The organism is Mesorhizobium sp. M0938 (assembly GCF_040319125.1).
In the GTDB taxonomy this organism is placed as follows: domain Bacteria; phylum Pseudomonadota; class Alphaproteobacteria; order Rhizobiales; family Rhizobiaceae; genus Mesorhizobium; species Mesorhizobium robiniae.
On record NZ_JAMYNS010000024.1, the window covers coordinates 1 to 55,557 of the forward strand.

The 55,557-nt window shown below is 61.6% G+C and carries 53 protein-coding genes, 1 tRNA gene and 1 pseudogene (1 of these 55 only partly in view); 22 read left to right on the forward strand and 33 right to left on the reverse strand.

Annotated features, from left to right (window positions below):
• Positions 1 to 426: 426 nt before the first annotated feature.
• The 3 genes from rpmB to NKH73_RS29030 all read left to right on the forward strand — a co-directional run bounded on the left by rpmB (position 427) and on the right by NKH73_RS29030 (position 2,292).
• Positions 427 to 723 carry a 50S ribosomal protein L28 gene (rpmB, locus tag NKH73_RS29020; protein WP_006328411.1) on the forward strand — a complete coding sequence of 99 codons (297 nt, stop codon included), beginning with the start codon at positions 427 to 429 and terminating at the stop codon, positions 721 to 723.
• A 78-nt stretch (positions 724 to 801) separates the two neighbouring features.
• Complete coding sequence (locus tag NKH73_RS29025) at positions 802 to 1,482, forward strand: queuosine precursor transporter (RefSeq protein ID WP_352938110.1); 681 nt, start codon at positions 802 to 804, stop codon at positions 1,480 to 1,482.
• 108 nt (positions 1,483 to 1,590) lie between these two features.
• Positions 1,591 to 2,292, forward strand: a complete 702-nt coding sequence (locus NKH73_RS29030; RefSeq protein WP_352938112.1) for a spermidine synthase — start codon at positions 1,591 to 1,593, stop codon at positions 2,290 to 2,292.
• Positions 2,293 to 2,308: 16 nt separating this feature from the next.
• On the opposite strand, the gene NKH73_RS29035 is transcribed toward NKH73_RS29030, so the two are convergent.
• From NKH73_RS29035 to NKH73_RS29050, 4 genes are all read right to left on the reverse strand, one after another.
• Positions 2,309 to 3,340 (reverse strand): esterase-like activity of phytase family protein, encoded by a 1,032-nt coding sequence (locus tag NKH73_RS29035; RefSeq protein WP_352938114.1) that lies wholly within the window; start codon positions 3,338 to 3,340, stop codon positions 2,309 to 2,311.
• Positions 3,337 to 5,235 carry a cobaltochelatase subunit CobT gene (gene cobT, locus NKH73_RS29040; protein ID WP_352938116.1) on the reverse strand — a complete coding sequence of 633 codons (1,899 nt, stop codon included), beginning with the start codon at positions 5,233 to 5,235 and terminating at the stop codon, positions 3,337 to 3,339. Before cobT ends, NKH73_RS29035 begins: the two co-directional genes overlap by 4 nt.
• 11 nt (positions 5,236 to 5,246) lie before the next feature.
• Positions 5,247 to 6,233: a cobaltochelatase subunit CobS gene (gene cobS / locus NKH73_RS29045; protein ID WP_292165477.1), complete on the reverse strand. Its 987-nt coding sequence runs from the start codon at positions 6,231 to 6,233 to the stop codon at positions 5,247 to 5,249.
• Between the two features lie 123 nt (positions 6,234 to 6,356).
• Entirely contained in the window at positions 6,357 to 6,986 is a 630-nt protein-coding gene (locus NKH73_RS29050) for a J domain-containing protein (protein WP_095485929.1), read from the reverse strand.
• 194 nt (positions 6,987 to 7,180) lie between these two features.
• On the opposite strand from NKH73_RS29050, the gene NKH73_RS29055 reads away from it, so the two are divergent.
• A complete protein-coding gene (locus tag NKH73_RS29055; RefSeq protein ID WP_352938119.1) occupies positions 7,181 to 7,483 on the forward strand; it encodes a BolA family protein in 303 nt (100 codons plus the stop codon).
• Positions 7,484 to 7,486: 3 nt separating this feature from the next.
• Here NKH73_RS29055 and NKH73_RS29060 read toward each other — a convergent pair whose 3' ends face one another.
• From NKH73_RS29060 to NKH73_RS29075, 4 genes are read right to left on the reverse strand one after another with little or no spacing between them, the layout of a single operon-like run.
• On the reverse strand, positions 7,487 to 8,290 hold the full coding sequence (locus NKH73_RS29060; protein ID WP_352938121.1) for an alpha/beta hydrolase: 804 nt from the start codon (positions 8,288 to 8,290) through the stop codon (positions 7,487 to 7,489).
• A gap of 3 nt (positions 8,291 to 8,293) precedes the next feature.
• Positions 8,294 to 9,187: an HlyC/CorC family transporter gene (locus NKH73_RS29065; protein WP_352938123.1), complete on the reverse strand. Its 894-nt coding sequence runs from the start codon at positions 9,185 to 9,187 to the stop codon at positions 8,294 to 8,296.
• Positions 9,184 to 10,347 carry a 3-dehydroquinate synthase gene (gene aroB / locus NKH73_RS29070; protein WP_352938126.1) on the reverse strand — a complete coding sequence of 388 codons (1,164 nt, stop codon included), beginning with the start codon at positions 10,345 to 10,347 and terminating at the stop codon, positions 9,184 to 9,186. Before aroB ends, NKH73_RS29065 begins: the two co-directional genes overlap by 4 nt.
• Entirely contained in the window at positions 10,344 to 10,949 is a 606-nt protein-coding gene (locus tag NKH73_RS29075) for a shikimate kinase (RefSeq protein ID WP_352938129.1), read from the reverse strand. The genes aroB and NKH73_RS29075 overlap by 4 nt, the downstream gene beginning before the upstream one ends.
• A gap of 248 nt (positions 10,950 to 11,197) precedes the next feature.
• Between NKH73_RS29075 and NKH73_RS29080 the strand changes: the two genes are divergently transcribed.
• The 5 genes from NKH73_RS29080 (at position 11,198) to NKH73_RS29100 (ending at position 15,209) form a co-directional block, all read left to right on the forward strand.
• The gene (locus NKH73_RS29080; protein WP_095485924.1) at positions 11,198 to 11,350 is read left to right on the forward strand and encodes a histidine kinase; all 153 of its coding nucleotides are present in this window, start codon (positions 11,198 to 11,200) and stop codon (positions 11,348 to 11,350) included.
• A gap of 27 nt (positions 11,351 to 11,377) precedes the next feature.
• A complete protein-coding gene (locus tag NKH73_RS29085; RefSeq protein ID WP_352938133.1) occupies positions 11,378 to 12,295 on the forward strand; it encodes a site-specific tyrosine recombinase XerD in 918 nt (305 codons plus the stop codon).
• Positions 12,296 to 12,394: 99 nt separating this feature from the next.
• Complete coding sequence (locus tag NKH73_RS29090; protein WP_352938136.1) at positions 12,395 to 13,345, forward strand: acetyl-CoA carboxylase carboxyltransferase subunit alpha; 951 nt, start codon at positions 12,395 to 12,397, stop codon at positions 13,343 to 13,345.
• A gap of 287 nt (positions 13,346 to 13,632) precedes the next feature.
• Entirely contained in the window at positions 13,633 to 14,961 is a 1,329-nt protein-coding gene (locus NKH73_RS29095; RefSeq protein ID WP_352938138.1) for a L,D-transpeptidase family protein, read from the forward strand.
• A gap of 8 nt (positions 14,962 to 14,969) precedes the next feature.
• A complete protein-coding gene (locus NKH73_RS29100) occupies positions 14,970 to 15,209 on the forward strand; it encodes a sulfurtransferase TusA family protein (RefSeq protein WP_352938140.1) in 240 nt (79 codons plus the stop codon).
• A gap of 54 nt (positions 15,210 to 15,263) precedes the next feature.
• Here NKH73_RS29100 and NKH73_RS29105 read toward each other — a convergent pair whose 3' ends face one another.
• Both NKH73_RS29105 and NKH73_RS29110 read right to left on the reverse strand, forming a co-directional pair.
• Positions 15,264 to 16,370, reverse strand: coding sequence for a CobW family GTP-binding protein (locus NKH73_RS29105; RefSeq protein WP_352938143.1), 1,107 nt, complete (start codon positions 16,368 to 16,370; stop codon positions 15,264 to 15,266).
• Positions 16,371 to 16,374: 4 nt separating this feature from the next.
• On the reverse strand, positions 16,375 to 17,547 hold the full coding sequence (locus NKH73_RS29110; RefSeq protein ID WP_352938146.1) for a D-alanyl-D-alanine carboxypeptidase family protein: 1,173 nt from the start codon (positions 17,545 to 17,547) through the stop codon (positions 16,375 to 16,377).
• A 230-nt stretch (positions 17,548 to 17,777) separates the two neighbouring features.
• Between NKH73_RS29110 and NKH73_RS29115 the strand changes: the two genes are divergently transcribed.
• Positions 17,778 to 18,941, forward strand: coding sequence for a M20 aminoacylase family protein (locus NKH73_RS29115; protein WP_352938149.1), 1,164 nt, complete (start codon positions 17,778 to 17,780; stop codon positions 18,939 to 18,941).
• A 120-nt stretch (positions 18,942 to 19,061) separates the two neighbouring features.
• Here NKH73_RS29115 and NKH73_RS29120 read toward each other — a convergent pair whose 3' ends face one another.
• The 3 genes from NKH73_RS29120 to NKH73_RS29130 all read right to left on the reverse strand — a co-directional run bounded on the left by NKH73_RS29120 (position 19,062) and on the right by NKH73_RS29130 (position 20,904).
• Positions 19,062 to 19,190 carry a glycine zipper domain-containing protein gene (locus NKH73_RS29120; protein ID WP_352938151.1) on the reverse strand — a complete coding sequence of 43 codons (129 nt, stop codon included), beginning with the start codon at positions 19,188 to 19,190 and terminating at the stop codon, positions 19,062 to 19,064.
• 78 nt (positions 19,191 to 19,268) lie between these two features.
• The gene (locus NKH73_RS29125) at positions 19,269 to 19,568 is read right to left on the reverse strand and encodes a hypothetical protein (protein ID WP_352938154.1); all 300 of its coding nucleotides are present in this window, start codon (positions 19,566 to 19,568) and stop codon (positions 19,269 to 19,271) included.
• A 181-nt stretch (positions 19,569 to 19,749) separates the two neighbouring features.
• The gene (locus NKH73_RS29130; protein WP_352938156.1) at positions 19,750 to 20,904 is read right to left on the reverse strand and encodes an ISNCY family transposase; all 1,155 of its coding nucleotides are present in this window, start codon (positions 20,902 to 20,904) and stop codon (positions 19,750 to 19,752) included.
• Between the two features lie 168 nt (positions 20,905 to 21,072).
• Between NKH73_RS29130 and NKH73_RS29135 the strand changes: the two genes are divergently transcribed.
• A tRNA-Arg gene (locus NKH73_RS29135) sits at positions 21,073 to 21,149 on the forward strand.
• Between the two features lie 237 nt (positions 21,150 to 21,386).
• Here NKH73_RS29135 and NKH73_RS29140 read toward each other — a convergent pair.
• From NKH73_RS29140 to NKH73_RS29160, 5 genes are all read right to left on the reverse strand, one after another.
• Positions 21,387 to 23,081 (reverse strand): recombinase family protein, encoded by a 1,695-nt coding sequence (locus NKH73_RS29140; protein ID WP_352938158.1) that lies wholly within the window; start codon positions 23,079 to 23,081, stop codon positions 21,387 to 21,389.
• On the reverse strand, positions 23,078 to 23,569 hold the full coding sequence (locus tag NKH73_RS29145; RefSeq protein ID WP_352938160.1) for a DUF2924 domain-containing protein: 492 nt from the start codon (positions 23,567 to 23,569) through the stop codon (positions 23,078 to 23,080). Before NKH73_RS29145 ends, NKH73_RS29140 begins: the two co-directional genes overlap by 4 nt.
• 4 nt (positions 23,570 to 23,573) lie before the next feature.
• The gene (locus tag NKH73_RS29150) at positions 23,574 to 23,942 is read right to left on the reverse strand and encodes a DUF3489 domain-containing protein (RefSeq protein ID WP_352938162.1); all 369 of its coding nucleotides are present in this window, start codon (positions 23,940 to 23,942) and stop codon (positions 23,574 to 23,576) included.
• A 549-nt stretch (positions 23,943 to 24,491) separates the two neighbouring features.
• Complete coding sequence (locus tag NKH73_RS29155; protein ID WP_352938266.1) at positions 24,492 to 25,406, reverse strand: SDR family oxidoreductase; 915 nt, start codon at positions 25,404 to 25,406, stop codon at positions 24,492 to 24,494.
• A 374-nt stretch (positions 25,407 to 25,780) separates the two neighbouring features.
• Positions 25,781 to 26,251 (reverse strand): DUF2147 domain-containing protein, encoded by a 471-nt coding sequence (locus NKH73_RS29160; protein ID WP_352938164.1) that lies wholly within the window; start codon positions 26,249 to 26,251, stop codon positions 25,781 to 25,783.
• Positions 26,252 to 26,591: 340 nt separating this feature from the next.
• Between NKH73_RS29160 and NKH73_RS29165 the strand changes: the two genes are divergently transcribed.
• On the forward strand, positions 26,592 to 27,053 hold the full coding sequence (locus tag NKH73_RS29165) for a MarR family winged helix-turn-helix transcriptional regulator (protein ID WP_352938167.1): 462 nt from the start codon (positions 26,592 to 26,594) through the stop codon (positions 27,051 to 27,053).
• Positions 27,050 to 27,865: an NAD-dependent epimerase/dehydratase family protein gene (locus NKH73_RS29170; RefSeq protein WP_352938170.1), complete on the forward strand. Its 816-nt coding sequence runs from the start codon at positions 27,050 to 27,052 to the stop codon at positions 27,863 to 27,865. Before NKH73_RS29165 ends, NKH73_RS29170 begins: the two co-directional genes overlap by 4 nt.
• A 127-nt stretch (positions 27,866 to 27,992) precedes the next feature.
• Here NKH73_RS29170 and NKH73_RS29175 read toward each other — a convergent pair whose 3' ends face one another.
• The gene (locus tag NKH73_RS29175; protein WP_352938173.1) at positions 27,993 to 28,916 is read right to left on the reverse strand and encodes an AraC family transcriptional regulator; all 924 of its coding nucleotides are present in this window, start codon (positions 28,914 to 28,916) and stop codon (positions 27,993 to 27,995) included.
• Between the two features lie 164 nt (positions 28,917 to 29,080).
• Here NKH73_RS29175 and NKH73_RS29180 point away from each other — a divergent pair, with 164 nt between their 5' ends.
• The 4 genes and pseudogenes from NKH73_RS29180 to NKH73_RS32635 form a co-directional block, all read left to right on the forward strand.
• Complete coding sequence (locus NKH73_RS29180) at positions 29,081 to 30,397, forward strand: MFS transporter (RefSeq protein WP_352938176.1); 1,317 nt, start codon at positions 29,081 to 29,083, stop codon at positions 30,395 to 30,397.
• Positions 30,398 to 30,465: 68 nt separating this feature from the next.
• On the forward strand, positions 30,466 to 31,317 hold the full coding sequence (locus NKH73_RS29185) for an SDR family oxidoreductase (protein WP_352938179.1): 852 nt from the start codon (positions 30,466 to 30,468) through the stop codon (positions 31,315 to 31,317).
• Between the two features lie 147 nt (positions 31,318 to 31,464).
• The gene (locus tag NKH73_RS29190) at positions 31,465 to 32,082 is read left to right on the forward strand and encodes a class I SAM-dependent methyltransferase (protein WP_352938268.1); all 618 of its coding nucleotides are present in this window, start codon (positions 31,465 to 31,467) and stop codon (positions 32,080 to 32,082) included.
• Between the two features lie 288 nt (positions 32,083 to 32,370).
• A pseudogene (locus NKH73_RS32635) lies at positions 32,371 to 32,508 on the forward strand (helix-turn-helix domain-containing protein); the annotation flags it as partial.
• 332 nt (positions 32,509 to 32,840) lie between these two features.
• On the opposite strand, the gene NKH73_RS29200 reads toward NKH73_RS32635, so the two are convergent.
• The 4 genes from NKH73_RS29200 to NKH73_RS29215 all read right to left on the reverse strand — a co-directional run bounded on the left by NKH73_RS29200 (position 32,841) and on the right by NKH73_RS29215 (position 37,604).
• Positions 32,841 to 35,057: a xanthine dehydrogenase family protein molybdopterin-binding subunit gene (locus tag NKH73_RS29200; RefSeq protein ID WP_352938182.1), complete on the reverse strand. Its 2,217-nt coding sequence runs from the start codon at positions 35,055 to 35,057 to the stop codon at positions 32,841 to 32,843.
• Between the two features lie 29 nt (positions 35,058 to 35,086).
• Complete coding sequence (locus NKH73_RS29205) at positions 35,087 to 35,716, reverse strand: Isoquinoline 1-oxidoreductase subunit (protein WP_352938184.1); 630 nt, start codon at positions 35,714 to 35,716, stop codon at positions 35,087 to 35,089.
• A gap of 71 nt (positions 35,717 to 35,787) precedes the next feature.
• Positions 35,788 to 36,255: a (2Fe-2S)-binding protein gene (locus tag NKH73_RS29210; RefSeq protein WP_352938186.1), complete on the reverse strand. Its 468-nt coding sequence runs from the start codon at positions 36,253 to 36,255 to the stop codon at positions 35,788 to 35,790.
• A gap of 365 nt (positions 36,256 to 36,620) precedes the next feature.
• A complete protein-coding gene (locus tag NKH73_RS29215) occupies positions 36,621 to 37,604 on the reverse strand; it encodes an MBL fold metallo-hydrolase (RefSeq protein WP_502893927.1) in 984 nt (327 codons plus the stop codon).
• Positions 37,605 to 37,736: 132 nt separating this feature from the next.
• Between NKH73_RS29215 and NKH73_RS29220 the strand changes: the two genes are divergently transcribed.
• Positions 37,737 to 38,630: a LysR family transcriptional regulator gene (locus NKH73_RS29220; RefSeq protein ID WP_352938188.1), complete on the forward strand. Its 894-nt coding sequence runs from the start codon at positions 37,737 to 37,739 to the stop codon at positions 38,628 to 38,630.
• Between the two features lie 1,154 nt (positions 38,631 to 39,784).
• Here the strand turns inward: NKH73_RS29220 and NKH73_RS29225 are convergent.
• The 3 genes from NKH73_RS29225 to NKH73_RS29235 all read right to left on the reverse strand — a co-directional run bounded on the left by NKH73_RS29225 (position 39,785) and on the right by NKH73_RS29235 (position 43,948).
• Positions 39,785 to 40,234 (reverse strand): hypothetical protein, encoded by a 450-nt coding sequence (locus NKH73_RS29225; protein WP_352938190.1) that lies wholly within the window; start codon positions 40,232 to 40,234, stop codon positions 39,785 to 39,787.
• Positions 40,231 to 40,524: a ParB/Srx family N-terminal domain-containing protein gene (locus NKH73_RS29230; RefSeq protein ID WP_352938192.1), complete on the reverse strand. Its 294-nt coding sequence runs from the start codon at positions 40,522 to 40,524 to the stop codon at positions 40,231 to 40,233. Before NKH73_RS29230 ends, NKH73_RS29225 begins: the two co-directional genes overlap by 4 nt.
• Positions 40,525 to 41,650: 1,126 nt before the next feature.
• Positions 41,651 to 43,948: a mechanosensitive ion channel family protein gene (locus NKH73_RS29235; protein WP_352938194.1), complete on the reverse strand. Its 2,298-nt coding sequence runs from the start codon at positions 43,946 to 43,948 to the stop codon at positions 41,651 to 41,653.
• Positions 43,949 to 45,897: 1,949 nt separating this feature from the next.
• Here NKH73_RS29235 and NKH73_RS29240 point away from each other — a divergent pair.
• Positions 45,898 to 46,827 (forward strand): coiled-coil domain-containing protein, encoded by a 930-nt coding sequence (locus NKH73_RS29240; RefSeq protein ID WP_352938196.1) that lies wholly within the window; start codon positions 45,898 to 45,900, stop codon positions 46,825 to 46,827.
• A gap of 102 nt (positions 46,828 to 46,929) precedes the next feature.
• Here NKH73_RS29240 and NKH73_RS29245 read toward each other — a convergent pair whose 3' ends face one another.
• The 5 genes from NKH73_RS29245 to NKH73_RS29265 all read right to left on the reverse strand — a co-directional run bounded on the left by NKH73_RS29245 (position 46,930) and on the right by NKH73_RS29265 (position 50,533).
• A complete protein-coding gene (locus NKH73_RS29245; RefSeq protein ID WP_352938198.1) occupies positions 46,930 to 47,310 on the reverse strand; it encodes a hypothetical protein in 381 nt (126 codons plus the stop codon).
• A complete protein-coding gene (locus NKH73_RS29250) occupies positions 47,307 to 47,450 on the reverse strand; it encodes a hypothetical protein (protein WP_352938201.1) in 144 nt (47 codons plus the stop codon). The genes NKH73_RS29245 and NKH73_RS29250 overlap by 4 nt, the downstream gene beginning before the upstream one ends.
• Before the next feature lie 470 nt (positions 47,451 to 47,920).
• The gene (locus tag NKH73_RS29255) at positions 47,921 to 48,232 is read right to left on the reverse strand and encodes a TOBE domain-containing protein (RefSeq protein ID WP_352938203.1); all 312 of its coding nucleotides are present in this window, start codon (positions 48,230 to 48,232) and stop codon (positions 47,921 to 47,923) included.
• Between the two features lie 34 nt (positions 48,233 to 48,266).
• Positions 48,267 to 49,589, reverse strand: a complete 1,323-nt coding sequence (locus tag NKH73_RS29260; RefSeq protein WP_352938205.1) for a D-tagatose-bisphosphate aldolase, class II, non-catalytic subunit — start codon at positions 49,587 to 49,589, stop codon at positions 48,267 to 48,269.
• Entirely contained in the window at positions 49,586 to 50,533 is a 948-nt protein-coding gene (locus NKH73_RS29265; RefSeq protein WP_352938208.1) for a sugar kinase, read from the reverse strand. The genes NKH73_RS29260 and NKH73_RS29265 overlap by 4 nt, the downstream gene beginning before the upstream one ends.
• 248 nt (positions 50,534 to 50,781) lie before the next feature.
• Here NKH73_RS29265 and NKH73_RS29270 point away from each other — a divergent pair, with 248 nt between their 5' ends.
• Positions 50,782 to 51,798: a LacI family DNA-binding transcriptional regulator gene (locus NKH73_RS29270; protein ID WP_352938211.1), complete on the forward strand. Its 1,017-nt coding sequence runs from the start codon at positions 50,782 to 50,784 to the stop codon at positions 51,796 to 51,798.
• On the opposite strand, the gene NKH73_RS29275 is transcribed toward NKH73_RS29270, so the two are convergent.
• Entirely contained in the window at positions 51,786 to 52,763 is a 978-nt protein-coding gene (locus NKH73_RS29275; RefSeq protein ID WP_352938214.1) for an alpha/beta hydrolase, read from the reverse strand. The two genes, NKH73_RS29270 and NKH73_RS29275, sit on opposite strands and share 13 nt — an antisense overlap.
• A gap of 16 nt (positions 52,764 to 52,779) precedes the next feature.
• Positions 52,780 to 53,928: a Gfo/Idh/MocA family protein gene (locus NKH73_RS29280; RefSeq protein WP_352938217.1), complete on the reverse strand. Its 1,149-nt coding sequence runs from the start codon at positions 53,926 to 53,928 to the stop codon at positions 52,780 to 52,782.
• A gap of 166 nt (positions 53,929 to 54,094) precedes the next feature.
• Between NKH73_RS29280 and NKH73_RS29285 the strand changes: the two genes are divergently transcribed.
• Together NKH73_RS29285 and NKH73_RS29290 are read left to right on the forward strand one after the other, a co-directional pair.
• Positions 54,095 to 55,441: an ABC transporter substrate-binding protein gene (locus NKH73_RS29285; RefSeq protein ID WP_352938220.1), complete on the forward strand. Its 1,347-nt coding sequence runs from the start codon at positions 54,095 to 54,097 to the stop codon at positions 55,439 to 55,441.
• 3 nt (positions 55,442 to 55,444) lie between these two features.
• Positions 55,445 to 55,557: the beginning of a carbohydrate ABC transporter permease gene (locus tag NKH73_RS29290; protein ID WP_352938223.1), read on the forward strand. 817 nt of this gene lie beyond the right edge of the window; 113 of the gene's 930 nt are visible here — the first part of the coding sequence; it begins with the start codon at positions 55,445 to 55,447; its stop codon lies beyond the right edge, outside the window.

A 55,557-nucleotide genomic window follows, 5' to 3' on the forward strand; every position in this document is an offset into this window, starting at 1 on the left:
ATCGAATAGCTATCGCCTTCGTAACTGCTGGAAAAGCTTGCCTTGGCCACCGAGAGGCCGAGTAACGACACCGTATACTCACCCTTGAAAGATTGTAGGGTGGCGGCAGACGTTGCCGTCGGCAGCGCGGCGGCAAGCATGGCAGCAAGAGCATGAGACAAACGAAGCATGGCGGGGGATCGGTCCTCGATTTTCGGCTGGAGAAAGGCAACTCCGGCCTGGCATCTCCCTGTGTGACCGCTTATAGGCTGAATTCCGGCCTTTATGTGAAGGCACTGTCAGACCGCGCGGAAGCCGGAGCTTGACGCATCGGCGAAATGCAACTATGGAACGCCAACTTTTTCCATAAGGCCGCCTGACCGAAACCGCGCGCCACCCGGCGCGGGTCGAATGTTTGGCCCGACCGAGAACTGAAGGTTTAGAACCATGTCCCGCACCTGCGAACTCACTGCCAAAGCAGTCATGTCCGGCAACAATGTGAGCCACGCCAACAACAAGACCAAGCGTCGCTTCCTGCCGAATCTCGTCAATGTGACGCTGATCTCGGAAGCGCTGAACCAGAATGTGCGCCTGCGCATTTCGGCCAATGCGTTGCGTTCGGTCGAGCATCGCGGCGGCCTTGATGCGTTCCTGGCCAAGGCCGACGCCAAGGAACTGTCGCAGCGCGCGCGCCTGCTGAAGAAGCAGATCGCCAAGAAGCTGGCCGAACAGCCGGCCGCTTAGTTCAGGCGGCCGCCTTCCAAGGAGTGTCGTCCGAACTCGGCATGACACCCCGCTGGTTCCATTACCCAGGATAAAAAAATGCGTTTTTCTTCCCGGTATCTACCCTTTGTTGCGGCCATGGCGCTTGTCGTCGTGGCGTCGAATGTTCTCGTGCAATTCCCGGTGCAAGGTGCGATCGGCGGCCTATCGCTGGCCGACATCCTGACTTGGGGCGCCTTCACCTATCCCATCTCCTTCCTGGTCACCGATCTTGCCAATCGCCGTCACGGTCCGGCCGTAGCGCGCCGGATCGTCTTTATCGGCTTCTCGACGGCGGTGATCTGCTCGATCCTCGTCCCGCCCCTGCTGTCCCGCCACGGCCTGATCGAATTTGAGACGGCCGCCGACCGGCTGGTGCGCATTGCGGCGGCTTCAGGCGCGGCGTTCCTGATCGCGCAATTGCTCGACGTAACCGTGTTCAACTGGCTGCGTCGGCAAAGCTGGTGGCGCGCCCCGATCGTCGGCACGCTGGTCGGCTCGGTGTTCGACACCGCCGTGTTCTTCACCGTCGCCTTTTCGGCGGCGTTTGCCTTCGCTGGCCCAAACGATGGCTTCGCGCTCGAAACCGTACCGCTGATGGGCGTGCTGCCGGTCGAGACCATGCGCTGGGTGTCATGGGCGCTCGGCGACCTCGGCGTGAAGCTGATTATCGCGGTGGTGGCGCTGATCCCCTACCGGCTGCTTGCCGCACGCTGGAGCCAGCCGGCAGTGGCGGCATAGATAGGACATGGTCCCGAACCGAAGGTCCGCGTCAGCGAAAACTGGGAACCGGTTTTTGCTATCGCTGACCTTCGGCTCGGAAAATATCATGCTCACAGGTTCTCGAGCATGATCCCATGGGTCCAGCTCGACACCGCGAAAACGCCTGACGGCGAGCATGAGCTTCGCCTGAAACAACGCGGCGCCGAGTTCTCGATCATGCTTGGCTCGAACGAGCTGATGAACAGCCGCCTCAGCGGCTCTGAGGAGGCGCTGGCCAGGCTGTCCTGCCAAAGGATTGCCGGCCGCCGGCAATCCAAAATCCTGATCGGCGGGTTAGGCATGGGTTTTACGCTACGCGCGGCCCTTGCCGAGCTTGGCGCCGATGCCGGTGTCGTTGTTGCGGAGTTGGTGCCAGCCGTCGTGGCGTGGGCACGCGGCCCGATGGCGGCGGTGTTCGGCGGCTGTCTCGACGATCCGCGCGTCAGCATTCGCGAGGCGGATGTTGGGCAGCTCATCAAATCGGGCGCGGCAAGCTATGACGCCATCCTGCTCGACGTCGACAACGGTCCCGAAGGGATCGTCCACAAGGCCAATGATGCTCTTTACAGCATAACCGGGCTGAACAGCGCGAGAGCAGCGCTCAAGTCCGGCGGCGTTCTGGCGGTCTGGTCGCAGGGACCCGACAGCGGCTTTACCCGCAGGCTCAAGCAGGCAGGCTTCACGGTCGAGGAGGCCAAGGTAAGGGCCAACGGCAAGCGCGGGGCGCGCCACATCATCTGGCTTGCCACCAACGGACCCCAGGCCGCAGCAGCCGGCGCGAAGCTTTAGACGGTACCGCCGCCTCTCAATCCTCGTGCAGGATGAATTCCAGGTAGAGGTTGCGCTGTAGCATCGAGTGGTTGTCGTCGGAGATCAGCGACACCATCACCGCGCCGTCATCGCGGGTCCAGACGTCGAGCCCTTCCATGTTGTCGATCTGGTAGGCCATGTCGGCTTCCATCAGCACCGGCCCATCGGCAACGGCGCCCTTCTCGACGCTCTCCCCATAAATACGCCTCAGCCGCATTTTGACGCCGCCGCCCATCGAAAAGCTGCGCTCCAAAAGCAGAAGGTCGCCATCGGGCAGGAACGCGCCGTCGGTGATGTCGAAATCACCGTTGCGCTTGACGGTGAAGACGCCCTTGTGCGGACCTTCGATGACAGCCGCATAGATGTTGCCCGATTTGTCGAGGCTCTTCTCCGATACCACGACCAACCCGCCTTCGTGTTGGCCGTTAGGGTTAGCGTAGGTGACGGTCTCGAAGCCGCGATTCTGGCGGAGTTCCCAGGCCGGAACCAGGAAATCCAGCTGTCTGAACGGCGGCTTCATGTTGTCCGGGTCGATGCTGAACTGCGCGACACGGTGGTTGCGCTCGAAGCTGACCGTGGCAATGCCGTCCTTGACCGCAAGGCCTTCGGCGTCGACCTCCCATTTCTCGTCGGCCAGATGGCCTGATGCGTCGACCATTTGCTGCATGCGGAAATTCTGGATGCCCGATGGGCGTTTTTCGGCATCGTGGGTAATCGTGCCGAAAAACCAGAAACCGGTGTCGGCCACGCCGGTGAAATCACTGCCGGGCTTGAGGAAGCGAAACGCCGATAGCGCGCCGAAATCGCGTGACGGCGAAGTCATTTCCAGCCCGCCGACGAATTCGAGCGGGCCAAACTGCTTTTCGTCCCGGCCGATGTGAAACCGGTTTATCGGCCGTGCCGAGATTTCGACCGGATCGACCGAAACCGGGCCGGCGGCGATGGAAGGCGACAAGGCGATGCCGGCAACGAACAGCGCTGCGGCGGCGAAAACCGTCTGCCGAAAGCCGCCCCGCGAAAAAATCATCCGGCGCGCCGCATGCCACCGCGCCGCGTGTCCCGCGCGCTTTCCTCGCCAAACAGCGAAGCGAGCTGCTCGGTCATGGCGCCGGCCAGTTCCTCTGCATCGACGATGGTAACGGCGCGCCTATAGTAGCGGGTGACGTCATGGCCGATGCCGATGGCCAAGAGCTCGACCGGCGAGCGCGTCTCGATCAGTTCGATGACGGCGCGCAGATGCCGTTCGAGATAGTTGCCCGGATTGACCGACAGCGTCGAATCGTCGACCGGCGCCCCGTCCGAGATCATCATCAGGATCTTGCGCTGCTCCGGCCGGGCGATCAGGCGGTTATGCGCCCACAGCAGCGCCTCGCCGTCGATGTTTTCCTTGAGCAGGCCCTCGCGCATCATCAGGCCGAGATTGCGGCGCGCCCGCCGCCATGGATGATCGGCGGATTTGTAGATGATGTGGCGCAAATCGTTGAGACGCCCGGGATTCGGCGGCTTGCCTTCCTTCAGCCATTTCTCGCGCGCCTGCCCGCCTTTCCAGGCGCGGGTGGTGAAGCCGAGGATCTCGACCGAGACGCCGCAGCGCTCCAGCGTCCGCGCCAGAATGTCGGCGCAGGTAGCGGCGACCGTGATCGGCCGGCCGCGCATCGAGCCCGAATTGTCGAGCACCAGCGTCACTACCGTGTCGCGGAACTTGGTGTCACGTTCCTGCTTGAAGGACAGCGGCTGCATCGGGTCGATGACGACGCGCACCAGCCGCGCCGGATCGAGATAACCCTCTTCGAGATCGAAATCCCAGGAGCGGTTCTGCTGCGCCATCAGGCGGCGCTGCAGCCGGTTGGCCAGCCGGCCGACGACGCCCGACAGGTTGGCAAGCTGCTTGTCGAGGAAGGCGCGCAGCCGGTCCAGCTCTTCCTCTTCGCACAGGTCCTCCGCACCAACCGTCTCGTCGAAGGCGGTGGTGAAGACCTTGTAGTCGATTTCCTTCGACAGATTGGCGAAGGGATTGTCGTTGCGGCGCGCCTCGCCGGGCGTCTCGGCATCGGCGTCGTCATCGTCGGACAGGTCGTCGGCGGTGGCATCTGATGCCTCCGTCTCGGCCGATTGCTCGTCGTCGGACGACGCCTCGGTGTCATCGGACTGCGACTGCTCGGAGCCGGAATCGTCCTCGCCGCCCTCCTCGCTCTGCTCCTCGCCTTGCGGCTGGTTGTCGTCATTGTCCTCGGAGTCTTCGGTCTCCTGGTCGTCACCGAGTTCCTCGGCGATTTCCATGGAAGCCAGCATCTCGCGTACGACACGGGCGAATGCCTGCTGGTCGTCGAGCTTTGCCGACAGCCCGTCGAGATCGGAGCTGGCCTTTTCCTCGACCCAGGGGCGCCAGAGGTCGACCAACCGCTCGCCGCTCTTCGGCACGGCGCGGCCGGTCAGCTTTTCGCGCACCATCAAGGCCAGCGCTTCCTCGATCGGCGCGTCGGCCTTGTCCTTGACGTCGATGAGGTTGGCCTTGGCGTATTTGTCCTCGAGCATCGAGCCGATGTTGTCGGCCACGCCTTGCATGGCGCGGCTGCCTATCGCCTCGACGCGGGCCTGCTCGACCGCATCGTAGATCGCGCGGGCCTGCTTGCCCTCCGGCGCCAGCCTGGTGTGGATGCGCATGTCGTGACAGGCGCGCTTCAGCGCCATGGAATCACCGAGGCCGCGGGTGATGGCGATGTCCGCCTTCGACGCTTTCTTCGGCAATTCCGGCAGCCGCGCCCGGCTGCCGGCGAGCGCCGGCCGATCTTTGGCGAAACCGACTTCGAGCTCCTTGTCGCCGGCAATCGCGCGCATGCAGACGGTGACGGCGCGCTTGAAGCTGTCGGCTTCAGAACCCGTCTTCGACTTGTTGCGCGTGTTGTCGCCCGGACCCGCCATCGAGACTCTGCTTAGCCCAGCACCACATTGGCGGCCGATTCAGGCAGATCTTCGCCAAAGGCGCGCTGGTAGAACTCGGCCACGAGCGAGCGTTCCAGCTCGTCGCACTTGTTGAGGAAGGTCAGCCGGAACGCCATGCCGATATCGCCGAAGATTTCGGCATTCTCGGCCCAGGTGATGACTGTGCGTGGGCTCATGACGGTCGAAAGGTCGCCGTTGATGAAGGCCGAACGCGTCATGTCGGCGACGCGCACCATCTTGTTGACGATCTCCTTGCCCTTGCCATCGCGATAGTGCTTGGCCTTGGCCAGCACGATGTTCACCTCGTTGTCGTGCGGCAGATAGTTCAGCGTGGTGACGATCGACCAGCGGTCCATCTGTGCCTGATTGATCTGCTGGGTGCCGTGATAGAGGCCGGTGGTGTCGCCGAGGCCGACCGTGTTGGCGGTGGAGAACAGCCGGAACGCTGGATGTGGGCGGATGACCCGGCTCTGGTCGAGCAGCGTCAGCCGGCCGGACGATTCCAGCACGCGCTGGATGACGAACATCACATCGGGGCGGCCGGCATCGTACTCGTCGAAGCACAGCGCGACATTGTGCTGATAGGCCCATGGCAGGATGCCGTCGCGGAATTCGGTGATCTGCAGCCCTTCCTTAACGACGATGGCATCCTTGCCGACGAGGTCGATGCGGCTGACATGGCTGTCGAGATTGACGCGCACCATAGGCCAGTTGAGGCGGGCGGCGACCTGCTCGATATGCGTCGACTTGCCGGTGCCGTGATAGCCCGACACCATGACGCGGCGGTTGTAGGCGAAGCCGGCGAGGATTGCCATCGTCGTGTTCTTGTCGAACAGATAGTCCGGATCGATGTCGGGCACGTGCTCTGATGTCACCGAGTAGGCCGGCACCACCATCTTGGATTCAAAGCCGAATTTCTCCTTCACCGACACGGTGGTGTCGGGCAGGTTGGCGATGTCGCGATCGACCTTGTTCATCACTATCAACGTCTCCACGGGCGAAACGCCTGATTTCGCCGGCAATCGATTTTGTTCGGGGGCGGTCTTAAAGCCTTTTCCAACCTTATGAAAGTTGGAAAACGACACGAACCGTAAGGTCGCTCAGCACAATCCTGCTTGTTTGAGCACGCGATAGGCCTGGAGCACATCGCGGAACCGGTCTTCCGAACCTCTGTCGCCGCCATTCGCATCCGGATGGTGACGTTTCACCAGTTCCTTATAGCGCGCCTTGATGTCCTTGCCAGTCGCCTTTGTATCAAGGCCAAGCGTTTCCAGCGCCTTGGCCTCAAGCGGCTTGGCCTTGCGCTCGCGCACCTCGCGCGGATCCTTGGGACCTTTGAACAGGTCGAACGGATCGCGCATGCGGTTGTAGTAGCCGGCGCGGCCGGAACGCTGCTGGGCAAAATCGGGCGAAGAGCGCGTCGAGGCACCATTGACGCCCATCTTCCATGTCGGCCGGTGGCCGGTCATCGCTTCCTTCTGGAAGCGGGCGATCTCGGTGTCGGGGACGCCGGAGAAATAATTGAAGCCCTTGTTGTACTCCCGCACATGATCGAAGCAGAACTGAAAATACTCGCCCTCCTTCATGCGTCCGACCGGCGCGCGATGGGTGCCGGCCTCCTTGCAACCGTCCCACTGGCAGATCGGCGAGCGCGACTTCAGCTCCGCATCCTTCTCCGGGCGGATGCGAATTTTTTCGAAATATTTGGGGTACGGTTTCATCTCACCCATTTATGGGCTGTTCGTTGGTGCGAAACAAGAATTGACATTTTCGCGATGATCGCCCTAACCGCTGAATCGCGGCATAAAGCGGGCGATCGGCGAATTTTGTCGCGGCGACGACACCGCGCGTCCTCGAGGACACGCAAAAGGGTATCGATTTTCGGGGATCATGCGCCAGCCATATGTGGTGAAGGGAAGTACGAATGTCCATACAGTCAACGATGGAAGGCAAGTTGAAGAAGGCGTTCTCGCCGGAGCGGCTGGTCATCATCAACGAAAGCCATCTCCATGCCGGCCATCACCATCAGGACTCCGACCATCACGGCACCTATGACGGCACCGGCGAGACGCATTTCCGCGTCCGCATCGTCTCCCCGGCCTTTGCCGGCATGAGCCGCATCGAGCGCCACCGCGCGGTCAACGAATTGCTGGCCGACGAGCTGAAGGCCGGTGTCCATGCGCTGGCGATCGAGCCGGCCGCGCCGGACGAAAAGACCAGGTGGTAGGCATCAGCCGAGCGCTGCCTCCAGGAAAGTCATCACCGTACGGGTCAAGGCATCGCCTTCGTCGCCGAAATCGCGATTGATCGACATATGCGAATAGGCGCTGCCGTCGAACAGCGTCACCTCCGTTCCGGTCGCCCGCAGGCGCTCCGAGAAGTCCTGTGCGGCTGCCCCGCGACCCGCTGCGTGCGAATAGGCGATGAAGGTCGGCGGATGTTTGCGGCTCCCAACATGAGAGGCCGGTGACAGTGTGCGCCACTGCGCCGGGTCGGGAAAGGCCCGGGCATAGGCCCGCGTCATGCCGCCGCTTCTCGCAAGCGCCTCCAAATCATAGGCTCTGGTATCATTCAGTACCAGCGCCACGACGCCGGGCAGACCGCCGCGCAGCCCGGTCAGCGCGGCGAGATGACAGCCGGCCGAATGGCCCATGACCGCTATCCGGTTCGGATCGCCGCCATATCTGGCGATGTTGGCGCGCACGTAGCGATATGCCTGCTCGACATCGTCGGCCTGGGTGGCGACATCGGCCTTAGGCAGCATCCGGTAGTCGATGGAGACGAAGCAGAAGCCATTGTCGAGCAGGAAGCCCGGCTTGACGTTGACGTTGGCGCGATCGCCGGCCCGCCAGGCGCCGCCATGGATGAAAAAGACCACTGGCAGGCCGCTTGCGCCATCGCGCGAATAGATGTCGAGCTTGGCCGGTCCGTAGTCGAAGGTCTGCGGGGACGGCGAGCGCCGGGGCGATGCCGCCGAAGCGCTGGCCGGCAACAAAGCCATTGATATCAAAAGCAGCGTTCGCCGATCGATCATAATCTAAACGTCACCGGCCGGCCTGATCCTCAGCCTTGCGATCCGGTTCTTGTCGCGCTTCATGACGACGAAGCGCTTGCCGTGAAAGGTGAAAGCCTGCTTCTCGTCCGGGATCAATTGCGTCTCGTGGATGACGAGACCGGCAATGGTGGTGGCTTCCTCGTCCGGCAAGTCCCAGTCGAGCGCCCGGTTCAGGTCGCGGATCGGCACAGTGCCGTCGACGACGACGGAGCCGTCGGCTTCCTGCTTGACGCCCTGAATGTCGATATCGTGCTCGTCGGCGATCTCGCCGACGATCTCCTCGATGATATCCTCCAGCGTCACCAGCCCCTCGACCTCGCCATACTCATCGACGACGATGGCGAAATGCGCCTTGCGACGCAGGAAGGCGTTGAGCTGTTCCTGCAGCGTCGTGGTGTCGGGCACGAACCACGGTTTTGTCGCGATCTTCATCACGTCGATCTGGGAAAAGTCGTTGCCGACATCGTTCAGCGCGCGCAGCAGGTCCTTGGCATGCAACACGCCCACGATGTTGTCGAGTGAGCCCTTCCACAAGGGCATGCGGGTATGCGGGCTCTGCAGGATCTCGCGCACCAGCGCTTCCGGCGGATTGTCGGCATTGACCGAGCGCATGTTCGTGCGATGGACCATGACATCGGACACTTCGAGCTCATCGAGGTCGGACAGGCGGCCGATGCGGGGGCGATCCTCACGCGCCATCTGGCCGTCGCGGCGAAAATCGTCGACGGCGCCGCGCGATTCATCATGGTTCGAACGCTGCGGCTCGATGCGCTGCAGTTCATAGCCGAAAGCGGCGAGCAGGCGCCTGCGAAAGACGAAAGCGAGCAGGCCGAGCCCGGCAAGGACAGCAGCGACGATCCAGCCGGCCTCGTTCATTCCGGGTGGCTTTTCTGCCGACCCGAACGGCTTTCCTGCTGATCCGGATGATTCTCCCTTAGAAACGACAGCACTTCCGACGCCGGCACGTCCCTGGCGATGAAAGCCTGACCGATGCCACGCGTCAGGATGAAGGTCAGCGTGCCGCGCGAGACCTTCTTGTCCTGGGTGATGAAGGCCAGCAGCGCCTCGGAATCAGGCAATTCGCCCGGAATATCGGCCATGCGCCAAGGCAGGCCAGCGGCGCGGAGGTGCGCCTCGACGCGCGCCGCATCGTCGGGACTTGCCAGATTGAGGCGGGACGAAAAGCGATAGGCCAGCGCCATGCCGATGGCGACCCCCTCGCCGTGGACGAGACGGGCGCTGTCATAGCTGGTGGCGGCCTCGAGTGCGTGGCCGAACGTGTGGCCGAGATTGAGCAGCGCGCGGTCGCCGGTCTCGAACTCGTCGCGGGCGACGACATCGGCCTTGGCGCGGCAGGCTTCGGCGATGGCCTCGGCTCGCTTCGGGCCGCCGGCAAACACTTGGCCCCAGTTTTCCTCCAGCCAGGCAAAGAAGTCGGGACGGTCGATGAGCCCGTATTTGGCGAGTTCGGCATAGCCGGCTCTGAATTCCCGGATCGGCAGCGTGTCGAGCACTTCGGTGTCGGCCAGCACCAGCCTCGGCTGATGGAAGACGCCGACGAGGTTCTTGCCGCGCGCACTGTTGATGCCGGTCTTGCCGCCAACCGAAGAGTCGACCTGCGCCAGCAGCGAAGTCGGGATCTGCACGAAATTCATGCCGCGGCGTACGATCCCGGCGGCAAATCCGGCCAGATCGCCAATGACGCCGCCGCCGAGCGCGATGACGACATCGCCGCGCTCAAGCCTGGCCGCCAGAACGCCGTCCACCACCTCCTCGAGATGCGCGAAACTCTTGGTCTTTTCCCCAGCCGGCAGCGTGATGACGGCAGGCTGGATGCCGCCCTTTTCAAGGCCGGCCTTCAACGTGTCGAGATGTGCTGCGGCGACATTGACGTCGGTGACCACCGCGGCGCGCCTGCCCGGCAGGCGGAGCGAAATCTCGGTACCGGCGCGCGAAAGCAGGCCGGAGCCGATCAAAATGTCATAAGCACGATCGCCGAGCCCGACTTCGACAGTGACTGTCGCATTGATGCTCATGATCGCACCTCGCCTGTCGTGGCTCCAACGCCGAAATACCCGCAAAGCGCGCTCACCACCTCGGCCGCAATGACCTCCTTGCGATCGTCGCGGGTCGGCACGGTGACATCGGCGGCTGCGTAGACCGGATAGCGCTCGGCCATCAACCGCTCGATCACGGCGCGGGGGTCGGCGCTTTTGAGAAGCGGCCGGTTCTGCTTCTTGGAAACGCGGTCCATCAGGAGGTCGATCTCGGCCTTCAGCCATACCGACACGCCATGGCCGGCAATGGCTTCCCGCGTCTGCGCGCTCATGAACGCGCCGCCACCCGTCGACAGCACCTGCGGGCCATGTTCCAGCACGCGCAGGATGACGCGCTGCTCCAGCGCCCGAAACTCGGGCTCGCCATAGCGCTCGAACAGTTCCGGGACGCTCATGCGCGACACGCTTTCGATTTCCTGGTCGCTGTCGATGAAAGGCAGCCCCAACATCGCCGCCACCTTGCGGCCGATCGCCGTCTTGCCGGCACCCATGAGGCCGACAAAGACGACGGAACGGCTGCCCAGCCGATCGAGCAGCGCGGCATAGCTCTCATCAGGAGGATTTGCTGGTAGCGCGTTCATGACACCATGATGTTTCTAAGCAGGTTCCGCAAAATGTCCCACGGTTTTGCGACAACAACCTGCGACAAACCAAAGAATCTAGCAGCCCACCAATGCCTGCTTAGGACCTCTTTGCCGGCGTATCGACATCAAAAGCCTGTTTGCGTCAAGCGTGGTGCGCGCCGAGCTTCGTCCTTGAATTGGCCGGATTGGCGTCTCATAAGGGCGCAGGGTTTGGAAACGCAGAACAAGAAGACGGGCGAAAATTGATGCCGACACTGTTCCGCTTTGTCGTGACGCTCACGATTCTGGCCGGCATTGTCTATGGCGCGATGTTCGCTCTGGCGATGTTCGTCGAGCCGAGAAAGGCCGAAATGAGCGTGCGCATCCCTCCCGAAAAGCTGAACCCCAAGAAAAACTGACCAAAAAGAAAAATTGACCCGAAAGAAATGAACAGCGCAGCCCGCATCGAAGCCTTTCTGGAAATGATGAGCGCCGAGCGGGGTGCGGCCGAAAACACGCTTTCCAGCTATCGCCGCGACCTCGAAGACGCTTCGGCCGAGATCGACGGCGGGCTTGCCGGTGCCGTCGCCGCCGATATCCGCGCCTATCTCGACGACATCGCCGCGCGCGGTTTTGCCGCCACCTCGCAGGCGCGCAAACTGTCGGCGATCCGCCAGTTCTTCAAGTTCCTTTACGCCGAGGGCCTGCGCGGCGACGACCCGACCGGAACCCTGGACAGTCCGAAGAAGGGCCGGCCGCTGCCGAAGACGATGAGCGAGGCCGATACCGGCCGGCTGATCGACCGTGCAGCGCAAGAGGCAAGTGACGCCTCGCTGAACGACGGCGACAGTCTGGCGGCGCTGCGCCTGCATGCGCTGGTCGAGGTGCTCTACGCCACCGGCCTGCGCGTTTCCGAACTGGTCGGCCTGCCGGTGACGGTGGCGTTGCGCGACGATCGTTTCTTCATGGTGCGCGGCAAGGGTGACAAGGAACGCATGGTGCCGCTGTCGGCAAAGGCGCGCCTGGCGATGCGGGCCTGGCTCGCTGCCCGGGCAACGGTGCCGGCTCTTGCAAACAGCCCGTTCCTGTTTCCGGCAGCAGGCGATAGCGGCTATCTCTCCAGGCAGGTCTTCGCACGCGAGCTGAAAGGCCTCGCCGCGCGGGCCGGCATCGCCTCGGCGAAAATATCGCCGCATGTGCTGCGCCATGCTTTCGCCAGCCATCTCCTGCAGAACGGCGCCGATCTCAGGGCCGTGCAGCAGTTGCTTGGCCATGCCGATATTTCAACGACGCAGATTTACACGCATGTGCTGGAGGAGCGGCTGGTGCGGCTGGTCAACGAACATCATCCGCTTGCCGACTAGGCGTCATATCGCTATGTGAGGACCACGTTCCATCGCCCGGAGCCTCTATTTCCTGGGTTCCGCCAGTCATTGCCTCCCGGTCTATCGGTCCGCTCAAGAATGTACAATTACCTCGATTTCGAAAAGCCGGTCGCCGATCTCGAGGGCAAGATCCTCGAGTTGAAGAAACTCGCCGAGAATGGCGAGGCGGTCGATGTCGGCGATGAGATCAGCCGTCTCGAGAAGCGCGTGCGCGACGCGCTGCGCGACATCTATAAGGCGCTGACGCCGTGGCAGAAGGTGCAGGTGGCCCGCCATCCGGACAGGCCGCATTGCGTCGACTACATCAAGGGTCTGTTCAACGATTTCACGCCGCTCGCCGGCGACCGCAATTTCGGCGAGGACCAGGCGATCGTCGGTGGCTTCGCCCGCTTCCGCGGCGAGCCGGTGGCGATCATCGGCCAGGAAAAAGGTTCGGACACGGCCAGCCGGCTGAAGCACAATTTCGGCTCGGTGCGACCGGAGGGCTACCGCAAGGCGGTGCGGCTGATGGAACTCGCCGACCGCTTCAATATCCCGTTGCTGACGCTGGTCGATACGGCCGGTGCCTATCCCGGCGTCAACGCCGAGGAGCGTGGCCAGGCGGAAGCCATCGCCCGCTCGACCTCGGCCTGTCTCGGCCTGAAGGTGCCGTCGATCTCGGTAGTCATCGGCGAAGGCGGCTCGGGCGGTGCCATTGCGATCGCCACCGCCAACCGCGTCTACATGCTCGAGCACGCCATCTATTCGGTGATCTCGCCGGAAGGCGCCGCTTCGATCCTGTGGCGTGACACCACCCGCTCGAAGGATGCAGCGACCAACATGAAGATCACCGCCCAGGATCTGCTGGAGCTGAAGATCATCGACGCCATCATTCCCGAACCGCTGGGTGGCGCCCATCGTGGCCCGGAAGCGGTCATCGCCGCCACCGGCGACCTCATCGCCAAGACGATGAAGGAGTTCTCCGGCGCCAATACCGATTTTCGCGAGCAGCGCCGCGAGAAATACCTGGCTATGGGGCGCAACCTCTAGACCATGATCCCGGAAAGTGGGAACCGGTTTTCGGAAACGATCATGGTCAGACTAGAGGATTCAGCCTATCTGATTGAAATCGGACGGACCGCGAAACGTTTTCAGCGCCGCAATGTGGCGAGATTGAGCACTTCCGCCACAAAAATGCCGCGGCATTCGGTTCAATCAACTTGCCGTAAGGGGATGCGCCCGGCGCTTGCGGTAAGGAATTTTCAAGGTTAACGGGCTTAGGGTTGGGCTAACGGCGCTGATGCCTGCGGTCCAAAAGAAAAGACATAGCCATAATCATGTTTGCCAAGCTTGCCCGCACCGGACTTCTGATTGCCGCGATAGGCATCGCCGGCTGCACCGATTCTTCGGTGAAGGACTTCGCCCCACAGGCCAACAAGCCGTTGCCCGACAAGATCCTGGCCAGCATGAAGGCCAAGGGCATGACCCGCACCTCGCCGGTGATGGCCCGCATCTTCAAGGAAGAAGGCAAGCTCGAAATCTGGAAGGCCAAGACCAACGGCCGCTACGACTTGGTCGCCAGCTACGACATCTGCAAATGGTCGGGCAAGCTGGGTCCCAAATTCACCGAAGGCGACCGCCAGGCGCCGGAAGGCTTCTACACGGTCCGTCCGGCGCAGATGAATCCGCGGTCGAACTACCACCTTGCCTTCAACATCGGCTATCCTAACGTTTACGACCGCGCCAATGGCCGCACCGGTTCCCATCTGATGGTCCATGGCGCCTGCTCGTCGTCGGGCTGCTATTCGATGACCGACGCGCAGATCGAGCAAATCTACGCCTTCGGCCGCGATGCTTTCCAGGGCGGGCAGACCGAATTCCAGATCCAGGCCTTTCCGTTCCGCATGACCGCCGCCAACATGGCGCGCTATCGCAAAGATCCGAACTACGAATTCTGGAAGATGCTGAAGGTCGGCTACGACAATTTCGAGATCACCAAGGTGCCGCCGAAGGTCGACGTCTGCGAGAAGCGCTACGTCTTCAATCAGGTCGCGCCCGACGGCGCGACGTTCGATCCGGCCGGCGCCTGCCCTGCGACGACGCAGCCGGATTCGCTGAAGAGCGCCTTCAATGCTTACCAGAGCACCTACGAAGCGGCCTTCAACGGCGCGGTCAAGGCCAGCGTGCCGGCCCCCAAGCCGACCATTGCCGGGATCAAGGAAGCCAGCATTGTTTCCGAATGGTCGAAAAAGCGCGCCCGTGGCGAACGCGTGCCGATCGAGCCGCCATCGCTCAACGCCGACGGCTCGTTGACGGCCACGGCGCGCATGGGCCGCATCGATTCGCCGGCCGGCCGCAAGATGGCCGCGCTCGATGCGGAAAAGGCCGCCAAGCAGAAGGCCGAGGAGCAAAGGCTTGCCGCCATAGAAGCGGCCAAGGCCGAGAAAGAGGCGGCCAAGGCTCAGGCTGTAGCCGAAACGGAAGCGGCCAAGATTAATTCGCTGGCCGAAGAGGGGGATGCCATGGCCGCGGCCGAAGCGCCTGTCGCTACCGCGACAATCGCGTCGCCCCCAGAGGCCGCCCCGGCCGAAACGCAGGCGGCCAATGCCGATGAAAGCAGGGTCACAAAGCTGAAGAACAAACTGCTCGGCATGTTCGGCGGCTAAGGTCTCGCTTGGCCAAGCCCACTTCCGTCTATGACCTCAAGGGCCTGAACTGCCCCCTGCCTGTGCTGAAAGCAAAAAAGCGGCTGGCAGCGATGCGGCCGGGCAGCCGGCTCTGGCTTGAGACCACCGACCCGCTCGCCGTCATCGACATTCCGGCCTTCTGCTCCGACGCCGGTCATCAATTGGTCGAAACGACAGCAGTTTCCGGTGGTCATCGCTTTCTGGTCGAGCGCGGCGGGATCGCCTGAGTCTCGACTTCGCTCCTCCTGCCAACTGTGCGCTGCGGCGTTCGGAAATTGAAGCTACCGCCCGGCAATGGCCAGCGGGTTGTTTTCCAGCGCTGCGCGGTCGGGTGTGTCGATCGACGGCCGGTTGGTGAAGGCGGCAAACAGCCGGCGGACGTAATCCTCCGGCATGTCGAGCGTGATCAGCACCAGCCTCGTGCCGCGTTGGCCGTCCGGCCAGGACGGCAGGCGCGCCGGCGGATGCAGGACTTTTTGCACGCCGTGGACGACCAGCGGCCGCGACGGGTCTTCCAGCAATTCGATGACGCCTTTCATGCGCAGCAGGCGCTCGCCATGTGCCGACCGTAACAGGTCGAGGAACATTTCGATTGCCGAAAACGGCACCGGCCCGTCATGAACGAGCGAGTAGGAGCGCACGCGGGAATCGTGCCGATGGTCGTGGTCATGGTCATGGTCGCCGTGGTCGTCATGATGGTGGTGATCATGGGCGGCGTCCTCGCCGAGCCAGCGTTGCACATCGGCGGACTTGGTGGCTGGGTTGTAGAGGCCGCAATCGAACAGTGCCGCGACATCGGTCCTCCTGTCGCCGGCATCGAGCAGCTCCGCACTCGGATTGATCTGTCGCAGCCGTGCCCGCAAGGCCGCGACATCGCGCGAATCGGTGGCCAGATCGGCTTTCGTCAGCACGATTCGGTCGGCGACGGCCGCCTGCTTCACCGCCTCGACATGGGCGTCGAGCGTCGCATTGCCGTTGACCGCATCGACCAGCGTGATGACACCGTCGAGCCGGAAGGCCTGGACCAGCGCCGGATGCGCCATGATCGACTGCAGCACCGGCGCCGGATCGGCGAGGCCGGTGGTTTCGATGACGACGCGGGCAAGCCGGGCGATGCGGCCGGTCTGCAGCCGGTCGACGAGATCGGCCAGTGTGTCGACCAGTTCGCCGCGCACTGTGCAGCAGAGGCAGCCGTCGGAAAGCTGGATGATGCCGTCGGAGGCCTGTTCGACCAGGAGATGGTCGATTGCCACCTCGCCGAACTCGTTGATGATGACCGCGGTATCGGCGAGGGCTGGATCCCTGAGCAGCCGGTTGAGCAGCGTCGTCTTGCCGGCGCCGAGAAAGCCGGTCAGCACCGAGACGGGGATGGGAAAGCCGCTGCTCATCAGGCTAGTTCAAGGCCTTGGCGGACTGGCCGTCCCGGGCCGCCGTGGCAGAACCGATCACTGTCGGCTCGGCACCGGGCGGCGTCGGCAGATCGGGGCGCCAGCTCGGCAGCGGCACGTCGGCATATTCCCTGCCCGATGCATCGAGCATCGCCTTCGGCTTCGGCCCGGTGGCGCCGCCAAGGCCGACGGCGACCAAAGTCGGCACATGGTCGAGCTTTTCCCGATACGGCGATTTTGGCGCATCCTTATCGCCGACGGGGACGGCAGCTTCCGACTGCTCCTTAGCCGGCTTCTTCTTGCAAAGCTCGTCATGCATGTCGTTGACCGATGTCGTGTCGCCATAGGCAGGCAGTGCCCCGACCGTGACCCAGCTCGGCTCAGGCGCCGCGAAACCCTGGTCGAGCAATCTCGCCGCGGTCTCGGCACGGGTGATGGTCGACTGTTCGCCGAGCACCACCGCGACCAGCGTGCGGCCGTTACGCGTTGCCGAGCCGATCATGTTGTAGCCCGAGGAACAGACGAAGCCCGTCTTCATGCCGTCGGCACCCGGATAGCGGCCGATCAGAAGATTGTAGTTCGAGATCTGCTTCTTGCCGACGGCGAGGCCCTCGATCGAGAACCATCCGGCATATTGCGGAAATTCCGTGCGGATCGCCATCACCAGCAAGCCGAGGTCGCGCGCCGTCGTATACTGGTCCGGCGAAAAGAGCCCGTTCGGGTTGACGAAATGCGATCCGGTCATGCCGAGCCGGCGTGCCTCGGTGTTCATGCGTTCGGCGAAAGCGGCTTGCGAACCGCCGATGTTCTCGCCGACGGCCATGGCAACGTCGTTGGCCGATTTGACCAGCATCATCTTCAGCGCATTGTCGAGCCGCATGACCGAGCCCGCCTTGAAGCCCATTTTGCTCGGTGGCTCGCCGGCGGAACGTTTCGTGACCTTGATCGGCGAATCGAGCTTGACCTCGCCGGCCGCGATCGCACGGAACGTCACATAGGCGGTCATCAGCTTGGTCAGCGAGGCAGGATACCAGCGCTTGAAAGCCTCCTGATGCTGGAGGATCTTGCCATTCTCCAGGTCGAACACAATCGTCGGATTGGCGAGAGCCGGTCCGGCCAGCACCGGAAGCGCCACGGCGCCCGCCAGCAATAGTTTGAGGAAATGCCTATACCGCATGGTGGAATCCGAAATCGCCTCTTGCCGCAGTCGCCTCTGGCTCCGTAAGATTTGTTACGCAATCGCCAGCATGGTGATCCGGCCCTCTATCCGGATCGCAATCTTGCGGTGCTATTTAGCCTATGTGACATCAAGATGGCAAAGTGCCTGAATGACAATTGTAAAACATCAGGCACAATTACAAAGCAGCAGGCAGAACCCGTCTGCTCCAACAGCGAGATGGAATCATCATGCCGATCCTCAACCGCGCCGCCGAACTGCAAGACGAGGTCGCCGGCTGGCGTCGCCATCTGCACCAGACGCCAGAGCTGAATTTCGATGTCTTCAAGACCGCCGCCTTCGTCACCGAGAAGCTGAACGCCTTCGGTTGCGACGACGTGGTGACCGGCCTTGGCAAGACCGGCGTCGTCGGCATCATCCGCGGCCGCCTGGGCGAAGGCACGACCATCGGCCTGCGCGCCGACATGGACGCGCTGCCGCTCAATGAGATCACCGGCAAATCCTACGCCTCGACCGTTCCGGGCAAGATGCACGCTTGCGGCCATGACGGCCACACCGCGATGCTCTTGGGTGCTGCCAAATATCTCGCTGAGACGCGCAATTTCGCCGGTTCCGTCGCGGTGATCTTCCAGCCCGCCGAAGAAGGCGGCGGCGGCGGCAACGAAATGGTCAAGGACGGCATGATGGAGCGCTTCGGCATCTCCAAGGTGTTCGGAATGCACAACATGCCGGGCCTGCCAGTCGGCCAGTTTGCGATCAAGCCGGGCCCGATCATGGCGGCAACCGCCGAATTCACCATCACCGTCAAGGGCCGGGGCGGGCATGCGGCGATGCCGCACGGCACGATCGACCCGATCGTCATCACCAGCCAGCTCGTCGGCGCTCTGCAGACGATCGCCTCGCGCAGCACCGATCCGGTCGAGGCTGTCGTGGTGTCGGTGACAAAGTTCCACGCCGGCGACGCCTACAACGTCATCCCTGAGAGCGCCGAGATCGCCGGCACCGTGCGCACGCTGAAGAAGGAGGTCGCCAGGAAGGCCGAAGAGCGCGTGCGCGCCATCTGTGAGGGAGTGGGCGCGGCCTTCGGCGCGACGATCGAGGTCGACTACAATGCCAACTATCCCGTCACCTACAACCATGCGGAAGAGACAGTCTTTGCCAGTGACGTCGCGGCTGACATCGCCGGCGAGGCCCATGTGCACCGTGCCATTCAGCCGGTGATGGGCGGCGAGGACTTCTCCTACATGCTAGAGGCGCGGCCTGGCGCCTTTATCTTCATCGGCAATGGCGACACCGCCGGTCTGCACAACCCGGCCTACGACTTCAATGACGAGGTCATCCCGCACGGGATGAGCTATTGGGTGAAGCTGGCGGAGACGGCGCTGGCGGCCTGATGATGTGCCTGAGCCCGTCCTTGCTTGACCTGAGGGTGCGCTGCTGCGATTTTGAGATGGCGACAAGGCCATCGAGCTCAGGACGTGGCGATGCTCCGATCGTCACTTCCGACCGGACGGCTACCGCGCAAGACCGAAGGCAATGCCTACCGCAATGCCGATCCCTATACCCGCAATGATGTTGTCCAACGCGACGCCGATTGCCACGCCGATCACAACGCCGAGTGTGATGTGTTTGGCATCTATCATGTCTGGTCATGTAGAGTGGAAGAGGAGAGCCGCAACCGCTGGCCATCCGCCGGCTACCAACCGATGTTGCCTGGATCGCTACGGGCCGCTCTTTGGGTCGTCGACCTTCAGCGCCTCCATGACGGGCCCCAGATCACTCTCTTCGGCCGGGTCCGTAGCCGGTGGCTGTTCGCCTGTCCGGGCCTTGTGCAGAGCTCTCTCGATGGCCTCTTCGATGTCGCCGATCTCGTCTTCGCGTACCTCGTGACCGTAGCCGGCCGCGTCGGCATCTTGCTCGAATTGCTGAGCCAGGACCGCCACGCTCACTTCGCTTTCAGCGGGCAGGTCGCCGACGTTCTCCTGGAGCCAATTTTCAAAGAACTCTTTCGTGGCGCTCATGCGACATCTCCTTCGGCACACTAAAGCGCGTGGTGGTCCGAAGTTCCGCTATCCCCAGGTTATCTTTGCGATCCACTCGCAACCGACCGATCTGCGCCAAACCTGCCTCTGTCGGTAGCTAATCAAGTTGTCCGGTTTTGGTAGCACATCACTTGTCCGCTTCAGTTTGCGTCGAAGCGGTTCACGCGGCTTGCCTGATGGGGCAAGTGTCTTGGATTGCGGCGCCATTGGGCATGTATCGTGCAATGCGGCGCGGCCCGTGGAAGACTGCGAGCGTGCCATCCGGGTACTGCCTGATCTTGACCGTGGCTTTGACAAAGTGATGCCGGATCGGGCTCTGCGGCAGCTGCAATCGCAGGCGCGCGAAGGCGATCGTGTTGTCGCGGGCAACGACGCGCTCCTCTTCGATGCACAGGATCTGGGCCAGTTGTTGCGGGTCGGCGGCGACAAAGGCGCTGTCCTGGACCGCGGGCGGCGTGGCGAAGCGGGCATTGTGAGCCGGCAGGTAGGTCTGTGCGATGAAGCGATTGGCGGTCTCGATATCGGCAATTCCAGCCAGCGCCAGCTCTCTGGGCAGCCGATCCTGCAAGGTGGAGAACATTCGCTCCGAGCGGCCTCGCGCTTCAGGCGAATAGGCTGGAATATGTTCGATACCCAGCCGATCGAGCGCCCGGCCGACCTGGGTCAGGCGGATCTTGTCGACAGTGCCGCCGGCCTTGAGCGTCACGAAATAGTGGCTGCCGCGATCGCTGTAGAGGCTCGACGGCAATCCCTTGGCGACGAACGTCTCCAGAAGCCCCCGAAAGCTTGACGCCGTGCCTTCCTCCTCGATCAGGAAAGCCGAATAGATCGTGCTCGTCGCATCGTCCATCGTCACGATCAGATCCAGCATCGGCTCACCCGCCAGCCATCGATGACGGCTGCCGTCCTGGTGTAGCATCATCCCCTCGCACGGCTTCCTCTCCCGCTTGCGCCGGTGAGCACCGCGCCGCTTGGCCCGTTCCACCAGACCCGCCGCGTGAAGCTGCGTCTTGATGAAGGTGTAGCCCCAGCTGAAGTGGTGATCACGCAGCAGGTGCTCGTGGAAATGCGTCACGTTCCAGCCAAGGTAGCGATGACGATAAAGCTCCAGCATCTCCTCGATCGCTTCCGCAGGCACCCGACGCGTCGAAAGCTTGCCCAAACGCCGGTCAAGCAACCCAGCCTCCCCGGCCTCTTCGTAACGGTCGCGGTAGCGCCGGAATTGCCGCTCCGACATGCCAAGCAACTCGCCTGCCTCCATCATCGATAGATCGCCGCCATTCCAGCGGCTCAATACGTCGCGAAACTTCTGCATTCTCCGGTCCTGTAGCCACGCTGCCCGCTTCATCCCCAGCCTCCATTCGCTGGCGATAAAACCGGACAACTCACGTGCTACCTAATCCGGACAACTCATGTGCTTACGACATGCGCCAAACCTGCCTCTTGGCGAAACGATCCGAAGCGGCTATGTGTCGGGCCGCGTGGTCCCGTAGCTCAGTAGGATAGAGCGGCAGATTCCTAATCTGTAGGTCACAGGTTCGATTCCTGTCGGGATCACCACTCAGTCACGGCAGACATGGCCCATATCGGTCGGCTCCAAATTCGCTCGACTTATCCGAGGGTTAGCCCCAGTGGTCTTTGCATATCAGGGCTGAGCCGCGCGATCCGTCTCTGCTTCCGCCGAGTTTTCAAGGCCCGTCTCTGTGCCTGTCTTTCCGAGCCCTAATGTTTTTGTGACCGATGCAAAGAGATTGTTGACGTAACCTGCTCTTAGAGAGCTGGAAGTGACCAGGCATATTAAAAGCCTAGAGCGGACTCCTGCTCGCTCCAATCAACCGGCAGATCGACTAGCCGAGCGAGTCGCCGAGCGGTTAGGTTCACAGGTTGAATGCCCGACAAGATGCCGTCCACGATCCCCGGAGCGAGGAATGCTAGTGGCAATGCCTTGCTTAGGTCGGCACGATGGATGCCGGTAACTTTCGACAATTCAGAGATGCTGCGAACCGACCCATTCGTCAGCGCCGACAGCACGGAGTGCGACCTTGCCAGCAGTTTGACAAGGCTCGGGTCAGGAGCCTGATCGCGCTTTGGTTGATCCCCAATAATCAAGCGCGCCTCATTTCCACGCCTTTGGATCTTGCATGTGACGGTGATTTTGTGAGTCTCCCCGGCGCTGACGGGTCGTTGGGACCTTGCTGCATCGGATTGTCCGTCGCCCTGCGGATCTAGGATCACACTCACCAAAGCAGCAGGATTGATTGCGAGATCAATAGTCTCGGGCAAGAGTGTTATCCTGATGATCGCAGTTTTGACGATCGATCTACGCTTTGCTTTACATCCTGGCGAGTCGCTCAAGAGCCCATCTGCCTCGCTCAAACCGCTCGCGATCTTATCCCTTGATGCGTATTGCTCTATCCATTCAGCCAGTCGCGATTTGTCGTTCAGCAAAGCAATCATCTGTTGATCGACCATCGCTTCCAGTTCGTCAGTCGGAACTCTCCAGCCGCTGTCGTCTTTGCGCCGAGCGACCTTCAGCCGGTTCGAGATGTAGTAGCGATAGCGCTTGCCGTGATTGTTCACATAGGCAGAGCTCAATCGATCGCCGGTTTCGTCAAAGACAAGGCCGGTGAGCAGATGTAGGTCCGCGGCATTCGATCGCGATCGGCGTTTCGGCCCTTGCTCCTTCAGCAGTGCCTGGACCGATGCAAATAACTCCGCGTCTACAATCCGCTCATGAGCGCCTTCGTAGCATGTGTCTTTATGACGAGACTGGCCGATATAAACTGGGTTTGAAAGCAGGTGATAGAGTCGACCGCGACTGATCGGATATTGAAGGGGATTGCCCTCGTCCACCGTTTGGCTTTGATTGAGCTCATCGGCCAAGGCCAGCACCGACTTCAGTTCCAAGTAGCGCTTGAATAGCGATCGGATTGTTGCCGCCGCTGTTTGATCGACAACGAGCTTCTTGTCGACAGCGCGATAGCCGAGCGGGATGGTGCCGCCCATCCATATGCCTTTCTTTCTGGATGCGGCGATCTTGTCGCGGATACGCTCTGCGGTCACTTCCCGCTCGAACTGAGCGAATGAAAGAAGCACGTTGAGCGTCAGCCTGCCCATCGACGTCGTTGTGTTGAATTGCTGGGTGACAGAAACAAACGACACGCTGTGAGCATCGAAAGTTTCAACGATCTTGGAAAAGTCCATCAGCGATCGCGTGAGCCTGTCGATCTTGTACACGACCACCACATCAATGCGCTTATCACGAATGTCTTGAAGCAGGCGTTTTAAGGCCGGCCTCTCCATTGTCCCGCCTGAGATGCCGCCATCGTCGTAGAAGTCGGGAATGAGCTTCCAACCCAGACCAACTTGCGAGGCGATGAAGGCAACGCAAGCCTCGCGCTGCGCATCAAGTGAGTTGAATTCCTGCTGAAGACCCTCTTCGGTGGATTTGCGGGTGTACACGGCACAGCGCAGTTTCTGCTGGTTGCTCATAGCCCGAAGAACCTCGGACCGGACCAGTGGGCGCCAGTGATCTTGCGGGCGATGGCGGAGAGAGACTGATAGATCTTGCCTTCGAACAAGAGCCCCTCTGCAGTCACGTCGACAATGTGGGTCTTGCCGTTCCAATCGCGCAGCAGGCGAGTCCCCTTCGACAGGGAGCGACGCGGCTTCGAAGCTGGGTCGGCATTTTTGCAATCGCCGTGCCCATTTGAAGTCTCCGGCACCGAGCCTGATGCCCTTCCCGATCCATTGATGCCGACCTGTCGCACTGCTTCGGCGAGGCGCCTCTTTGTCTCAGTCGACAAACCTCCGAGCCTCTTCGCTTGCAGATGCCAAGCGACCGCTCTCACTAAGAGTTCACGCCGCACCCCGCTCGGCGGCGGGCACCCATAGATCTTGATCCACCGCGCCGCGAGTTCGTCGCGAGAGAGGTCGCCGAGCGCGGCGACCTCCTGTTCGATCTTTATATCGATAGCCATGGCTTCAATCAGCCTTGGCCTTGCTGTCGAGCCGATAATGTCGGACACCGTCCTTGCCAATTTCGCTGACCAGAGGCAGGCCCAGCTTCTTCTTCACAGTTCCGGAGAGAAACCCGCGCACCGGATGAGGCTGCCAGCCGGTCGCCTCGATCAACGCCTGAAGGGTAGCGCCTTTGGCCAATCGAAGCTTCTTCAAGACGATGTCCGTCTTCGTGTCGACAGGCTTCGGGCTCTTGCTTTTGTTCGCGACTTCCGCATGCGCAGCTGTCTGCTTCCGAAGGCGCTTCCGTGGTGTCACTGCCACTTGAAGTGAAACGTTTTCGGGCTCGCCAGCCCCCGTGCTTTCTGTTTGCTCAGTTTCTGCAACGTGCATTGCTCTTCTCCATCAATACCGACATCGGACCGTCCAATGCCGGTACTGACTGGAGCCCGCACTGGGCGGGCTTTAGCCGACGCAGGGGCCGCGCCGGACCTCAACAGCAATGCTTGCCGCTCCAACGAAGTCCAGCGCATTAATGAATTCTTCGATGGCCGCTTTGCGCCGCATATCGGTCATCGAGATGCCTCTGCCTGCGCCTGAAAGCGGACATTCTCGAAGCCGGGCATAATTTAAATTTAGAACATCTTTCGCCGCGGCCGGCGCAGGTTCAGCCGGAAGTAGGAAATGTTCGACGAGATACCTGTCTATGCCCAGACCCACAATGACGCTCTACCTGAAGAATCTTCAGGCCAAGGCTTTCATGGTTTGCGGGATCGATTCTCAGGATCTGCGTCCATCGTCTTGAGCTGACGCACTCAGGCGTCAGATGGCGAGGCAGGCACGCGCTATTCTTTCCGACAGGAACGGTGCAAGGCTTGCGAGATTGAGCCTTAGTGAGCAACATGAGTTTGCGAAGCTTTTGGAGAAGCTCACTACCGAGCGTTACGCGAACTTCACATTGGTCAGTTCTTGAGACGCGTCCCAGAGGCGCGAGGCCACGGTGGTATCAAGAGCCTGCTTGGGAGGGGTCTCCTCAATCGGATAGCCACGCATTCCACCCATACCGTCGGGTCCATAGTAGGCGCCGTCCCGCGCCGCCGGATCAGTCGCAGCGTAAAGCGTGGGCAAGGCGCCTTGCCATGCAGGCTGGAACAGGAACGGCAGAAAGCGGCGCGCCCTGGCGGCGAGACTCGACCGGCCGGATCCATTTACGATTAGATCGGTGCGCGTGATGCCCGGATGCGTCGCCAGGCTTTCAAGGCCCCATCCGGCCGCCTTGCTGCGCCGGCTCAGTTCGAAGGCGAACATGATGCAGGCAAGCTTCGACTGGCTGTACACCTGCATCGGTTTATATCGGCGCTCAGCCTGCAGATCGTCGAAGGCGATCGCGCCGTTGCGCGCCGCCACGCTGCCTAAGGTCACGACGCGCTGCTTCTGCCCCCTCTTCAGGAGCGGAAGCAGATGCGCCGTAAGGGCGAAATGGCCGAGATAATTCGTGCCTAGCTGGAGCTCGAAACCGTCGCTTGTCAGGCGCCGCTCCGGCGGCCTCATGACACCGGCATTATTGATCAGAAGGTCGAGGCTGTTTTGCTCCTGGGCCAGCTGCGCGGCGAAGCCGGCGATCGAAGCGAGCTCGGCAAGATCTAACTTTCCGAACCGAACCTGCGCACCTGGGACGGTTTTTCTGATCGCTGCCACGGCTTCAGCGCCCTTTTGCGGATTGCGCCCGGCGATGACAACGCTTGCGCCGACGCGGGCCAGGGCTAGCGCGTCCTCGTAGCCCAGCCCGCCAGTGCCGGTCACGACCACCGAGCGGCCGTGCTGTGATGGAATGTTCCTGGTTGTCCACTTCGTCATAAATGATCCTTTGCTTCCCGGCAGTGCAAAGAAAGATCGCGCGAGGATTGTCTCGACACACTGCTTCGTCTTCACCACCAGGATGCCTGTTGCCTCCCAAACCTCCATGCCTGAGGTCGCAAAAAACCTGCCTGATCCTACGGGCATGGGCCGCCAGGGAGGCAAAGGACAAAGCCGATCAGGTCATCGTCCGAGAGCGTTCGGGTTCGCGTAAGCAACCGGCTGGCCACCCTTGTCCGGACCGGCTTGGCGGAACGCAGCCCATCCCAACCGACGTACGACGAGCCGTCGTTCGTCAGGTTGGTGCGACCTCCCTATCCATCGCGCGTTCTCTGGCGTGAGACATGCAGGAGCGATGGAAGCTCCACCTCACGTCACTGCACGCGACGCAGCGTCATGGTCCGACCGAGCATGGGGGTGCCCCTGTAGGCGCGAAGCTCCAACTTTCCACTCACAAGCGCTGCTCGGGCGGAAGCGGTCTGACCGGTCGCGCCGCTGTAGAAATTTCCGCCTTCCCAGCGGCCGTCGGCGGCATCCCACTTGAGATTGGTCACGAGAACAGCGCGCTCCAGCGAACGGCTTCTGAGTTTCGGTTCCGGATTGAGGGTGTCCTTCTTGAAGGTCCTGCCGTCAGCCTCCATCAGCAGCTTTCCGTAGAGAACCCGGGCCGCGTAGGTTTCTCCGGCATCAAACATCTCGAGTTTGATGTTGCCGTCCTCGGATTCCCAGACGCCGATAATTTGATCCGGCGAAGAGGCCTGTGCGAAAGCCTCTCCAACTGGGTGCCCAATCATTCCTACTGTGAGAGCGGCGGCCAGCAGCGGCCCCTTTGCCGATTTCAGCATATACGTTTCCTTTCTGATGCTTGGGGCGGACGATCGCCGACAAAGGCCCATGCCGCCCGAGACTTCATGCGTGCAAAGCGATCCGGCTTTCAGCTCGGCAGAGCGCGCGAGACTGAAGCGATCCGAACGGTTTCTGAGGCAGTGCGTTGCAAAGGTATCCGCCAGCCGCACGATGGAGAATGCCTAGAAGCTCAAATTTTCTGCCTGATCCTCCGAGGTCAAAGTTGCCGCCGTTGGCCCGTCTCCGTCCAGTGATAACCAAGGCGAAGCGGCCTCCCTTGACATTTGTTTGGTGCCTTACATACTTGTTAGGTAGCTAGCGAGAGTGGAGAACGGATCGATGGTTGAGAAGCGGAAAGGCGCCGATCGCGACCTCGTCGGAGCCTGGGCAAAGCGGTGCTACTTCGCCGGCCGGGCGGTCATGGATTCTGTCCTGCGCCCTTATGATCTCGGCTCCGTGCAGTGGTACGTGCTCTACCAGCTCGCAACTGTTGGGCCGACCATGCAGCGTGATCTTGTGCGGCTGCTTGCGATCGAACGCGCGACAATGACCGGCATCGTCGCAACGCTCGTGCGCAAAGGTCTCGTGGAGCAAGAGCCCGATCGGACTGACCAGCGACAGAAGCTTCTCCGCATCACGGCCGCTGGCGCGAAGCTATGGGGCGAACTGCCTGATCTTTCCTTCATTCGCTCAGTGGCCTTCGACGGCATCGATGACGCCGACATCGCGATCGCGGTCGGGGTCCTCCGGACCGCGACAGATCGGCTTGAAAAGCTTCTCGAGAAAGGAACACATCCATGACAGTATTGATAACCGGCGCATCGGGGCTCGTCGGAGCCCGCCTTCTTCCGCGCCTTGTCGAAGCAGGGCTGAATTGCCGCGCGCTGATGCGCGGCGGAAAAGAGGCGCCCGCCGGGGTAACGGCGGTGGAGGCCGACCTTGTCGACCCTGCTTCACTCATGCAGGCGGTGGAGGGCGTATCGGCGATCATCCATCTCGCCGCGGTTTTTCGCACGCCCGACACCGACCTGATCTGGAAGAGCAACCTCGAAGGCACGCGCAACCTCATCGCCGCGACGAAAGCGCGTGCGCCCGACGCGCGGTTCATCCTGGCGAGCACTTCCAATGTCTATAACGCAGACAGCCCGCGTCCTGGCCGCGAGGACGATGTAGCCGAGCCGCAACAGGCCTATCCAGCCAGCAAGCTCGCTGCCGAGAACACGCTGCGCGAGAGCGGGCTGAACTGGTCGATCCAGCGGTTCGGGTTCGTCTATGGCGACAAGGACGGACATCTGGAAGAGTTGCCGCGACTTGTTGCAAATTTCAAAATGCATCCCGCCCAAAGGATGAGCATGGTTCATCATCGCGATATCGCCACCGCCATGAACCTCGCTCTGACCGGCGCTATGGATGGGCGCATAGTCAATATCGCCGATGAGGCGCCGACTTCGATCTACGAGCTTGTTGCGCTGGTCGGCGGAACAATGGAACCGTCTTCGGAGCCGCTCGCCAATCCCTGGCGCCTCCACATGGATGTCTCGCTCGCACGCAGTCTTGGTTTTCAGCCGATCGTGAGGACCGTTTATAAGGCTGTACAGGAAAACCTGATGTGATTGCGCGCCCGGTCGGCAGCTGACGACCGAAGGCGTATCCACGCCCTCTCAATGCATTTCTTCGTGGCATATCAAGAGGGCCGCTCCGAGCCGAGCCGGCAAGGAGCGACCTGCTGCAACACTGTGCCTAGGCTGTTCGCGCCTTGCGGCTGGCATACTGGCTATACATGCGCTGGTGGTTCAGCGCGTCCTGCTTCGGAGCGACGCCGAACATCCGGGAGTATTCGCGGCTGAACTGCGACGGGCTTTCGTAGCCGACCTTGTAGGCGGCTTCCTCGACGCTTGCCGCGTCCGCCACCATCAAGCGCCGTGACTCAAGAAGGCGCAGTTGCTTCTGGAACTGAAGCGGCGTCACCGAGGTGAGCTGCTTGAAGTGCTGATGAAACGATGACGGGCTCATGCGAGCCACCTCCGCCATTTGCTCCACCCGCAGCGTCTGCGTGAAGTTGGCGCGCAGGAAATAGATCGCCTTGGCAACCCGCATGAAATTCGATTCCGGCACGGCCAGACTGCAAAGGTCGGCGCCATGCGGGCCGGTCAGGAGCCAGAAGCAGATTTCGCGCATGACGGACGGATAGAGGATCGGAATCGCCTTCGGCGTCTGGGACATCCGGATCAGGCGCAGCACGCATTCCGCTAACGGTTCGTCGACCTTTCCAACGAACACGCATGGGCCAGGCGCGACAGGCGGAATGGGCGATGTCTCCAGCTGCTCCAGCACCTCGCGCAGCATCGTCACGTCGAGATCGACGGTGACGCCGATATAGGGCACCTGCGGACTTGCGTCGACGACCCGCCCGCTGGCCGGCATCTCCATGCTGACGACCAGGCACTCCATGGAGCCGTAGCGAAGTGTCTCCTCGCCGAAGAGAATTTCCTTCGCCCCCTGGGCCACGACGCAGAGCGACGGCCGGTAGATCTGCCGCATCGGCATACGCTGCTGGTAGGAACGAATGATGTTGACGCTTTCGATCTGCGTCGGGAACAGCCCCTCGCCGCCGCCCTGGCTTTCGATGTAAGCGGTGAGCCCGCTAATAAACGATGCCGACACGCGGACCTCCGATTGGTCTCGAGGCCAGCGCAACACTTGCCCTTCAGTCGACAACATATCGCCGCTTGTAGGAATAGGCAAGTTTATTGAGGTATCGGGCATTCTGGTCATTGGAGACTTCCTCTAGCTTGATGATGCCAGTCACAGCCAGGGAAGCGCCCAACATGACAGAAACCGCCAGGTCGTCAATAGATCGGCAACATGAACTGCCAACTATATCTAATACGAGCAGCCATGAATACGTTACGGGTCGGCGCGTCGCTGCTCTGCTCATTGTGCTGTTTCTTGTAAGCGCCACATCCCAGATCGATCGGATGCTTCCCTTCGTCCTGGCCGAGTCAATCAAGGAAGACCTTGAACTGAGCGACACCGAGGTGGGTTTGCTCACCGGCATCGCCTTCGCGGTCTGTTACACGCTGCTGTCGATGCCGCTCGCCCGCGCGGCCGATCGAGGATCGCCCCGGTTCGTCCTAGTCTTGTGCATCTTGCTCTGGACCGCGATGACCGCGCTCGGTGGTCTCGCGATGAGCTTCCTGTTCCTCGCTTTTACACGCTTCGGCGTCGCGTTCGGCGAGGCAGGCGGAACTCCCTCCGGCCACGCGATCATAGCCCGGAAAATTCGGCCCGAGCGCCGTGGTATGGCGCTCGGCATTTTCTCCATGGGCATTCCGCTGGGCACCATGGTGGGCTTCGCCGCTGGCGGGGCAATCGGCGACGCGCTCGGCTGGCGGGCGGCACTGGTTGGCGCCGGAGCCCTTGGCATGCTAATCGCTCTCCTGGCGCTCGTTTTCATAGGACCGACCCCTCCGCTCAAGCGCACGGCCGCCAATAGCGCACCTTTCCTGCGGTCGAGCCTGCAGTTGCCCTCGTCCCCGGCCTTCCGATGGCTGTTCATCGGCTCGATCGCGCTCGGTTTTGCCGCAGCGCCGTTCTACGCTTTCGCCGTGCCCTTTCTAATTCGCACCCACGGATACAGTGCCAGTGAAGCCGGATTGGCATTCGGGCTGCTGCAGGGGCTGATGGGAATTATCGGAACGCTGATTGGCGGGCGCATGTTCGACCGCGCGGTGCGCTCTGGCAGTGGGCGAGTGATCGGGCCACCCGCCGTTCTCTTCCTGATCGGGAGCGTGACGACCTCTGCGGCTTTGTTCGCGTCAATCGGGTGGCTATCCATCGTTCTCTTTGTCCCGGGGATGCTGTCCTTCTCATTTTTGCTGCCGTGGGCCTTTGGCGCCGCGCATATTGTGGCCGGCAAAGGCAAGGAGGCGATGGCGACGAGCATCGTGATGATTGGATCCGGCCTCCTCGGCCCAGCGCTCGGTCCGCTCATCGTCGGCATGATCAGCGACGCGGCGACAACGGCGCAAATGGCCAATGGCCTTGGGCTCGCCCTACTAACTGTCCCGGTCGCAAGCATTCTAACCGGCATCGCCGTGCTGATCGCAAACCAGCGCATCGCTGCCTCGCTCCGGCTGCAGTGACTGCTGACGCGGCCACCACCGTAACCCGGAACCTTCCGAGAACCTGCTTTGAGAAAGAGAGACTTCACATGTCTGAACCCGACCACGCCCGCCGCACCTTCTTGGCGCTCACCGCCGCCGCCCCGGCAGCCCTTGCCCTCGGAGGCGTCGCCTCGGCCGAGAGCTCCGCGACCGGCACTGGGGCGCTGCCTGGCGCCGGCCGGGCCGCTATCGTCACCGGCTCGTCGCGCGGCATCGGTGCCGCCACTGCCCGCAAACTAGCTCGCGACGGCTACGCTGTGACAGTGAACTACCTTACCAATACCGAATTGGCTGCACATGTCGTCCGCGAAATCGAGGCGGCTGGAGGCCGCGCCATCGTTCGCCAAGGTGATGTGGCAGATCCGGCGGCGGTCAAAGCCCTGTTCGACGCCAACGACGAGGCGTTCGGCGGGGTGGACGTGGTGGTCAACAATGCCGGGATCATGAACGTTGCTCCTTTCGCACAGATGACCGACGAGGCCTTCGATCGGATGATCGCGACCAACGTGAAAGGAAGTTTCAACGTGCTGCGCGAGGCGGCAAGACGCACCCGCGATGGCGGGCGGATCATCAGCCTGAGCTCGAGCATCATACAGATGAAGCCTCCTGGCACCGGCGCCTACTCAATCACAAAGGCGGCGCAGGAGATCTATTCCAGCGTTCTCGCCAAGGAGCTGGCAGGTCGCAACATCTCGGTCAACGCCGTGGCGCCCGGCGCGGTCGATACCCAGCTTCTGCGCCAACACGGTGAGGAGGCGCTTCGGGGCATACCGGAGCAGACGCCGCTCCGACGCCTAGGCCAGCCGGAAGACATTGCCAATGTCATCGCTCTTCTTTGCTCCGAGGAGGGCGCTTGGATCGATGGTCAAAACCTCTTCGCTAATGGCGGCATAGTTTGATGTGGGGCGTTGCCGATGATTGCACGACGGGTTCGAGCCTGCCGCTACTGAGCGTGGCGTTATGAGGGATATGAGTACGCCTTGCCGAGGTGCGCGATGCTCGCCTGCAAATCATCTTCGAGGGCATCTCCGATGAAGAAACAGCGTATGCCCGAAGCCTTCGGTTTCTTTCAGGAGTGGCTGAAGAACCCTCTGCGCGTGGCAGCCATCGCGCCGTCAGGACGCGCGCTGTCCAGGCTCATCACCTCCGAAATCTCGCACGAGACAGGACCCGTGATCGAGCTGGGACCGGGAACCGGAGCGTTCACGCGCGCCCTGATAGCCCGCGGCGTTAGGCAGGAAGACCTCGCGCTAGTCGAGGTAGGGAAAGAGTTCGCCGCCGCGCTCCAACTCAGCTTTCCAGAAGTCCGCACAATCGTGATGGACGCGACCCGACTGAGGACCATCGAGCTTTTCGACGGAAGGCTGGCTGGTGCCGTGGTAAGTGGGTTGCCTCTTCTATCAATTCCGTCGCGCAAGGTGATGGCGATCCTGACGGGCGCTTTCGGCAAAATGAGGCCGGACGGCGCGCTCTACCAGTTCACCTACGGTCCGCGTTGCCCGGTCCCGCTGTTAATGCTGGACCATTTAGGGCTTGTGGCAGAACGGATCGGCGGCACACTCGCCAACTTACCACCAGCGGCAGTGTACCGGATCAGGCGAAGGCACCTCACCCGTCTCCACCTCGTTCGCCAGTCTTCTAGGCTGCAGATCCCCGTCAAATAGACATAGCCGAGTTGCGACGTGTCCGATTGGGTCCGCTAACGCCGGCAAAACGTCGCGGGAGAAGACTGCACAGTCGGGCGCTCTCCAGCGCGATGCAATTGCTACTGAAAACGGCAGTTTCGGCGCAGCTCTGGCTTGGGGTTCTATAGCCGCTCCGCCACGGTGAATCGAATTCAAAGTAGGCATGCGCGACGAGCCGGATCCCAACGAATGTCGGTCGCGGTTTTTAGCTAAAGATCTAATTCGTCGTGAGCAATCCGATCAGCTGTTGGCGAAGAACAACCTTGCCGGCTGGAGAATTCCGGCGATCCCACCTCCGTCATTGCGTTGTCCGTTGGCTACGAATCCGAAAGCGCCTTCGGCACAGCCTTCAAAAGGATTATGGGCTGTTCCCTGCGGCAATACAGCCGTGGCCAGGGCCCAGCGTCGCCTCCATGCGTACGGGGTGACCGCCTTCGCCCCCGCACAACCGCCGCCAGACCGTCAGGCTGTTTTCGACTACGCACGCAACAGCGTCCCGACACCACCTTCACGACCAAACCCTCGTCACCCTTCGGGGGAAAAGGCAGTGGTGGTCCGGCGGCCGTTCGCATCCACTCGTCAAGGTAGACCCGAAATACTCTCGTAGACGCTGGCCTTCCGTCTGCCGAGAGCGGGACTTCATCGACAACTTGCACCCTTGTGGGCGAACGAACAAAGACACTACCTGCCAGCGCAATAACTTTGTTCGGGATTGAGACGAGCCCAACGGAGACCTTCTAACTCCGCATGGAAAAGCCTGCGCTAACCGCTCCATCTCCGCTGAGCAAAGGAAGACTTGTCGTCGCATTTCCCGTCAACGCCAGGATCGCGTTCGCCACAGCGGGCGCGATCGGCGGCACGCCGGGCTCGCCCATGCCGGTGGGTTTGTTGGTCGACCTGATGATATGCGTCTCCACCGCTGGCATCTCATTCATGCGCACCACGGGATAGCTGTCGAAATTCGTCTCCTGGACAATCCCGTCCTTCAGCGTGACCGCGCCGTACAGTGCGGCGGAAAGGCCGAAGCCGATGCTCCCCTCTATCTGCGCTGCGATCTGGTCGGTTGCCACCGCGATGCCGCAGTCGACCACGGCGACCACGCGGCGAACGATCGGCCGTCCCTGATCCAGCCGTACCTCGGCGACTTGGCCTACGATCGTCCCGAAGGCTTCGTGGATGGCAAGGCCGCGCGCCCAGCCGTCTTCGAGCGGCGTATCCCAGCCGGCCTTCGCGCAAAGTTGGTCGAGGAGCGCCAGCCGCCGGGTATCGCCTGCCTTCTCATAGCAGACGCGCCGGTAGGAGACCGGATCGCTGCCGGCCCGACGAGCGAGCTGGTCGATCATATGCTCCATCACCATGGCGGTGTGCGAATGGCCGACCGAGCGCCAGAAGCCGACGATGATCGGAAGGCTCGGACTGAAGACCTTGCCGGCGACGGTCGAAGCGGTGGAAAAATATGGAGAGTGAGTAATCCCCTCGGCCGCCAGGAAGTTGTTGCCGAACGGTACCAGCGCTTGGCAGACACTGTGGAAACGCCAGCGCTCCGGAAAGCCATCCGACCCGATCTGGACCCAGACACGATGGTGCGACATCGGCCGATAATAGCCGGACATCATATCGTCTTCGCGGGTCCAGATTAGCTTGACGGGACGGCCTTGGACACGTTTCGCGATCCGCACGCATTCGACAACATAGTCCGAGGACATGATGCCCCGGCGGCCAAATGACCCACCCGCCGGCACGACTTCAATATCAACCTTGCCGGGGATGGTACGGGCAGCGAATGCCGCCAAGACCTGGTCGACCGTCACAAGATGAGCGCCGGAGGTGATCGAGACGTCCCAGCCATTCACCTCGGCGACGCAATCAAGCGTTTCCAGCGGCGCGTGGGCGAGATAGGGAAAATCGAAGGCGAACTCGACGATGTCGCCGTCGAAGGGTGTCTCGGGATTTTCACCTTTGGTATCGAAGGTCCACGGATCGACATCGGTCTGCCCGGCCGCGACCTGATGGTAGTATTGGAAAAGATCGGACGTTGAGCGCGTCTCGGCTTCGGAGTCGTCCCATTCGATGCGCAGCGCGGCGCGTCCCTGCATTGCGGCGAAGCTGGTCTCGGCAAGGACAGCGACGCCAGTCTCGACCGCCAGTACATCGACGACACCCTTTATCTGCAGCGCGTCCGACGCGTCGAAGCGCGCCAGCTTGCCGCCGAAGCGAGGGCTGTGCGCGACCATAGCGACCAGCATGTCCGGGCGCTGGATATCCTGAGTGTAGACCTGGGTGCCCGTGCTTTTCGGCAGGCTGTCCTTGCGCCGCACCCTGTCACTGCCGATGAGGCGATAATCCTGCGGCTGTTTCAGCACCGGCGTCTGCTGCGGCTGCTGGCGGGAAGCGTCGGCAAGGAGCTCGACGAAGGTGGCGGTGCGGTTGGAACCGGGATGCGACACGACGCCGTCGCGCACCGATATCTCGCCGGCCCTAACACTCCAAAGAAGCGCCGCCGCGTCGACGAACATGCCGCGCGCCGCGGCGCCGGCGTTGCGCATCAGGTCCCAGTTGCTGGCGATCGCGCCGGAGGCGGCCGTCATCTGCACGCCATAGGCGCGGAAATTGCTGCGCGAATCGACGACTCGCACCTTGTCCCAATCCGCGTCGAGTTCCTCAGCGACGATCGCGGCGAGGCCGGCATGGATGCCCTGGCCTAGTTCCTGCTGCTTGTTGACGATCGTCACCCAGCCGTCGTCGGTGATGCGGATGAACGGCCCGAAGGCGCTCGGCTCCGGATCGCTGCCGCCGCCCTGCAGGATGGCGCCCGCGACCTGCATCGTATTTGTGGCGACATAGCCAACTAGCAGCGCGCCGCCGAGAAGCGATCCGCCCAGGATCATCCGGCGACGCGTCATGCGAAAGTGTCCTTTGGAAGGCTTCGGATCGGTCGTGTCGGGCTCGGTCACGATTGGGTCCTCCTGAGAAGTGGGGGATGTCATTGCGGGCACTCTCCGCCGGTTTCGAGCCAAGCTGCGATGATTGCCCCAAACTCCGCCTGGGTGCCCGGCGCAGGGGTCCGATCGCCGCCCGGATGCCAGGCCCATCCGACAAGTTCGTCCTCGGCCATGTGATGCCGCAACTCTTCGCGGTTCATATGGGATCGTGCCGGGTCGAGCAGCTGTCGACAAATCTCGCCGAGTGTCCTGCCTTGCCAGGCCATCTCGGTCGGCGCCAACTGCCACTTTGGATTGCCCGGTACGCTGGATGCCGCAACGTTCTCGTCGTGGTGACAGGTCGAGCAGCGCATCGTCGTCTCGCCACTGCCGTCGGGCCCACGGGACACCCATGGCATGTGCGGACGCATGGCATCGGTCTGCGTCGGTCGGTCGGAACGCGGATGACAGTTTATGCAGCGCGGGCTTTGGATGACGCGGCCGGCTTCCTCGAACAGCGCCACCGATCGCGCTCGCGGATCGGCGATGCCGTCAAACTCGGAGACGGGCCGAAGACGCTCGATCTGCTCGAACACCTCCGCAGAAGCAATTGGCTCGCTTTGTGGCATCGTGCGCGGATAGAGCAGATAGAGCAGATAGATCAGCCCTAAAAGGATCAGTGCGAGGACCAACAGTCCCAGCCACCGAAAAATCAATCCGATGCGAAACCGCCTACGCCTCGGCTCGGCGGACCCTGGATGGCTCATCCTTGAGGCCCTTGGAGCGCTACGGCTGCATCGTTGATCGCGGCGCGGATGCGATTGTAGGTAGCGCAGCGGCAGATGTTGCCGCTCATGGCCGCATCGATATCGCTTGGCGTCGGAGAGGGGATGGTGCGCAGCAGGGCGACCGCGCTCATGATCTGACCGGATTGGCAGAACCCGCATTGCGGTACGTCGTGCGCCACCCACGCAGTGCGGATCGCTTCAACGTCCGCCCCCTCCATAGCCTCAATCGTCGTGATCCGGGACGATGCCGCAACTTCCAGCGGGAGCGTGCAGGAGCGCATGGGCTGACCGTCTACATGCACGGTACACGCGCCGCATTGCGCGATACCGCACCCATATTTCGTGCCCGTAAGCTTCAGAATGTCGCGCAACACCCAGAGAAGCGGGGTCTGGCCATCCTCATCGACTGCATAAGTCTGGCTATTGATGGAGATTGTATACATGGAACCTGGCAAGCATGGCTAAGCTTAAAGCTTATGGAACTCTGGTTTGCATCGAAACGGCTGATCCTACGAAAAACTTGCCTGATCCTATGTGTTGCCGAGCGGATACTCGTACTAATATTGCGCTCAATTAATCGGCCATCGTTGGATTTCGCCGCTGGTAATGGTCTCGAGCGGCAGCTTCGCGCGCGGTTTGGCGGATTGGATCAATTCGGAAGGGCTTTGACCCGCTTGGGCGTAAGCGCGAACTTGCACCCGCGGTTGTGATGCCCACGGCTGCGGCACCCCCCGTTGCGCCACGGAAGCTGCGTCGATCGATGCTCATGAAACCGTTCTTCATCGGATGCAGCCGTCTTACGTCCGGTTCAGAACTGCCAGCCGGCCGGCACCCAGGCATAGCCGTTGTCGGTGCGAAGGATCCGCCCCAGGCCGGGGAAGGGATAATGGAAGCCAAGGACGAGCGTGCGGTCAGCCGCGGCCTGATCGAAGATGCGCCCGCGCGCCGTGGCGGCCGCCTCCTGGTCTCGGTCCGGTCCGGGGCGCCAAGGGCGGTCGATGTTGACCACGGGGTGATAGGCGAGGTCTGTCGTCAGAAGCAGTTGATCGCTGCGTGATTGAACAAGAAACGCGGCCATGCCAGGCGTATGGCCGGATGCGGCGATTGTCGTCAGGCCCGGTACGATCTCCGCACCCGCTTCATAAAGCGCGATATCCTGCGCGAAAGGCTGGACGCTTTGCTTGATGTTGGCGGCAAAGCGCTGCCGGAAATCCGGGGGCACCGGCATATAGGAAAGATCTGGCTCGCCTTCGACAAAGAACGCCCAGTCCGCCCTTGGCGCCATCACGATTGCCCGGGGAAAAGCCCGGCCGCCATCGGCGTTTCGCAAGTTCCCGACATGATCGGGATGGGTATGCGAAATCACAACCAGGTCGATATCCTCGGGGGATAGTCCAATTGCCCGGAGATTGTCGAACAAGCGGCCGCCGTTCGGCCCCATCGTGGTTCCGGCGCCCGCTTCGAGAAGAACGCGGCGGCCTCCGATTTCCAGAAGCAGCGTGTTGAGGTTCAGGGTCATGAAATCAGTTGGCAGAAAGGCGCGGCGCAGAACCTCCTCCAGTTCGGCTTCCGGGGCATCACCCGCGTAAACGGCGGGAGGACCGCCGATGATGCCGTCGCTCAGCACGGTGGCAGCGATGTCCCCGACCTGGAAACGGTAGTGACCGGTATTTCCGATCGGCGCCGCCGCTGGCTGCGCGGCAACGGTTGCGGGAAGGGTGTTGTTCACCAACGCTGCGGAAACACCGGCTACGGCGGACAACATGATCTTGCGTCGGTTGATCGTCAGCATCTGGTTCTTCCTACGAGAGGTTCAACGCCGGCGGCGGAAACATGCCGTTCCGGTCTCCCTGGGAAGATGACGCATCGACACTGCTTTGATAAGATCACCAAAAGCAAGCGATCTGATCTCACTGGCAGAGCAATGGCGGCGATACGACTCGATCATCTGGAAACATTCGCGCTGATCGTGCGGTGCGGTGGCTTTCGTGCCGCTGCTGCTGAACGCGGCGTTTCCTCCTCCGTCATGAGCCAAACAATGGGAGCACTCGAGCAGGCACTCGGCATCCGTCTGTTGAACCGGACAACCCGCAGCATGGCGGTTACGGAGGCGGGCGAGCGGCTGCTCGAACGGCTTCGCCCGGCTTTGGACGACATCCGCCTCGCCCTCGTCGAGCTGGACCAACTCCGCGAAAAGCCATCAGGAACACTGCGCATCAATGCGCCGGGGCCGGCCGTCGACCACGTCCTTTGTCCCCTGGCCTTCGCGTTCATGGAAGCTCATCCCGACGTCAAGGTCGAGATTGTCAGCGATGCGGCCATCGTCGACATCGTCGAACAGGGTTTCGACGCCGGTGTCCGGTTCGGACAACAGCTGGCGCAAGACATGGTCGCCGTGCCGCTCGGACAGCCCCTGCGTTACGCGATCGTGGCTTCTCCAGACTACCTTTCGAGCCATGGGCGGCCGGAAATCCCCTCCGACCTCATCAACCACAACTGCATCAGGCGTCGCTACCCCGGCGGGACGCTCGCGACATGGGCGTTCGAGAAGGGGGGTGAAACCGTCGAGATCGCGCCGGAAGGACGGCTGACCTTGAGTTCGGCGCATCAGGAGCTTCAGGCAGCCTCGGCCGGCCAGGGCATCGCCCATGTGTTGGACGATTATGCCGGGGCGGCCATTGAGGAAGGCACGCTCGTGGAACTGCTCGCGGATTGGAGCCCGAAACTGCCGAGCTGGTTCCTATATTATCCGAACAAGCGCCATAACAGCGCAGCGATGCGCGCCTTCCTCGAATTCGTTCGCAGATCGACGCGTTAAGTATCCGCGTATTGCAAGCAACCTGCGATTGGCCTCTACATCCGCTTCCGCACGCGACAGAATGCTGCTTCAAAGTCTCAGATAGTGTCGAAAGTCGTCGTGCTGAGCGCTTCTCGAATATCGGCAGCTATCCATCGCTATTCCCTGAAAGCTGCCAGTCCGCTGTCGGCCCCAAACCGACTGACGCTGAGCGTGAGCAGTTGGCGCTTAGCCGGCCGTCAAAGTCGCAGAACATCATTTATGGGACTGCAAGAGGCAGTGCGGAGTCGCCCATTTTGTGACGTTGGAGCATGAAGCCCTGTGATAATTCCAACTCCCCTTCACGCCGCCCATGGAACAAGGGCCATCACTTTCTTAGCCGGCCATCTTTAAAGACTAAGTAGTGGCCGACCGGGTAGGCTCATATTATCTCAGCATGAAAATAACTCTGTGGATAAGCTCTTTGTGGTGATGCTGCGTTGTATTCGCCTGATGGCGCGGGAGTAGATGTAAGCAACACGGGCTGGGGAAATCATGAACAAGTTGCTGCTTGGCGCGGCTTTGCTTGCCGCAAGCGCTATTGGCGCGGATATATCTTTTGTTTCTTATATTAGAAGCTCCGCGGGGATGGTGGCGTTTGCGCAGGAGGCGCAGGGGTCTTCGCCTGAACTTGGCGCGCCATCGGGCGGCTTCGGCAATGGCGGGGCGGCACTCGGATCGGGACAGCCGGCCGGCAGCGGCGGCTCTTCGTCGGGCCAGACGCCGGCGGGGGATGCGGCATCCGGTGGTGCCGCGGCGGGCGATAGTCCGGATGCCGCGGCCAAGGTCGGCGGCAAGCCGGCCGAGCCTAAAACGACTGAGGACGCCAAGACTGGCGAGGCCGCGAAAACCACCGACACGGAAGCCGCCCCCGAGGGGCCTGCTGCGGCCGTAGCAGCCGCTACGGAAACCGACGATCCCAACGCTGAGGCGATCGGCACACCGAAGGCGGATTTGCCGAAGGCGGCAGGCAATGGCAATCTCGGCTATGCCATCGGTATCGATGTCTCGGCGTTCCATGGCATCGAGCCGTGGATCGCGCTCAGGCGGTCAGGTTGCCGACACGCGCTTTGTCTCGAGGGCGACCTACAATGCGGTGTGCGGGCTGCCGGCGACGAAGACCGATCCGAACGGCATCATGAGGCATTTGACAGCGTCCGCGTGAGAAACTCGGTGAATTCCGCGCGCGTCATCTCGCCAGAGGCGAAGGCAAATTCGCGGTGTCGAACAGAACCAAGCCCGCCAACATTGCCGTCGATCGCAACGTTATAGGGAGGGTCGGTGAATATCAGGTCGGCTGCCTCACCATTCATGAGCAGGGCAACATCGTCTGCCGATCGGGCATCGCCGCAGAGCAGGCGATGGCGGCCAAGCAACCACACATCGCCCAGTTTTGAAACGGGTTCGACGGGAGGGTCCGGAATGAGATCAGCGGCGTCATTCGCGGCTGCCGATGCCTCTTTGGCCTGGTCCAGCGTCAGGTCGATTTCCGCGAGCGAGAAGCCGGTCAACGTAACGTCGAACTCAATGTCGATCAGTGCTTGAAGCTCAATCGCCAGGATCTCCGTGTCCCAGCCCGCATTCAACGCAAGCTTGTTGTCGGCCAGAACATAGGCTCGGCGCTCCTCGCACTCAGATGGGAAAGCCTTCGCGTCGGCACAGCAGCAATACCTAACTCCTTCGCCGCCATCACCCGGCCATGACCCGCGATGATTTCGCCGGTGTCGCTGACTAGGACTGGATTGGTGAAGCCGAAGCGCGAAATGCTGTCGGCGATTTGCCGGATTTGCTTTTTAGAATGTGTTCGAGCGTTGCCGGCATAGGGTCTAAGGACGGCGATGGGCTGCATTTCGACCGTAGGCATTGCGATATTCATCGTGCTCTCCAGGCACTCGACAGATCCGAGTGGCGCCTTTATGAGAACGATGCACGAACATCGTCAGTTAAATCAAGTGATTACGCATAAAATTTCCTACTGCAACAGTAGTCGCAACAACTGTTGCACATTTCTGCAGTTCGATCTTTCAAAACCCGTTTAAAAGACCCTTCAAAGGCCGTTATAGGATTATACGTTCTCAATTACTGCAAAAATTGCACTAATTAATGATCCTTTTTGCCTGGCATTCCGATGCGCAACAGCGGGCAAACACGACGAGAAGCCGAATCAAAAGGCGGCAATTTCCTGTCTGGCCCTGAGACTTTTCTAAAGTCAGCTCGCTCATCCGATACCCAGAGACATCACAGTCAATGCAGCGGACCGGCGATGGGTCGACTGGGGAGTAGGGTCTAGCCGTCCATGCTTGCAATTCAACAATCGCCTCCCGCGCTATGACAATGTCTTTCCGGATGAGAGCATTGCGTTCCCTCGCAAGCGCAATTCGAAACCGTTATTGCGCATTCATTTTCGCAGTGCGGCAGCGCATTCCGGATAACGACAATTCGATCCCACCTAACGACAATCGCATCCCACATAACGACAACGGATTTCCCTGTTAATTTGCCGGCGGCTGCGAACAATCATGGAAAATCTGGTTGATATTCCCCGAGACCTCGCGCAGGGAATTTCCCTCTAAGCGTTTGAAATCTCTGCGATACGTAGGTGGTCTGCCCGGCCAAAGCGCGGCATTTCACGGAATACCTGTTCTTTTTGCCTGTTATCAGGGAATATTAAATGGAGACTGGTTCGCCAGTGACTGCTCGGTTCACCACTCAGTCACAGCAAAAACGGCCCAAATCAGCAGGCTCGGAATTGGTCGACATGTCCGCGGGTTAGCTACGGATTTCTCCGACAATCGGGCAGAGCCGGCCGACTGGTCTCTGTTTCCGCAAAGAAAGTTTTTACGACCCGTCTCAGGAGACTCTTCGCGCTTAGGCTGATCTCCAGCGATTAAGCGTGCCTCATTTCCACGCCTCTGAATCCGGCATGCGACGTAATGACGGTAACATTGTGGGCCTGTGCCGCGATGACAGCTTGTTCGGAGCTTGTGCATCTCGCAGCTTTCCTACTCTGTTGTGCTAGCTTTTTTTCTGCGCCGATTGGTGTGCGACTGCGCCACGGCCATTTTCAACTCGGGTGTGATCTCCAACGGCGCATTCTCTGCTTCATGCGGGTTCTGCAGCCCCTGAACATGGACGGTCGGAAATGGGAGTTCGATACCCTGCTCCTTGAAGACTTGGCGCAGGCGTACATAGAATTTGCGTTTCATACCGAAGGCGCCTCCCGGTCTGGTTGTGGCCTTGACCCTCAATACGATGCCGTACTCGCCGAACTCCTGTACGCCCTGCATCTTGATCGGGTCGATCACCCAGTGTTTGAACTCGGGATCCTCTGCCAGTTCGAGGCCGATCCGCTTGATCAGCTTGCGAGCGAAGTCGATATCGGTGTCATAGCCGACGGTGATGTTGAATTTGTCGATAACCCAGTCACGGCTCTGGTTCTGGACTGCTCCGAGTTCACCGAAAGGTATTGTGAACAGCGGACCACGATGGTGGCGCAGCTTCACCGAGCGCAGCGAAAAGCTTTCCACAGTACCCTTGTAATTGCCCGAGGAAATATATTCGCCGACACGAAACGCGTCATCGAGCAGAAAAAACACGCCTGAAATAACGTCTTTAACGACGGTTTGTGCGCCAAATCCCACAGCGACGCCGACGACGCCAGCACCGGCGATCAGCGGACCGATCTGGATACCCATCGAGGCGAGTATCATCAACACCGCCATCACGATGATCAATGCGAGCAGCATGTTCTGGAGGATCGGTAAAAGCGTGCGCAGCCGCGCCTGCTGCGGATCGAGGATCGGCACGTCCTCGTCGCTGATCACAGGGTGCGGTGTTTCGATGCCCAGCTTTCGTTCGATCAAGGCTTTGATGATCGACCAGCCGAAATCGGCTGCGAGGGCTATGACCACGACATTGATCAAGCCGCGCAATATGAACGCCGCGGTCGCATTGCTATCCTGCATGGATTGCATGTTCAGGCCCCAGACACGCGCGAGAAAGTAAGCCGCCGCCAAGATCAAAATCATTCGGATGCCGCGATCGATGACAGCGATCGTCACCGCCGGGATCGTAGGCCGGCCGGCATCTTCAGAACCCGGCCGCAGGACGAAATTAACCCCGCGCTGCGTCATCACGATTGCCAAAGGCAGAAAGAATGCGGCGAAGGTAAACCAGAAGATTATATAAAGGCCGGCGTTGCGTTGCAGGAACAGAACGACGAAATAAGCGGTCAACAACCATGTCGCTCCCGTGTGACCACTTTGGTCCCCGTCTCGCTGCGTTCTTGGCCGACGCCAAACGGCAAGCAGCAAGAGCAACAACAGTACGAAATCGGCGCCCACTGCCAGGACCATCATTCCGTCCTGATCGATGCCGAGACCTGGCAAGAGGATAAACGCGGCGCCGAAGAAGGCGAAGACGCCGACGATCCGGGGTAGCCAATAGGACCAATGGTCAGCCGCTTCGTTGGTGATCGGCAAAGCACGAACCTCGACGGCGTTCTCGACGTTCATGAAGGAAGGGACGAGCATGGCCATGACGTACATGCGCACACCCCATGTAACGACTGCCGCCATCAGAAATGTCAGTACAATCTCGCGGATAAGCATTGGCCAGTCGAACAACATGAACGCGCCGGCGCTGCCCAGTGCGAACGAGACGATCAGCATGCTGGAATAAAGCAGGCGGCCACCAATCTTCTTGGCTCGCCCGACGGGCGTATCTTTCGGTTGCGCGATAACCCAAAGACGAAATGGACGGGTGAACTTGTACGTTGCCCAAGTGAGCGCCAGGCCGGCAGCGATGAACATCGCAATCAGCATAAATACGCTAGCAGCCCCCTTGCTGGACATATCCTCCATGGTCTGTGCCCGAACGCGCGCGAACTGGCTTGGCAGCAGGGGCAAAGTTTGCACGATTTTTTCGATATGATGCCTGACCCGGTCGAGCGTCGAGGACGCCATCGTATTCATCTGGCCTGGTGCGGCCACGGCGCCGGACGATGCGTCGCTCGGCGAAGCTCCTGCCTCTGCAGGCGCTTCCGTTGACCCGGCGTCCTGATTTCGTTGTTCGGCCACCCAGGCCTTCACTGACGGATCGTCGAGAAGTTCGAACAGCTGTTTGACCCTTTCAGGCGGGGCGGTCGCCGGCGCCTGCGCCTGTGCCGGACCGGCCAACAGGAGGGCGATACCAAAGACGAGCGGCCCGGCAATCAGGACAAACATCGCCGTCAGATCTCCAAGACGTCGTGCCGGGCGCGCCAGATTCCTGGCTCCCAATCGTCGAATGGTGAGTGGCATTGTGCTGTTAACTTTCCGGTCAAATCGGCGAGCAACGACATCTATGTCCGTTGTTGCCCTACTTTGAAGAAACCGATGTTGCCCTGCAAGACGCCATCGTAGTGCATTCCGACGTCGGCCCAGGCCCCATAGGCGCGGCGGGACCGGCTCCGGGCCTTGCCCTCGACCTAATGGAAAATCTTGGAGCCGGGCAGGTGCGACATTCAGGGCTCGCACTTGTAGTAAATGACTGACATCTCGGGAAATTGTGGACCGAAGCGCTCGAAATGCGTCTTGTCGAGGACACGAAACGATGCCGAAAAACTGCTGAACAGGATTGCATCCGAACAATTCAGCCGGACGGAGAAAGCTTCCATGGAAGCAGCGGCGACATGACTGGCTCCCGCGGCCAGCGAGACGACAGACGCGATTGCGAAAAAAGGTCTCCCGATCATGATCTCACCAGTCCCAACGCATTAAGTTTTCGATTAGCATTTCCAGTGTCCAAGCACGGCATTGCCTTCAGGAAGGAAAGATCACTTTCCAGCGGGCGCTACGACAGCCGTTTTGCATGGCCGAAGTGAGCGACAGTTGACCCAGAAGGTCTGTGACCTAGCTTAAAGTCGGAAGGGCCGACCAGAGCTGGAATTAGCGAACGATCCGCACCGTGTGGGAGAACTCACGGGACATTGAGGTGCAGAGGTGCAAGTCGGCTTTCAGAGCCTGGACGACCTTGGCGGTCGACAATCGGCGGCTTCAAACGGAAGTCATCTGCGCCGGCATGTCTATCAGCGCGACAGGCGCTCCGCCATGCAACAACAATTGGAGCATTTGGAGGGACCTCGAGGAACGTGAAAGCTTTGAGAGCGATCAAGGGCTTTAGTCAGCACCAAGGCAAGGGACAAAACACCGCTTCACGAGCTTGAAAGTACACACAACAACGCACGGGCACGGCAATGCCAGATCACCTTGCCGAAATTTACGCAAACTACGCAGCTCTCACCGTCCTGGGTGGGATAGCAACGCTCGCATCCGTGGGCGTCTATCTTGTGCTCCGGCGTATCCTTATCGCTGTGCAACGGCGTCGCGGGGAACCAGATCAGGACCTGAGCGAAGGCATCTTCGATGCCCCCGAGGGGTCCTCTTGGGATTGGGAAAGTCCGGTCGACCTCGCGACCGAGCCTGCTTCTTCTTCTTCTTCTCAGCCTGCCGTCCCCTCCGGCACGGCAGGCCTGGGTGTTCGTCCTCAGGGTGCCAATTGCCTTCGGTTTGGGGTACGAGTCGAGTATTTTGACGTGATCTCCGAGCCTTGCGAGAGATCGTCGGTGAACCCGACTACCGCTTTCGCTTCCGCTACGGGCATACCACGATCCAGCCGATTTGCGACATTGATCAGGGAAATCGCTGATTATGTCTGCAGGCAGGTGGCGGCTAAACTTGCCGCTCTGAGTAATCCAATGTTGATGGCTTCGAGCCGTATGCTGACAGAACTCGTCGTCGCGAAACGTGGGAAGCAGATTTGCGGGTCAGCATGGGACCAATTGCGTCATAAGGCTTCCCCGCTCAAGGTCGCTCAGTTGGCCAGTCCGGCGCGTCGCGGTTTCAAGGTTAAGGCTCAAAGCCCGACCGCCGAAACTGCGGCCTCCCCTCGCGTTGGAAGGCCGATCGGCCTTGTGTACCGCTTGGGCCTTGCCGCCATCTGTCTGGCCGTGCCGCTTGGCTATGCGATGACGAGACAAACCTGGGTCGAAAGCGGCCCCGCCATTTCGCTGGCTTCAGGCTATGTCTATCGAGACCGTTCGCGCCCCTTCGAGCTTCAGGCGAGTGCTGCACCAGAGCAACCAGCCCACGGAGACGAGCGCACGAGTGTCGAATTGCTCAGCCCGGAGCCTACGGCTACGCGAGCGCAATTGGGGGCAACTGGTGCTCAGGCAGCTGCTGTGAGGGAACCGGCCGGCCAGGAGCACCGGGTGACAGAAGGCGAGCGCGCCAGGAGCGCCGCTTTGCAGAGAGCGCTTCTCGAGTCGCACAAGCAGATCAATTCTCTGAGGACAAGCCTGGCAGCAGCCGACAAGGCACGCGAGGAACAGTTGCGCAACGAGCTTGAGGCAGCGCGCGCACTTGACGGATTGCGGCGCATTGCCGGAGATGCCCGCGAGCTGCTGCGCGAAGCCACCAACTATGTCCTTACGGAGATGCCGGCTGCTCATCTGGAGCGTCAGCGAACCGAACGGCTGACGCGCGATCTATCGCGAGGACGGGTACAGATTGAACAGCTTGAGGCCGAGGCCGCCGAGGATCGCGACAAGGCCAAGGCTTCGCTGGCGCAAGCGAACGGAAAGCTCGAAGACGAGCGCCGGAAATCAGAGGACCTTCGTGGCGATCTCGCCGAAATGAAACTGGCCAATGCCGCGCTCGTGAAGCGCGCGGACGCGGCTGAGCAGGAACGAACCGGAGCAGTCGCAGCGAGAGAGCGTGCCGAGCAGACCGCAGCCGAGACAGCGCAGGCTCTGGCACGAGAACGCGCTGCGCTAGTCTCGACCCATGAAGACCTCGACAACAAAGCTCGCCTCGAGCGCGACGCCGCCCGCGTACTTTTGGTACAGATCGCCAGGCTGAAGGAGGCGCTGGACAAACAGCGTGACGCCACTGTTTCCCTTGCCCGCGAACTGGCGGCAGCGCGCGCGGATAATGACAGGCTCAAGGCTGAGCGTCGCAGCGCGCAGATGGAGCAGCCGCGGAAGCCGCGCTCTGGCCGCGCAGCAGCCGCTACCGGCCAGGTGAAGGCTGTCAGCCAGAAGACTGCCCGCAACAAGGTTCGCAACCCGTCGCGGGTTGCCCGGGTGCGTTCCATCCCGCTTCCCAATTCCCTCAGGCCAAGATACGTGACGTTGGAGTGAACGGACTGCGCAGTTCTCCTGTTGCACGCCAGGCTCCTTGAGATCACTGCCTTGCGCCCTCTTGCAATACCTCCTGCTTTCGCCGGCGAGTTGCGCGATTCGCTATATCAGCCCCGTCACTCTGCCTTTCGCGTTCAATTCGCATTTGATCGGCGCCTGCCGCGTCTCCACTTTGCTTCGCCTTCCATAGTCAATGCTGACCTTGATGGGAGCCGAGATCATATCTGGGCTCAACTGACGTATGAAGCCTGCGCTGCTGACGCGCACACTGGTCGCGCCAAACGGGGCGGCGGCCACCTCGATTGCATCGCGGCAGGCGCGAACGACTTCATTCGGGACGCCCGGCAGCGTTTTGCTTGGACTGGCGGTTGATGGACTCTTGTCAGAAGGACGGAGCGCGGACGGGAGCCCGAGCGACTGTCCGGCCTCTACGGACAGGTCGACATTGACGGCAGTGGCGGCCGCAGTGCTGGTCTCGTTCACGTCCACCGGTGAGCCGCTAGGATTGGCGCCAACTCCTTTGCGCGCGCCACCTTTTCGGCCTTCACCGTGATGGCCGCCAGCACCTCCGCCATTGTGGTTGCCAGCGCCATGGCCTCCGCCGTGCTGGCCGCCAGCGCCATGCCCTCCGCCGCTCTTGGCGCCAGCTGCAGTTCCTGCGCAAGCTACCGCGATAGCGCAAGCGAATGCGAAAGATATCCAACTGGATCTAGGGAATTGACGCACGACGGCCTCCATAAGCGCGTCGGTCCCACCGTCTTTCCGCGGCATGCAGTCAGAACGGCGCAACCGCCGTTGCCCCCAGGCAAACTTACGACCAGGGCGCCCGCGGAAGTAAGTAGAGGATGATTCCGGTGTATCAAGAGCGCGGTACGTGGGGGTGTGGCCGGGATCAGCAGCGACTTCAGCAACGCGTACTCCGCATAGCCGCCGTCGAATTAGGGCCAGCGTGGCATCGGCGGCCGCCATGCTATTTCGGCCCCGGTCCACGGACACTCGGGCGATCACGAAGGACGCGACCGACAGCGTCGCGAGCATCCGCATCAGCCTCGTCTTGCTTATAGCCGGTCTTGCGCGGTTGCGGCCGCGCCGATCAGATACACCGACCGGTTTTCGCGTCGAAGAGGTGGGCACATGCGCGATCGATCTCGATCCGCACCGGCGCGCCCTGCTTGAGCGGCAGCCGTTCGCGGAAAAGGCGGAAGATTTCCTCGCCGGCGCAGTCGACCTTGGCAAAGATTTCCGAACCCTTGGCTTCCAGAAGCGTGACCGTGCCTGGCGTCCCCTCGGCGGTTGCACGGATATGTTCGGGGCGGATGCCATAGACAAGTTCGCGTCCTGCAGCATCAGCCGAGCGAACGTCTTCCGGCAGCGGCACGATCAGCCCGCCGGCGCTGCGGAACACGCCGGCCTCGATGCGCTGTCATCAGGCTAACATGTTAGCGTGATGATAGCGGCGTCCTTTTCGAAACGACGCCACCCCCCGTCGCGTCCGCGTAGATGTCGAGAACACGGGTGATGCTGCCAATCAGAAGGTTGTGCGCGAACGGTTTGACCCGGCCTTCTGCAATTTCGGCGTCGAGCTGCCCCAGATACTGACTGATCAGAGGTCGGGGAATATCCTTCTCGCCCAGCACATCCAATAGCTTTTGCGTGGCGCCTTGCGCCTCCGGCGTCGGCCAGTAATAGCGGATGCGGTCGCTGAACGAAAAATGCCGCTGCACGCGCTGCTTGTCCGGCGTGCCTGGATAGTATTTCTGCCAATTGTCCGGCGACGCCAGCATGATGCGTTCCATCGCGGCGGGCAGGCTTTCGCGCGAAGGGTCCGGCGCGAGCACATCGGCGATGTGGCTGAGCCCGTACAGCGCCTCGCGAAGCGCAAAGGTCAACCAGGGGCCGACCTTGAGGATGGCAAAACCGTCGCGAACGAGAGCGGTAAGCGCCTCTGTTGGCTGGTAGTCGGTCGAATGCGCCTCAAAAACGAATTGCGGCATGCGGTCGAGCACCGCCACCAGTCCCGTCGCCTTTTCCGGCGCATAAGAGACAACCTCAGTATTGCCGAACTCGACGCCGGGCTGGACGACGACGCCGATCGCTCGGGCAAAAACGTCATCGAGGCCGGCGCGGGAAAACGCTCGAGCGTGAATCTCGACGGTGCGCAAGGCGTCGCTGGGCTCGGTCACATGCATATGGTCGAGCGCTTCCAGAGCGCCGCCCGGCACCGGCACTTCGGTGCCGATGATATAGACGGGCTTTTCGCCGCCGGCGCGCTCGACCGCCGCCTCGGCGATTTCAGCAAGTTCGGCCGCGCGGGCGGCAATGGTTTCATCGGCGAGCACGGCTGGATCGTCGGCGCAGGCCATGCTCGTGTCCAGATGCATCTTGGTGAAGCCGGCGCTCGCATAAGCATCGATCATCACCGCGGCGTTCTTCATGGCGGCGGCGGCAGCCATGTGTTTCCACGGATTGGGTCCAAGATGATCGCCGCCGAGGATCAGGCGATCAATCGGGAAACCCGCTTTCTGCGCGTGCGCCTCGACGAAGCTGCGGAAGTCGGACGGCGTCATCCCGGTGTAGCCACCCTCGTGGTTGACCTGATTGCAGGTGGCCTCGATCAACACATCTGCATGGCGCGCCGCACCATGGCGCAGGGTGGCTTCGATCACCAGCGGATGCGCCGAGCAGACCGAGGCGATGCCGCTTCTCTCGCCGGCAGTGCGCCTGGCCGCAATATTCGCAAACCTTCGCGTTGCGGCACTCATTGCGCGCTGTTCCCTGTGGCGATGAAAGCCTCGACCGCTTCAATCGGGAAAATGCCCTCCATCGGCCCCTTGCGGGTGACGGCGAGCGCACCGCAGGCGTTGGCAATCCGCAATGCGTCTGCGGGAGCCGCCCCGCGCAACCAGAACGAGACGAAGGCAGCGCCGAAGCAGTCGCCCGCACCCGTCGGATCGACCTCGACGACGGCAAAGCCGGGCGAGGTGACCGTGCCGTGGCGATCATGATAGGTGGCGCCTGCGGCGCCTTTCTTCAGGACGATGCAGGACAGGCCACGGTTCAGCAATTCCTCGACCGCGCCGTTCTCGTCCTTGGCGGATGAAAACAGGAAGAGCTCCTCGCCGCTCGGCAGGAAGATGTCGGCTCGCGCCAGCACATGGTCGAGCGCCGTGCGCATGCCGGAAGCCTCCATGATCTCCCGGCGGATGTTCGGATCGAAGGACACGGTTCCGCCGCTCGCCTTCACCGCCTCGATCGCCGACAAGGTCACCTCGATGGCGCGGTCGGAAAACAGCGACGAGCCCATGACATGGATGTGATCGGCACCGGCGAGCAGCTTTGTTGCCGCCCCGTCGGTCTCGATCAGGCTGGAGGCACTGTTGCGGATGTTGAAGACGAAATGCCGGCTGGCGTCGGCCCGGTAGGTGACGAAGGCCGTACCCGTCGCATGGCCCCTGTGAACCGCGATCGCCGACACGTCGGCGCCCAGTGCCCGCAGCCGCTCGATATTCAGCCTGCCGAAATCATCGTCGCCGACGGCGCCGATAAGGCCGGCCGGCTGGCCGAGCGCCGCCGCCTGGCCTATGAAGATGGCGGGCGCTCCGGACGGGTAGGGTCCAAGCAGCGGACCAGGCTCGAGAAAGCTCTGGCCGATCCGCTCGGCCATGATCTCGACGAGTATCTCCCCGGCGCTGACCAGCTTTTTCATTTCGCGGAATTCCTCCCGGCGTTCGCCCGGCCTCGCTTGGATAAACCGCGCGAGCACGTTCCGGGTGATACGAATTTCGAATTCACCCACTGCACATGAATACGGCTTGTGCTTTTTCGCGTCAAATAATAAATTTACGCATGGAAACCGTTGGAATTGTATGTAAAGTTTCGACTTGCGGTTGCACGCTGGCGCACCTTATGTAGGAACCGGGCAGCGCTGAGGAACGGCGCGAGGGATCACTGCCGATGACGCATAAGACGATGGAGGATTTCGCCCGCTCTTGCGGCGTTTCCCGGCCAACGCTGTCGAAATATTTTGATGATCCGACCAGCGTCAAGCCGGCGACACGTCAGCGGATCGAGGTGGCGCTGCGCTCGTCCGACTACCAGCCCAATCTCTTTGCGCGCAACCTGAACCGCAAGCGGACCCGCAGCATCGGCATCGTGGTGCCGACGGTCGCCGATCCCTTCTATTCCGAGATGGTCAGCCGCATCGAACTCAGGCTGCGCGACGAAGGCTACTGGCCGATCGTGATCTCCTCGCATGGCTCGCGCGAGCTCGAAGTGGAAGCGACGCGAACCATACTTTCGCTAAAAGTTTCCGGCGCGCTGATCGCGCCGCTCGGCCTGCGCTCCGACCATCGCACTTTGGAGAAGCTGACGCAGGCGATACCGATCGTCTATTTCGACAGCTATCTCGAGGGCGACACGCCATTCGTCGGCAACAACAATGCCCAGAGCGTTTCGACGATCGTCGATTATCTCTGCCGTTCCGGCGATGCTCCGGTCTATTTCGACATTCCGCATGTCAACCACAACTCGCCAGAACGAGTGAACAGCTATATCGCCACCATGCAGCGACTCGGCCATGAGCCTGTCGTCATCGGCAACACCGAAGATTATACGTGGGATTTCGAGCGGATCGGCTACGAGCAGACGGAAAAGATGCTCGGTAACGGCGGCCTGCCAGGTAAGACCATCCTGTGCGCCAACGACCGTCTCGCCTTCGGCGTGATGGCTGCTGCCTACTCGCGAGGCCGCAAGGTCGGCCGCAAGGGCGATTGCGATCTGCGGGTCGCGGCCCATGACGATCATCCGCTGAGCCGCTATACCTGCCCTGCCCTCACCACAATGGCGCAGGACTTCGCTTCGATGGCGGGACGCAGCGTCGAGACGCTGCTGGCCTTGCTGGACGAGGGCGACGCGGCAGTTGCCGCCAAGGTCAGTCTCGACGCGACCCTGGTCATGCGTCAGTCGGCCTGAGTGTTAGCAAAGGCTGGATCGAAGCCGCGCCATGCGGCAACCGCTGCGCCGACCGCTTGCCGCGCCGCCGGACCATGGCGGCCCATCGAGACGAAGCCATGGATCTGGCCGGGCCAGCGCCGCAGGACGACCGGCACACCGTCATCCAGCAGACGCTTGGCATAGGCCTCGCCTTCGTCGGCGAGAATGTCATGACCGGCGATTGCGACAAACGCCGGTGCTATGCCGGCAAGGCTTGCGGCCCTGAGCGGCGACACGCGCCAGTCGTCGATATCCATGGCATCCCTGATATAGTGGTCGCGGAACCAGGCCATGGTCGCCGAAGTCAAACCATAGCCCTCGGCAAAGCGGCGATAGCTGTCCGCCGCCTGCGAGGCATCCGTGTTCGGATAGAACAGGAGTTGCGCGGCCGGCGGGTTCTTGTCGCCGCGCGCGAGCAGGCAAAGCACGGCGGCGAGATTGCCGCCGGCGCTGTCGCCTGCTGCAGCGATCCTTCTCGGGTCGATACCGAGATCGCCCGCGCCATCTTGCATGAAGGAGAGTGCGGCGCGGCAATCTTCGATGGCGGCCGGAAATTTGTGTTCCGGCGCCAGCCGGTAGCCGAGCGAGACGACGACGCAGGCCGCCATGTTGGCAAGCCACCGGCAGATCTCGTCATGGGAGTCGAGATTGCCGATCACCCAGCCGCCGCCATGCAGATAGAGCAGCGCAGGAGCACCCGTCGTGGCCGCCCCTTGCCCGCGATAAATCCTGAGCTTCAGCGGACCGCCGGGCCTGGCAATGACGCGCTCGGTCAGCGAAACGACCGGCTCGCGCTCGCCTTGCAGTTCGGGAAAGCTCAGATCATAGGCGCGGCGCGCCTCTTCGGGCGTGCCAGCCTCGAATGGCGGGGCAGCCGCCTGCCGGTCGAGGTCGAGCACATGCCTGGCCTCTGGATCGAGCAAGGGCGAGAGCGATGTCGTCATTGTAAGCCCTCCTGTATCAGGCAAGCAGGCTGGCCGCTTCGTCTTCCTGGAGGAGCGGCGGCTGATCGACCGTTGCGCTGACGGCAGTCGACTCGCGGCTCTCCCCCGATGCGAGGATCGCCTCCATGATCTCCAGCACATGGAGGGCGAGATCGCCTGACGCCCGGGGCTTTCTGCCCGTCGCCAGCGCCCGCGCAAGATCGGCGACGCCGAGCATGCGGTAATTCGCGCGGTCTGGCGCAGCGAAGGGCCAATTGCGCGCACCGTAAAGCTCGCTATCGCTGGGAAAGTCGGCCCAGTCGGCCCCACGTTCCGACAACGAGACGGTACCGCCGAACGTGTCCGGATCGGGCAGCCTGAGCGAGCCTTCGGTCCCATGCAGTTCGATTGGGTAGTTGGAGTGCCTGAAGACATCCCACGAGGCACCGAAAGTGACGGTGGCGCCCGAGCGGAACTCCAGCAGCGACAGGACGTTGGTCGGCGTGCCGACCTTGAAACTGGTATTCTTGTACGGGCCTTCGGCGGTGATCAGACGCTCTTCCTGGCCCCGCGTCGCCATCGCCATCACGCGGGCCACCGGCCCGAGCAGATTGACAAGCATCGTCAGGTAATAGGGTCCCATGTCAAAGACCGGGCCACCGCCGGGCTGATAGTAGAATTGCGGATTGGGATGCCAGTGCTCCATGCCGCGACCCATCATGAAGGCGGTGCCGGTCACCGCGCCGCCGATCGCGCCCTCGTCCATCAGGCGGCGTGCTCGCCGTCCGGCGGCGCCGAGGAAAGTATCGGGGGCTGAGCCGAGCAGCAGCCGGCGCTCCGCCGCCTCGGCGACAAGGCGGCGACCGTCTCTAGCCGAGGTCGCCAGCGGCTTTTCGGTGAAGACATGCTTGCCCGCCGACAGTGCCGAAAGCGAAATGTCGAAATGCGCCGCCGGAATGGTCAGGTTGAGGACGAGGTCGATCTCCGGATCGGCCAGAAGCGCGTCGACGCTGAGAGCCCGGATGCCGTATTCGCTGGCACGAAGGGCCGCCATGTCGGGCGATATATCGGCGCAGGCGCGCAGTTCGACCTCGCCGAACAGAGCCGCATTGCGCAAATAAGTCATCGAGATGTTGCCGCACCCGACAACGCCGATGCCGAGCTTAGCCGCTGATTTTCCTGGCATTTTCTATTCCACCTTCCGACGTCGCAACGCTCTGGTTGACCCATTGCACCAGCAACGGATCACATTCGAAGGCCGCTTTACAGTATTTTAAATATTGACGCGCGTAAAATTTTTATGGAACATGCGGAAATGCTGGCTGGGAGGCTGCCAGCGCAAGGAGGAGAAAATGACTGACATCAAAAAAGGGCCGGTTGCCGGCTCGAAGCCTGCGGCGCATGTGACGATCGCCGACCGCCGGCAGTTTCTCATCGGCAGCGCCGGGCTGCTGGGTGCGGCGACACTTGGGCTCGGTACTGGACTGGGCGTTCGCCGGGCGCGCGCGCAATCGCGGGCCGAAATCAGCTTTGCCAGCGCCGCCTTCTTCGGCAAAGAGACCTTCGGCGACCTGATCAAGGCCTTCAACGAATCGCAGGACCGCGTTCTGGTCAAGAACATCGAGCTGCCGCCGCCGAGTTCCTCGACGGAAGTCTACCAGGGCCTCGTCCAGCAGCTCGCCCGCCGTACCGGCACGCCCGACGTCTTCAGCCAGGACGTGATCTGGATCGCCGGCTTTGCTGCCGCCGGCTGGGCACTGCCGCTCGACGAGTACTTTCCGGCGGACAAGCGCAGCGCCTACTTCTCCGGAACCCTCAACGCCTGTACCTATGACGGCAAGCTGACCGCCCTTCCCTGGTTCATGGATTCGGGCATGTTCTATTACCGCAAGGACGTGCTGGAAAAGCATGGCGGCAAGGTGCCGGAAAACTGGGCCGACATGGCGACCATCGCCGCCGCCGCGCAGAAGGCCGGCGATGTCGATTTCGGCTATCTCTGGCAAGGCAAGCAGGCCGAGGTTCTGGTCTGCGACGCGGTCGAGATCATCACCTCCAACAACGGCGCGATCCTTGCGCCTGACGGCAAGTCGTCACTGATCAACCAGAAGGCGGCAGTGGACGCGATCCAGTTCCTTCACGATACCATCAACACCACCAAGATCAGCCCGCAGGACGTGCTGTCCTGGGACGAAGAGCCTTCGCGCCAGCCGTTCACCTCGGGCAAGGCGATGTTCATGCGCAACTGGTCCTATGTCTATCCGATCGCCCAGGATGCCAAGGCCTCCCAGGTGGTGGACAAGGTCGGTGTCGCGCCGCTGCCGTCCTTCCCCGGCGGCAAGAGCTCGGCCTGTCTCGGCGGCTACCAGCTCGGCGTCAACGCCAACTCGAAGCAGCGCGAAGCCGCGATCGAGCTGCTGACCTGGCTGTCGTCGACCGAAACCCAGCATCGCATCGCCCTAAACTTCGGCCTCGCGCCAACGCGCCCGGCACTGTTCCAGGACGAGAAGATCAAGACCGAACAGCCATTCATGGCGAGCCTCGAAAAGGTGTTCACCGGTGCAACGGCACGGCCGATCACGCCCGAATATGCGAAGGTGACGCTGGCCTTGCAGTCCGGCATCTCCAAGGCGCTCGTTTCTGGCAACGTCCAGGCCGAGATGGACGCGCTGGCCACGCAAATCAACACGATCGTCGGCTAACCAATGTCCGCGGCGGCCACTGTTTCCGGCATTGGCCGGCCGCGGCTTGGCAAGGCGCTTCCGGGCGCCGTCTGGGCCTTGCTCCTGCTGACGCCGGCCTTCGTGTCCCTGGCGTC

What these genes read in the sequence shown, in the direction of transcription:
- rpmB (WP_006328411.1), top strand. Translation starts at nt 427, where the DNA reads ATGTCCCGCACCTGCGAACTCACTGCCAAAGCAGTCATGTCCGGCAAC.
- NKH73_RS29025 (WP_352938110.1), top strand. Translation starts at nt 802, where the DNA reads ATGCGTTTTTCTTCCCGGTATCTACCCTTTGTTGCGGCCATGGCGCTT.
- NKH73_RS29030 (WP_352938112.1), top strand. Translation starts at nt 1,591, where the DNA reads ATGATCCCATGGGTCCAGCTCGACACCGCGAAAACGCCTGACGGCGAG.
- NKH73_RS29035 (WP_352938114.1), bottom strand. Translation starts at nt 3,340, where the DNA reads ATGATTTTTTCGCGGGGCGGCTTTCGGCAGACGGTTTTCGCCGCCGCA.
- cobT (WP_352938116.1), bottom strand. Translation starts at nt 5,235, where the DNA reads ATGGCGGGTCCGGGCGACAACACGCGCAACAAGTCGAAGACGGGTTCT.
- cobS (WP_292165477.1), bottom strand. Translation starts at nt 6,233, where the DNA reads ATGAACAAGGTCGATCGCGACATCGCCAACCTGCCCGACACCACCGTG.
- NKH73_RS29050 (WP_095485929.1), bottom strand. Translation starts at nt 6,986, where the DNA reads ATGGGTGAGATGAAACCGTACCCCAAATATTTCGAAAAAATTCGCATC.
- NKH73_RS29055 (WP_352938119.1), top strand. Translation starts at nt 7,181, where the DNA reads ATGTCCATACAGTCAACGATGGAAGGCAAGTTGAAGAAGGCGTTCTCG.
- NKH73_RS29060 (WP_352938121.1), bottom strand. Translation starts at nt 8,290, where the DNA reads ATGATCGATCGGCGAACGCTGCTTTTGATATCAATGGCTTTGTTGCCG.
- NKH73_RS29065 (WP_352938123.1), bottom strand. Translation starts at nt 9,187, where the DNA reads ATGAACGAGGCCGGCTGGATCGTCGCTGCTGTCCTTGCCGGGCTCGGC.
- aroB (WP_352938126.1), bottom strand. Translation starts at nt 10,347, where the DNA reads ATGAGCATCAATGCGACAGTCACTGTCGAAGTCGGGCTCGGCGATCGT.
- NKH73_RS29075 (WP_352938129.1), bottom strand. Translation starts at nt 10,949, where the DNA reads ATGAACGCGCTACCAGCAAATCCTCCTGATGAGAGCTATGCCGCGCTG.
- NKH73_RS29080 (WP_095485924.1), top strand. Translation starts at nt 11,198, where the DNA reads ATGCCGACACTGTTCCGCTTTGTCGTGACGCTCACGATTCTGGCCGGC.
- NKH73_RS29085 (WP_352938133.1), top strand. Translation starts at nt 11,378, where the DNA reads ATGAACAGCGCAGCCCGCATCGAAGCCTTTCTGGAAATGATGAGCGCC.
- NKH73_RS29090 (WP_352938136.1), top strand. Translation starts at nt 12,395, where the DNA reads ATGTACAATTACCTCGATTTCGAAAAGCCGGTCGCCGATCTCGAGGGC.
- NKH73_RS29095 (WP_352938138.1), top strand. Translation starts at nt 13,633, where the DNA reads ATGTTTGCCAAGCTTGCCCGCACCGGACTTCTGATTGCCGCGATAGGC.
- NKH73_RS29105 (WP_352938143.1), bottom strand. Translation starts at nt 16,370, where the DNA reads ATGAGCAGCGGCTTTCCCATCCCCGTCTCGGTGCTGACCGGCTTTCTC.
- NKH73_RS29110 (WP_352938146.1), bottom strand. Translation starts at nt 17,547, where the DNA reads ATGCGGTATAGGCATTTCCTCAAACTATTGCTGGCGGGCGCCGTGGCG.
- NKH73_RS29115 (WP_352938149.1), top strand. Translation starts at nt 17,778, where the DNA reads ATGCCGATCCTCAACCGCGCCGCCGAACTGCAAGACGAGGTCGCCGGC.
- NKH73_RS29120 (WP_352938151.1), bottom strand. Translation starts at nt 19,190, where the DNA reads ATGATAGATGCCAAACACATCACACTCGGCGTTGTGATCGGCGTGGCA.
- NKH73_RS29125 (WP_352938154.1), bottom strand. Translation starts at nt 19,568, where the DNA reads ATGAGCGCCACGAAAGAGTTCTTTGAAAATTGGCTCCAGGAGAACGTC.
- NKH73_RS29130 (WP_352938156.1), bottom strand. Translation starts at nt 20,904, where the DNA reads ATGCAGAAGTTTCGCGACGTATTGAGCCGCTGGAATGGCGGCGATCTA.
- NKH73_RS29140 (WP_352938158.1), bottom strand. Translation starts at nt 23,081, where the DNA reads ATGAGCAACCAGCAGAAACTGCGCTGTGCCGTGTACACCCGCAAATCC.
- NKH73_RS29145 (WP_352938160.1), bottom strand. Translation starts at nt 23,569, where the DNA reads ATGGCTATCGATATAAAGATCGAACAGGAGGTCGCCGCGCTCGGCGAC.
- NKH73_RS29150 (WP_352938162.1), bottom strand. Translation starts at nt 23,942, where the DNA reads ATGCACGTTGCAGAAACTGAGCAAACAGAAAGCACGGGGGCTGGCGAG.
- NKH73_RS29155 (WP_352938266.1), bottom strand. Translation starts at nt 25,406, where the DNA reads ATGACGAAGTGGACAACCAGGAACATTCCATCACAGCACGGCCGCTCG.
- NKH73_RS29160 (WP_352938164.1), bottom strand. Translation starts at nt 26,251, where the DNA reads ATGCTGAAATCGGCAAAGGGGCCGCTGCTGGCCGCCGCTCTCACAGTA.
- NKH73_RS29165 (WP_352938167.1), top strand. Translation starts at nt 26,592, where the DNA reads ATGGTTGAGAAGCGGAAAGGCGCCGATCGCGACCTCGTCGGAGCCTGG.
- NKH73_RS29170 (WP_352938170.1), top strand. Translation starts at nt 27,050, where the DNA reads ATGACAGTATTGATAACCGGCGCATCGGGGCTCGTCGGAGCCCGCCTT.
- NKH73_RS29180 (WP_352938176.1), top strand. Translation starts at nt 29,081, where the DNA reads ATGACAGAAACCGCCAGGTCGTCAATAGATCGGCAACATGAACTGCCA.
- NKH73_RS29185 (WP_352938179.1), top strand. Translation starts at nt 30,466, where the DNA reads ATGTCTGAACCCGACCACGCCCGCCGCACCTTCTTGGCGCTCACCGCC.
- NKH73_RS29190 (WP_352938268.1), top strand. Translation starts at nt 31,465, where the DNA reads ATGCCCGAAGCCTTCGGTTTCTTTCAGGAGTGGCTGAAGAACCCTCTG.
- NKH73_RS29210 (WP_352938186.1), bottom strand. Translation starts at nt 36,255, where the DNA reads ATGTATACAATCTCCATCAATAGCCAGACTTATGCAGTCGATGAGGAT.
- NKH73_RS29215 (WP_502893927.1), bottom strand. Translation starts at nt 37,604, where the DNA reads ATGCTGACGATCAACCGACGCAAGATCATGTTGTCCGCCGTAGCCGGT.
- NKH73_RS29220 (WP_352938188.1), top strand. Translation starts at nt 37,737, where the DNA reads ATGGCGGCGATACGACTCGATCATCTGGAAACATTCGCGCTGATCGTG.
- NKH73_RS29230 (WP_352938192.1), bottom strand. Translation starts at nt 40,524, where the DNA reads ATGAATATCGCAATGCCTACGGTCGAAATGCAGCCCATCGCCGTCCTT.
- NKH73_RS29235 (WP_352938194.1), bottom strand. Translation starts at nt 43,948, where the DNA reads ATGCCACTCACCATTCGACGATTGGGAGCCAGGAATCTGGCGCGCCCG.
- NKH73_RS29250 (WP_352938201.1), bottom strand. Translation starts at nt 47,450, where the DNA reads ATGGCGCTGGCGGCCAGCACGGCGGAGGCCATGGCGCTGGCAACCACA.
- NKH73_RS29260 (WP_352938205.1), bottom strand. Translation starts at nt 49,589, where the DNA reads ATGAGTGCCGCAACGCGAAGGTTTGCGAATATTGCGGCCAGGCGCACT.
- NKH73_RS29265 (WP_352938208.1), bottom strand. Translation starts at nt 50,533, where the DNA reads ATGAAAAAGCTGGTCAGCGCCGGGGAGATACTCGTCGAGATCATGGCC.
- NKH73_RS29270 (WP_352938211.1), top strand. Translation starts at nt 50,782, where the DNA reads ATGACGCATAAGACGATGGAGGATTTCGCCCGCTCTTGCGGCGTTTCC.
- NKH73_RS29275 (WP_352938214.1), bottom strand. Translation starts at nt 52,763, where the DNA reads ATGACGACATCGCTCTCGCCCTTGCTCGATCCAGAGGCCAGGCATGTG.
- NKH73_RS29280 (WP_352938217.1), bottom strand. Translation starts at nt 53,928, where the DNA reads ATGCCAGGAAAATCAGCGGCTAAGCTCGGCATCGGCGTTGTCGGGTGC.
- NKH73_RS29285 (WP_352938220.1), top strand. Translation starts at nt 54,095, where the DNA reads ATGACTGACATCAAAAAAGGGCCGGTTGCCGGCTCGAAGCCTGCGGCG.